Source organism: Streptomyces sp. NPDC043870, assembly GCF_056435785.1.
The window spans coordinates 78,030-134,207 of sequence record NZ_JBWKDT010000012.1; the positions used below are offsets into that span (position 1 = coordinate 78,030).

54 protein-coding genes, 1 tRNA gene and 1 riboswitch (1 of these 56 cut by a window edge) are annotated in these 56,178 nt (G+C 70.1%); of the genes, 26 read left to right on the forward strand and 29 right to left on the reverse strand.

Going from position 1 to position 56,178, the window contains the following annotated elements:
• Positions 1–145: 145 nt before the first annotated feature.
• Positions 146–799 carry a copper chaperone PCu(A)C domain-containing protein gene (locus tag AC0699_RS17515; protein WP_478660832.1) on the reverse strand — a complete coding sequence of 218 codons (654 nt, stop codon included), beginning with the start codon at positions 797–799 and terminating at the stop codon, positions 146–148.
• Between the two features lie 565 nt (positions 800–1,364).
• Between AC0699_RS17515 and AC0699_RS17520 the strand changes: the two genes are divergently transcribed.
• The 7 genes from AC0699_RS17520 to AC0699_RS17550 all read left to right on the forward strand — a co-directional run bounded on the left by AC0699_RS17520 (position 1,365) and on the right by AC0699_RS17550 (position 8,591).
• Positions 1,365–1,847 (forward strand): CarD family transcriptional regulator, encoded by a 483-nt coding sequence (locus AC0699_RS17520; protein WP_017945956.1) that lies wholly within the window; start codon positions 1,365–1,367, stop codon positions 1,845–1,847.
• A gap of 408 nt (positions 1,848–2,255) precedes the next feature.
• A complete protein-coding gene (gene ispD, locus AC0699_RS17525; RefSeq protein WP_478660837.1) occupies positions 2,256–2,993 on the forward strand; it encodes a 2-C-methyl-D-erythritol 4-phosphate cytidylyltransferase in 738 nt (245 codons plus the stop codon).
• Positions 2,983–3,522, forward strand: coding sequence for a 2-C-methyl-D-erythritol 2,4-cyclodiphosphate synthase (gene ispF, locus AC0699_RS17530; protein WP_478660839.1), 540 nt, complete (start codon positions 2,983–2,985; stop codon positions 3,520–3,522). The genes ispD and ispF overlap by 11 nt, the downstream gene beginning before the upstream one ends.
• Positions 3,523–3,662: 140 nt before the next feature.
• A complete protein-coding gene (locus AC0699_RS17535; protein ID WP_478660841.1) occupies positions 3,663–4,070 on the forward strand; it encodes a PPOX class F420-dependent oxidoreductase in 408 nt (135 codons plus the stop codon).
• A 123-nt stretch (positions 4,071–4,193) separates the two neighbouring features.
• Complete coding sequence (gene cysS / locus AC0699_RS17540; protein WP_478660843.1) at positions 4,194–5,594, forward strand: cysteine--tRNA ligase; 1,401 nt, start codon at positions 4,194–4,196, stop codon at positions 5,592–5,594.
• 106 nt (positions 5,595–5,700) lie between these two features.
• Positions 5,701–6,651 (forward strand): 23S rRNA (guanosine(2251)-2'-O)-methyltransferase RlmB, encoded by a 951-nt coding sequence (gene rlmB, locus AC0699_RS17545; protein WP_469766901.1) that lies wholly within the window; start codon positions 5,701–5,703, stop codon positions 6,649–6,651.
• 335 nt (positions 6,652–6,986) lie between these two features.
• Positions 6,987–8,591: a DoxX family membrane protein gene (locus AC0699_RS17550; RefSeq protein WP_478660846.1), complete on the forward strand. Its 1,605-nt coding sequence runs from the start codon at positions 6,987–6,989 to the stop codon at positions 8,589–8,591.
• Between the two features lie 136 nt (positions 8,592–8,727).
• Here the strand turns inward: AC0699_RS17550 and AC0699_RS17555 are convergent, their stop codons facing one another.
• The 3 genes from AC0699_RS17555 to AC0699_RS17565 form a co-directional block, all read right to left on the reverse strand.
• Positions 8,728–9,447 carry a nucleotidyltransferase family protein gene (locus AC0699_RS17555; protein WP_453660633.1) on the reverse strand — a complete coding sequence of 240 codons (720 nt, stop codon included), beginning with the start codon at positions 9,445–9,447 and terminating at the stop codon, positions 8,728–8,730.
• A gap of 91 nt (positions 9,448–9,538) precedes the next feature.
• A complete protein-coding gene (locus AC0699_RS17560) occupies positions 9,539–9,961 on the reverse strand; it encodes a hypothetical protein (protein ID WP_469766904.1) in 423 nt (140 codons plus the stop codon).
• 201 nt (positions 9,962–10,162) lie between these two features.
• A complete protein-coding gene (locus AC0699_RS17565; RefSeq protein ID WP_478660849.1) occupies positions 10,163–11,299 on the reverse strand; it encodes an ABC transporter ATP-binding protein in 1,137 nt (378 codons plus the stop codon).
• A 226-nt stretch (positions 11,300–11,525) separates the two neighbouring features.
• On the opposite strand from AC0699_RS17565, the gene AC0699_RS17570 reads away from it, so the two are divergent.
• A tRNA-Thr gene (locus AC0699_RS17570) sits at positions 11,526–11,599 on the forward strand.
• A gap of 46 nt (positions 11,600–11,645) precedes the next feature.
• Here the strand turns inward: AC0699_RS17570 and AC0699_RS17575 are convergent.
• The 10 genes from AC0699_RS17575 to AC0699_RS17620 all read right to left on the reverse strand — a co-directional run bounded on the left by AC0699_RS17575 (position 11,646) and on the right by AC0699_RS17620 (position 21,024).
• On the reverse strand, positions 11,646–13,055 hold the full coding sequence (locus AC0699_RS17575) for a tyrosine-type recombinase/integrase (protein WP_478660852.1): 1,410 nt from the start codon (positions 13,053–13,055) through the stop codon (positions 11,646–11,648).
• 68 nt (positions 13,056–13,123) lie between these two features.
• Complete coding sequence (locus AC0699_RS17580; RefSeq protein WP_478660854.1) at positions 13,124–13,324, reverse strand: helix-turn-helix domain-containing protein; 201 nt, start codon at positions 13,322–13,324, stop codon at positions 13,124–13,126.
• Positions 13,325–13,814: 490 nt separating this feature from the next.
• The gene (locus tag AC0699_RS17585; protein WP_478660856.1) at positions 13,815–15,287 is read right to left on the reverse strand and encodes an ATP-binding protein; all 1,473 of its coding nucleotides are present in this window, start codon (positions 15,285–15,287) and stop codon (positions 13,815–13,817) included.
• Positions 15,288–15,289: 2 nt separating this feature from the next.
• Positions 15,290–16,135: a bifunctional DNA primase/polymerase gene (locus AC0699_RS17590; RefSeq protein ID WP_478660859.1), complete on the reverse strand. Its 846-nt coding sequence runs from the start codon at positions 16,133–16,135 to the stop codon at positions 15,290–15,292.
• An 86-nt stretch (positions 16,136–16,221) separates the two neighbouring features.
• Complete coding sequence (locus AC0699_RS17595; protein ID WP_478660861.1) at positions 16,222–16,680, reverse strand: hypothetical protein; 459 nt, start codon at positions 16,678–16,680, stop codon at positions 16,222–16,224.
• A gap of 207 nt (positions 16,681–16,887) precedes the next feature.
• Complete coding sequence (locus AC0699_RS17600) at positions 16,888–19,008, reverse strand: FtsK/SpoIIIE domain-containing protein (protein ID WP_478660863.1); 2,121 nt, start codon at positions 19,006–19,008, stop codon at positions 16,888–16,890.
• Positions 19,009–19,067: 59 nt separating this feature from the next.
• Entirely contained in the window at positions 19,068–19,385 is a 318-nt protein-coding gene (locus AC0699_RS17605; RefSeq protein WP_478660865.1) for a hypothetical protein, read from the reverse strand.
• A 63-nt stretch (positions 19,386–19,448) separates the two neighbouring features.
• Positions 19,449–20,309: a protein spdB gene (locus AC0699_RS17610; protein ID WP_478660868.1), complete on the reverse strand. Its 861-nt coding sequence runs from the start codon at positions 20,307–20,309 to the stop codon at positions 19,449–19,451.
• A complete protein-coding gene (locus tag AC0699_RS17615; RefSeq protein ID WP_478660871.1) occupies positions 20,306–20,758 on the reverse strand; it encodes a Pycsar system effector family protein in 453 nt (150 codons plus the stop codon). The genes AC0699_RS17610 and AC0699_RS17615 overlap by 4 nt, the downstream gene beginning before the upstream one ends.
• Positions 20,755–21,024 carry a DUF6284 family protein gene (locus AC0699_RS17620; RefSeq protein WP_478660873.1) on the reverse strand — a complete coding sequence of 90 codons (270 nt, stop codon included), beginning with the start codon at positions 21,022–21,024 and terminating at the stop codon, positions 20,755–20,757. The genes AC0699_RS17615 and AC0699_RS17620 overlap by 4 nt, the downstream gene beginning before the upstream one ends.
• Positions 21,025–21,490: 466 nt before the next feature.
• Here AC0699_RS17620 and AC0699_RS17625 point away from each other — a divergent pair, with 466 nt between their 5' ends.
• The 3 genes from AC0699_RS17625 to AC0699_RS17635 all read left to right on the forward strand — a co-directional run bounded on the left by AC0699_RS17625 (position 21,491) and on the right by AC0699_RS17635 (position 24,231).
• Positions 21,491–22,285, forward strand: a complete 795-nt coding sequence (locus AC0699_RS17625; RefSeq protein ID WP_478660875.1) for a GntR family transcriptional regulator — start codon at positions 21,491–21,493, stop codon at positions 22,283–22,285.
• The gene (locus tag AC0699_RS17630) at positions 22,282–22,956 is read left to right on the forward strand and encodes a YdcF family protein (RefSeq protein WP_478660877.1); all 675 of its coding nucleotides are present in this window, start codon (positions 22,282–22,284) and stop codon (positions 22,954–22,956) included. Before AC0699_RS17625 ends, AC0699_RS17630 begins: the two co-directional genes overlap by 4 nt.
• Positions 22,957–23,580: 624 nt before the next feature.
• Entirely contained in the window at positions 23,581–24,231 is a 651-nt protein-coding gene (locus tag AC0699_RS17635) for a hypothetical protein (RefSeq protein ID WP_478660878.1), read from the forward strand.
• A 241-nt stretch (positions 24,232–24,472) separates the two neighbouring features.
• Here AC0699_RS17635 and AC0699_RS17640 read toward each other — a convergent pair whose 3' ends face one another.
• Positions 24,473–25,705, reverse strand: a complete 1,233-nt coding sequence (locus AC0699_RS17640) for a DNA sulfur modification protein DndB (protein WP_478660879.1) — start codon at positions 25,703–25,705, stop codon at positions 24,473–24,475.
• 808 nt (positions 25,706–26,513) lie between these two features.
• Positions 26,514–27,908, reverse strand: a complete 1,395-nt coding sequence (locus AC0699_RS17645; RefSeq protein WP_478660881.1) for an NAD(P)/FAD-dependent oxidoreductase — start codon at positions 27,906–27,908, stop codon at positions 26,514–26,516.
• A 102-nt stretch (positions 27,909–28,010) separates the two neighbouring features.
• On the opposite strand from AC0699_RS17645, the gene AC0699_RS17650 reads away from it, so the two are divergent.
• Positions 28,011–28,895, forward strand: a complete 885-nt coding sequence (locus tag AC0699_RS17650; protein ID WP_478660883.1) for an aminoglycoside phosphotransferase family protein — start codon at positions 28,011–28,013, stop codon at positions 28,893–28,895.
• A gap of 25 nt (positions 28,896–28,920) precedes the next feature.
• Positions 28,921–29,391: an N-acetyltransferase family protein gene (locus tag AC0699_RS17655; protein WP_478660885.1), complete on the forward strand. Its 471-nt coding sequence runs from the start codon at positions 28,921–28,923 to the stop codon at positions 29,389–29,391.
• A gap of 63 nt (positions 29,392–29,454) precedes the next feature.
• On the opposite strand, the gene AC0699_RS17660 is transcribed toward AC0699_RS17655, so the two are convergent.
• Positions 29,455–30,453: a zinc-binding dehydrogenase gene (locus tag AC0699_RS17660; RefSeq protein ID WP_478660887.1), complete on the reverse strand. Its 999-nt coding sequence runs from the start codon at positions 30,451–30,453 to the stop codon at positions 29,455–29,457.
• Between the two features lie 222 nt (positions 30,454–30,675).
• Between AC0699_RS17660 and AC0699_RS17665 the strand changes: the two genes are divergently transcribed.
• Positions 30,676–31,350 carry a pentapeptide repeat-containing protein gene (locus AC0699_RS17665; RefSeq protein ID WP_478660890.1) on the forward strand — a complete coding sequence of 225 codons (675 nt, stop codon included), beginning with the start codon at positions 30,676–30,678 and terminating at the stop codon, positions 31,348–31,350.
• 12 nt (positions 31,351–31,362) lie between these two features.
• Here AC0699_RS17665 and AC0699_RS17670 read toward each other — a convergent pair whose 3' ends face one another.
• From AC0699_RS17670 to AC0699_RS17680, 3 genes are all read right to left on the reverse strand, one after another.
• Positions 31,363–31,863, reverse strand: coding sequence for a hypothetical protein (locus tag AC0699_RS17670; RefSeq protein ID WP_478660892.1), 501 nt, complete (start codon positions 31,861–31,863; stop codon positions 31,363–31,365).
• Between the two features lie 217 nt (positions 31,864–32,080).
• A complete protein-coding gene (locus AC0699_RS17675; RefSeq protein WP_478661079.1) occupies positions 32,081–32,731 on the reverse strand; it encodes a response regulator in 651 nt (216 codons plus the stop codon).
• Between the two features lie 5 nt (positions 32,732–32,736).
• Positions 32,737–33,858, reverse strand: a complete 1,122-nt coding sequence (locus AC0699_RS17680) for a sensor histidine kinase (protein ID WP_478661082.1) — start codon at positions 33,856–33,858, stop codon at positions 32,737–32,739.
• A gap of 377 nt (positions 33,859–34,235) precedes the next feature.
• Between AC0699_RS17680 and AC0699_RS17685 the strand changes: the two genes are divergently transcribed.
• Positions 34,236–34,793 (forward strand): GlcG/HbpS family heme-binding protein, encoded by a 558-nt coding sequence (locus tag AC0699_RS17685; RefSeq protein ID WP_478660894.1) that lies wholly within the window; start codon positions 34,236–34,238, stop codon positions 34,791–34,793.
• A 106-nt stretch (positions 34,794–34,899) separates the two neighbouring features.
• Positions 34,900–36,315: a M1 family metallopeptidase gene (locus tag AC0699_RS17690; RefSeq protein ID WP_478660896.1), complete on the forward strand. Its 1,416-nt coding sequence runs from the start codon at positions 34,900–34,902 to the stop codon at positions 36,313–36,315.
• 28 nt (positions 36,316–36,343) lie between these two features.
• Here the strand turns inward: AC0699_RS17690 and AC0699_RS17695 are convergent, their stop codons facing one another.
• Both AC0699_RS17695 and AC0699_RS17700 read right to left on the reverse strand, forming a co-directional pair.
• Positions 36,344–36,856, reverse strand: coding sequence for a GNAT family N-acetyltransferase (locus tag AC0699_RS17695; protein WP_478660898.1), 513 nt, complete (start codon positions 36,854–36,856; stop codon positions 36,344–36,346).
• Positions 36,857–37,013: 157 nt separating this feature from the next.
• Positions 37,014–37,589: a TerD family protein gene (locus AC0699_RS17700; protein WP_478660901.1), complete on the reverse strand. Its 576-nt coding sequence runs from the start codon at positions 37,587–37,589 to the stop codon at positions 37,014–37,016.
• A gap of 196 nt (positions 37,590–37,785) precedes the next feature.
• Here AC0699_RS17700 and arfB point away from each other — a divergent pair, with 196 nt between their 5' ends.
• Positions 37,786–38,220, forward strand: coding sequence for an alternative ribosome rescue aminoacyl-tRNA hydrolase ArfB (gene arfB / locus AC0699_RS17705; protein ID WP_478660904.1), 435 nt, complete (start codon positions 37,786–37,788; stop codon positions 38,218–38,220).
• A gap of 118 nt (positions 38,221–38,338) precedes the next feature.
• On the opposite strand, the gene AC0699_RS17710 is transcribed toward arfB, so the two are convergent.
• Positions 38,339–38,902, reverse strand: a complete 564-nt coding sequence (locus tag AC0699_RS17710) for a flavin reductase family protein (protein ID WP_478660906.1) — start codon at positions 38,900–38,902, stop codon at positions 38,339–38,341.
• 309 nt (positions 38,903–39,211) lie between these two features.
• On the opposite strand from AC0699_RS17710, the gene cdgB reads away from it, so the two are divergent.
• Both cdgB and AC0699_RS17720 read left to right on the forward strand, forming a co-directional pair.
• Positions 39,212–40,975 carry a diguanylate cyclase CdgB gene (gene cdgB / locus AC0699_RS17715; RefSeq protein WP_478660908.1) on the forward strand — a complete coding sequence of 588 codons (1,764 nt, stop codon included), beginning with the start codon at positions 39,212–39,214 and terminating at the stop codon, positions 40,973–40,975.
• Between the two features lie 110 nt (positions 40,976–41,085).
• Positions 41,086–42,057: a carbohydrate-binding protein gene (locus tag AC0699_RS17720; protein WP_478660911.1), complete on the forward strand. Its 972-nt coding sequence runs from the start codon at positions 41,086–41,088 to the stop codon at positions 42,055–42,057.
• 71 nt (positions 42,058–42,128) lie between these two features.
• On the opposite strand, the gene AC0699_RS17725 is transcribed toward AC0699_RS17720, so the two are convergent.
• From AC0699_RS17725 to AC0699_RS17735, 3 genes are all read right to left on the reverse strand, one after another.
• The gene (locus tag AC0699_RS17725; protein ID WP_478661084.1) at positions 42,129–43,055 is read right to left on the reverse strand and encodes a 1-phosphofructokinase family hexose kinase; all 927 of its coding nucleotides are present in this window, start codon (positions 43,053–43,055) and stop codon (positions 42,129–42,131) included.
• 195 nt (positions 43,056–43,250) lie between these two features.
• Positions 43,251–44,387 (reverse strand): N-acetylglucosamine-6-phosphate deacetylase, encoded by a 1,137-nt coding sequence (nagA, locus tag AC0699_RS17730; RefSeq protein WP_478660913.1) that lies wholly within the window; start codon positions 44,385–44,387, stop codon positions 43,251–43,253.
• Positions 44,387–45,280 (reverse strand): ROK family protein, encoded by an 894-nt coding sequence (locus AC0699_RS17735; RefSeq protein ID WP_478661087.1) that lies wholly within the window; start codon positions 45,278–45,280, stop codon positions 44,387–44,389. The genes nagA and AC0699_RS17735 overlap by 1 nt, the downstream gene beginning before the upstream one ends.
• A gap of 249 nt (positions 45,281–45,529) precedes the next feature.
• Here AC0699_RS17735 and AC0699_RS17740 point away from each other — a divergent pair, with 249 nt between their 5' ends.
• The 3 genes from AC0699_RS17740 (at position 45,530) to otsB (ending at position 47,975) form a co-directional block, all read left to right on the forward strand.
• Positions 45,530–46,750, forward strand: a complete 1,221-nt coding sequence (locus tag AC0699_RS17740; protein WP_478660915.1) for an extracellular solute-binding protein — start codon at positions 45,530–45,532, stop codon at positions 46,748–46,750.
• Positions 46,751–46,796: 46 nt separating this feature from the next.
• Complete coding sequence (locus AC0699_RS17745; protein WP_469766922.1) at positions 46,797–47,057, forward strand: DUF3263 domain-containing protein; 261 nt, start codon at positions 46,797–46,799, stop codon at positions 47,055–47,057.
• Positions 47,058–47,123: 66 nt separating this feature from the next.
• Positions 47,124–47,975 (forward strand): trehalose-phosphatase, encoded by an 852-nt coding sequence (otsB, locus tag AC0699_RS17750; RefSeq protein ID WP_478660917.1) that lies wholly within the window; start codon positions 47,124–47,126, stop codon positions 47,973–47,975.
• On the opposite strand, the gene AC0699_RS17755 is transcribed toward otsB, so the two are convergent.
• The 3 genes from AC0699_RS17755 to AC0699_RS17765 all read right to left on the reverse strand — a co-directional run bounded on the left by AC0699_RS17755 (position 47,913) and on the right by AC0699_RS17765 (position 52,506).
• A complete protein-coding gene (locus tag AC0699_RS17755; RefSeq protein ID WP_478660919.1) occupies positions 47,913–49,424 on the reverse strand; it encodes an alpha,alpha-trehalose-phosphate synthase (UDP-forming) in 1,512 nt (503 codons plus the stop codon). The genes otsB and AC0699_RS17755 overlap by 63 nt on opposite strands.
• 81 nt (positions 49,425–49,505) lie before the next feature.
• Positions 49,506–51,428, reverse strand: a complete 1,923-nt coding sequence (locus AC0699_RS17760) for a DUF7927 domain-containing protein (RefSeq protein ID WP_478660921.1) — start codon at positions 51,426–51,428, stop codon at positions 49,506–49,508.
• An 82-nt stretch (positions 51,429–51,510) separates the two neighbouring features.
• Positions 51,511–52,506, reverse strand: a complete 996-nt coding sequence (locus AC0699_RS17765) for a glucosyl-3-phosphoglycerate synthase (RefSeq protein ID WP_478660924.1) — start codon at positions 52,504–52,506, stop codon at positions 51,511–51,513.
• 117 nt (positions 52,507–52,623) lie between these two features.
• A riboswitch (SAM riboswitch) is annotated at positions 52,624–52,779 on the forward strand.
• A 17-nt stretch (positions 52,780–52,796) separates the two neighbouring features.
• On the opposite strand from AC0699_RS17765, the gene thrC reads away from it, so the two are divergent.
• The 4 genes from thrC to groL form a co-directional block, all read left to right on the forward strand.
• Entirely contained in the window at positions 52,797–54,083 is a 1,287-nt protein-coding gene (thrC, locus tag AC0699_RS17770) for a threonine synthase (RefSeq protein ID WP_478660927.1), read from the forward strand.
• Positions 54,080–54,355, forward strand: a complete 276-nt coding sequence (locus AC0699_RS17775; RefSeq protein WP_469766928.1) for a MoaD/ThiS family protein — start codon at positions 54,080–54,082, stop codon at positions 54,353–54,355. Before thrC ends, AC0699_RS17775 begins: the two co-directional genes overlap by 4 nt.
• A gap of 541 nt (positions 54,356–54,896) precedes the next feature.
• Positions 54,897–55,100, forward strand: coding sequence for a cold-shock protein (locus AC0699_RS17780; protein WP_009339379.1), 204 nt, complete (start codon positions 54,897–54,899; stop codon positions 55,098–55,100).
• Positions 55,101–55,403: 303 nt separating this feature from the next.
• On the forward strand, positions 55,404–56,178 hold the beginning of the coding sequence (gene groL / locus AC0699_RS17785) for a chaperonin GroEL (RefSeq protein ID WP_453660468.1). It continues 854 nt past the right edge of the window; only the first 775 of its 1,629 coding nucleotides appear in the window; the start codon lies at positions 55,404–55,406; its stop codon lies off the right edge, out of view.

Below are 56,178 nucleotides of genomic sequence, written 5' to 3' on the forward strand. Positions count from 1 at the left end.
ACAAAAGACAGAAAAACATCAACGAAACAAACAAGACACAGGAAACAAACCCAACCAGACAAAAAGCAGAACACACCACCCCGCCACACCCCCCCCCCCCCCCCCCCCCCCCCCCCCCCCCCCCCCCCCCCCCGCCGTACGTGCGTCAGTGGCCCGCGTCGTGCGAGGCCGAAGAGGAGCCGGACGGCGTCGTCGTGGCCTCGCCGCCGTGCTCGCCCTCCGGGGCGGTCGGGCTGCCGGTGGGGCTGCCCGTCGGCGTGGCGGCAGGCGACTCCGCCGGGGCCTGCGGCGCTCCGGTCGGGCCGAAGTCCTTGTAGTAGCTGGTCGCGGGAACGACGAACGCGTCGATGCTGACATCCCCGGTCTCGCTGAACCGGAACGCGATGGTCTGCACGTCCCCGTTCTTCGCGGCGCTGTTCTCGATGGTCGCGGCCGCATTGCCCTTGCCGCCGAGGACGATCGAGCCGCCGGCCGGGAGCGTCACCGGACCCGAGCCCTTGGCGGACGTGAGCTTCACCGTCGCCGTGGTGCCGGGCAGCGTGACGGCCTCGAGCGTCTGCTCCTCCGTGCTGTTGTTGAACAGCGTCGCCGAGACGACCGCCGGGCCTTCCGCCTTCGGCTCGGCCTGCGTGATCACCACCGCGTTCTGGATCTTGATGTCTCCGACCGAGGTCTCGGCGTTGTCCGGCTTGACTTCGAGCGTCTGGGCATTGTTGCCCGCAGCACATGCGGAGAGCGAGGCGATCGAGATCGCAAGGGCGGTGGCGGCGAGGGCGCCGCGTCGAAGGCTGCTGCTCACGGCGGCGGCATCTCCTAGGACGTACGGACGGGCTAAAGGTGTGTCAGCGCGCTTAGGTTACCGACCCCCCGTCGGGGTCCCGCACCCGACCCGCCCCCGAAACGGCCCCGCCCCGGCCCGGCCCGCCCGCGCGCGCAGCCCCGCCCTCCCCGGAGCCGGATTTCGTCTGCCGTTCACATAACCAGGTTGATCAATTCCGTGGGCCCTCACACATTCCTTACGGAAAACCTCCGACGGGTGCCCGGTGATCAATTCCGGATTCGTTCTCGCCGTCCCGCCGGACGGGTGACCGGGCCTCGAACGGAGTACGCGAAGTACACTGCTTGGAACCAGGCAAATCGGGACGTTCGTCCGCTTGGGTAGGGGTTGTGGTGCATGTAACGTGCGCGTTTCTGTGCGCGCGCACAGCCGCTCCGACCTGCGAATACCCCCTTCCGGAAGGCGTCCGCAGCACGTTCATGTTGCTGTTGTCAAGCCCCGAGATATGCCCTGACCTGCGAAAACGCCATTCAGAAGAAGCCGTTCTCGTGTTACCCTGGATAGCCACGGAAGGGGTACCTGTCACATGACGTTCAAGGTTGGCGACACCGTGGTCTATCCCCATCACGGGGCCGCGCTGATCGAGGCCATCGAAACTCGCCAGATCAAAGGCGTGGACAAGACCTACTTGGTGCTCAAGGTCGCCCAGGGCGACTTGACGGTACGTGTGCCGGCGGACAATGCGGATCTCGTTGGCGTGCGCGATGTGGTCGGTCAGGACGGGCTGGACCGGGTCTTCGACGTGCTGCGCGCGCCGTACGCCGAGGAGCCGACGAACTGGTCCCGTCGCTACAAGGCAAATCTCGAGAAGCTCGCCTCCGGCGATGTCATCAAGGTCGCCGAAGTGGTGCGTGACCTGTGGCGTCGCGAGCGTGAGCGCGGTCTCTCCGCGGGAGAGAAGCGCATGCTGGCCAAGGCTCGCCAGATTCTGGTGAGCGAGCTGGCACTCGCGGAGAACACGAACGAGGACAAGGCCGAGGCTCTGCTCGACGAGGTCCTCGCGTCCTGACGCGGTCCTGACTACCAGGACGCCGTCCTGATACCAGGCTCAGATACAGGCAAGCGTCCACGGTGCAGAACTGAATGCCGCGGTGCCCGCTGACCAGCTGGAAGGTTGTGTCGCCGGGCACTGCGGCATGTTCATCGCGGCATGTGCCTCGCAGGCACCGCACGGCACGCGAGCCGCCTCAGAATCTCAATCACCCACGTCCCCCGTCCCCCGACATCCTTGGTGTGCCGGGCCCGGGCAGCTGGCGCAGCTGGCTCAACCAGTTGTCACGGAAAGGGTCCGGTCAAGGCGTCGCGCCCGGCACGCTCTGGCCATACCCATATCGGCCGACCAAACAAACCTGGCCATGCCGATCCACCCTGGGCATGCCAAAGGGGGACGTCCTCCCCGACCTCCGGAGTGGAACCGATGTCAGACCAAACGCGCACCGGCCGCACCGCCGTGGTGATCCCCGCGGCAGGCCGGGGCGTACGGCTCGGCCCGGGCGCGCCCAAAGCGCTCCGCACCCTCAACGGCACCCCCCTGCTGATCCACGCCGTGCGCGCCATGGCGGCCTCCCGGGCCGTCTCGCTCGTCGTCGTGGTCGCCCCGCCGGAAGGTGCCGCCGAGGTCAAGACCCTCCTCGACGACCACGCCCTGCCCGAGCGGACCGACTTCCTCGTCGTGGCCGGCGGCGACACCCGCCAGGAGTCCGTACGCGCAGGACTCGACGCGCTCCCCGAGACGGTCAGCACCGTCCTCGTGCACGACGCGGCGCGCCCACTGGTCCCCGTCGACACCGTGGACGCCGTCATCGAGGCCGTACGGGACGGCGCACCCGCCGTCGTCCCCGCCCTGCCGCTCGCCGACACCGTCAAGCAGGTCGAGCCGCGCGAGAAGGGCGAGCCGGAGCCGGTCGTCGCCACCCCCGAGCGAGCCAGGCTGCGCGCCGTGCAGACCCCGCAGGGCTTCGACCGCGACATCCTCGTACGCGCCCACGAGACCGTCACCGACAACGTCACGGACGACGCGAGCATGGTCGAGCAGCTCGGCGTGCCCGTCGTGGTCGTACCCGGCCATGAAGAGGCGTTCAAGGTGACCCGCCCGCTGGACCTCGTCCTCGCCGAGGCCGTACTCGCCCGCAGGAGGGCCAACGATGGCTTCTGACGCATCTCGTCTCCCGCTGCCGCAGGTCGGCATCGGCACCGACGTCCACGCCTTCGAGCAGGGCCGCGAACTGTGGTGCGCCGGACTGCTCTGGGAAGGCCCGGACAGCGACGGGTACGGCCTGACCGGTCACTCCGACGCCGACGTCGCCGCCCACGCCGCCTGCGACGCCCTCTTCTCCGCCGCCGGCGTCGGCGACCTCGGCGCCCACTTCGGCACCAGCCGCCCCGAGTGGTCCGGCGCCGCCGGGGTGACCCTGCTCGCCGAGGCCGCCCGGATCGTCCGTGCCGAGGGCTTCGAGATCGGCAATGTCGCCGTCCAGGTCATCGGCGTACGGCCCAAGATCGGCAAGCGCCGCGACGAGGCGCAGAAGGTGCTGAGCGCGGCGGTCGGAGCGCCGGTGTCCGTGTCCGGCACGACGACGGACGGACTCGGGCTCACCGGCAGGGCCGAAGGGCTGGCGGCGATCGCCACGGCGCTGGTGTACCGCACCTCGCCGCACGGCGACAGCACGGGTCGCCTGGGGTGACGGGTTCGTAGGCCGGGGGTCCCCGGGGGTGTCCCCCGGGAGGATGCAGTCGCGCGTCCTGACACGGTGCGGGCGCCTGCGTGGGGTAGCGGTTGTGAAGTGAATCAATTCCTGTGCAACCGGTTCAGGAGGACCGCACCGTGACCGCCGCACTCAGTGACAAGCTCAAAGAAATCCTCGACGGCCCCGTGTTCGTCAAACTCGCCACCATCCAGCCCGACGGAAGCCCTCAGGTGTCTCCGGTCTGGGTGAAGCGTGACGGCCACGATCTGCTGATCTCGACGACCGTCGGGCGGCGCAAGGAGCAGAACATCAGGCGCGACCCGCGGGTGACCGTGCTCGTCCAGCCCTTCGACGAGCCGTACCTGTACGGCGAGATCCGCGGCACCGCCACGCTCACCACCGAAGGCGGCCAGGAGCTCATCGACGAACTGTCCATGAAGTACACCGGCAAGCCGTACGCCGAGTTCAACCCGGAGGCCCACAAGGACGCTGCGCGCGTGGTCGTCCGGGTCACCCCGCGGAAGGTCGTCGGTTCGCTCGCCTGACCGCTCCCCGGCCCTCCGTGGCCTTTCGTGGCATTCCGTGGCTCCGCTGGGCTTCCGGTCACAATTCGTCCCCGCGTCCCCAAGGGGCGCGGGGCACTGCCGCAGGGCCACTACTCTTGAGTGGTGACTATTCGGCTGTACGACACCAGCGCCCGGCAGGTCCGTGACTTCGTCCCGCTCACGCCGGGCTGTGTCTCGATCTACCTGTGTGGCGCGACCGTGCAGTCCGCCCCGCACATCGGGCACATCAGGTCCGGACTCAACTTCGACATCATGCGCCGCTGGTTCGATCACCGCGGCTACGACGTCACGTTCGTGCGCAACGTGACGGACATCGACGACAAGATCATCGCCAAGTCGGCGCTCCAGGGACGCCCCTGGTGGTCCATCGGTTACGAGAACGAGCGCGCGTTCAACGCCGGCTACGACGCCCTGGGCTGCCTGCCCCCGACGTACGAGCCGCGGGCCACCGGCCACATCACCGAGATGGTCGAGATGATGCGCGGCCTGATCGAGCGCGGCCACGCCTACGAGGCCGACGGCAATGTCTACTTCGACGTGCGCTCCTTCCCCGGCTACCTGGAACTGTCGAACCAGGACATCGACGATCTGCGGCAGCCCTCCGGTGAGGGCGAGACCGGCAAGCGGGACCCGCGGGACTTCGCGATGTGGAAGGCGGAGAAGCCGGGTGAGCCGTCCTGGGAAACGCCGTGGGGGCGGGGGCGCCCGGGCTGGCACCTGGAGTGCTCGGCCATGGCGCACAAGTACCTGGGCTCCGCCTTCGACATCCACGGCGGCGGCCTGGACCTGGTCTTCCCGCACCACGAGAACGAGATCGCGCAGGCCAAGGCGTTCGGTGACGACTTCGCGTCGTACTGGGTGCACAACGCCTGGGTGACGATGAGCGGCGAGAAGATGTCGAAGTCGCTCGGCAACTCGGTGCTCGTCAGCGAGATGGTCAAGCAGTGGCGGCCGATCGTGCTGCGCTACTACCTGGGCACCCCGCACTACCGCTCGATGATCGAGTACAGCGAGGAGGCCCTGCGCGAGGCCGAGTCGGCGTTCGCGCGTATCGAGGGATTCGTGCAGCGAGTCACCGAAAAGGCAGGGGAGGCGGTCGCTCCCGCCGCCGAGGTGCCGCTCGCCTTCGCCGAGGCCATGGACGACGACCTGGGTGTGCCGCAGGCGCTCGCCATCGTCCACACCGCGGTCCGGCAGGGCAACAGCGCCCTGGCCGCCGACGACAAGGAAGCGGCCGTCGCCCGGCTCGCCGAGGTGCGGGCCATGCTCGGCGTCCTCGGCCTGGACCCGCTCGACCCGCAATGGGCCGACGAGACCGACCGCGGCGAGGACCTCCACGGCGTCGTCGACACCCTCGTACAGATGGTGCTCCAGCAGCGCGAGGCGGCCAGGTCCCGCAAGGACTGGGGCACGGCGGACGCGATCCGCGACCAGCTCAACCAGTCAGGGCTCGTCATCGAGGACAGCCCGGACGGCCCGCGCTGGACACTCGGACCCCGCTGACCAGCGACAGTGTGCCGCCCGGCCGTCCGGGCGGCACACTTTGTCTTACGTACACACGCGACCCGCATCTGCATGTGGATCGCAGATCCAGAGGAACAGGAAGGTCATGGCCGGGAACAGCCAGCGCAGGAACCGCCGTACGTCCAACAAGAAGGGCGCGACGGTCGGCAGCGGTGGCAAGCGACGCCGCGGCCTCGAGGGTAAGGGCCCGACGCCGCCTGCCTCGGCCCGCAAGGGTCATGTGAAGAACCGTGTCGCCAACGCCAAGGCGAAGCAGGCCCTGCGGCGCCCCGTCGCCCGGCGCGGCGGCAAGGGCTCGTCCGAGATGGTCGTCGGCCGCAACCCCGTCTTCGAGGCGCTGCGCGACGGCGTACCCGCGACGACGCTGTACGTCCAGCAGTTCATCGACAACGACGAGCGGGTGCGCGAGGCGCTCCAGCTCGCCGGGCAGCGCGGCAACATCCACCTGATGGAGGCGCCGCGGGCCGAGCTGGACCGGATGACGAACGGGCTCAACCACCAGGGGCTCGTCCTTCAGGTCCCGCCCTACGAGTACGCGCACCCGGAGGACCTCGCGGCCGCCGCCTTCGACGACGGCGAGGACCCGCTGATCGTCGCCCTCGACGGCGTCACCGACCCGCGCAACCTCGGCGCGGTCGTCCGCTCCGTCGCGGCCTTCGGCGGCCACGGCGTGGTCGTCCCCGAGCGCCGCGCCGCCGGCATGACGGCCGGCGCCTGGAAGACGTCCGCGGGCACCGCCGCCCGTACCCCGGTCGCCCGCGCCACCAACCTGACCCGCGCCCTGGAGGCCTACCAGAAGGCCGGCATCACCGTCGTCGGCCTCGCGGCGGACGGCGAGGTCGAGGTCGGCGAGCTCGACGCCCTCGACGGCCCGGTCGTCATCGTCGTCGGCAGCGAGGGCAAGGGCCTCTCCCGTCTGGTCGGCGAAACCTGCGACTTCCGCGTCCGCATCCCGATGCCGGGTGGAGCGGAGTCCCTGAACGCGGGCGTCGCGGCCGGCGTGGTGCTGTACGAGGCGGCGCGCCGCAGGGGCTGACCTGTCGCGCTGTGTGGGGGTACGGCGCGCCCCCACACAGGGCGTGGGCGCGGCGGTGGGCCGGTCGGGAGCCACTGGTCGCCGAGCGCCCGCGCCGTCACGGAACAGTGAAACCCCCGAAGACGAGCTGACCGGCGGTTCGCGGGCCGCCCCCGCCGGCACCGTCGGCCATGGATCCGCCTTCCCCTCCCGGTCAACTTCCTTGAACCGAGGGGCGACTGACGCGGCACAACCGAACGCCGGTTCCTCAACTCGGAACGATGTGCCGATCTTGACGGGTCTCGGACATTTCACGGCCGTCAAGGCAGTGTCCTAAACACAGGTCACTCGGTTAGATGAGTGTGGACACCAGAACGCCCCGGCCCGGGTTCGACGAGCAGCTCCCCCTGAGCATGGTCAAGGTGGACTGCGATCCCGCGCAGGTCATCGTGAACCACGCCAGCTTCCGGGTGAGACTCGGCCCGAGCCGGACCGCACGTCCCGCACGAGGCACGGCGGACACCGCCAGGATCCCCTCCCTCAGTGGCGCGGGTACGACGGCGCGCCGCCGTGCGCCCGTCGTGTGGAGCGGGAAGTCCGCTCCGGGCGACCCGGGCGCCACCGGCCTGCTGCAGGCCATGCGCAGCTCCGGGGCGGTCACGCACGCCGGAGGAGGCTACGACGGCGGCACCGCCACCCAGGTCATCCCCCGTGTCGACCTGGCCTCCGACACCATGCCCACGCCCGTCATCGGCGCCCAGGGCGGCCGCCCGGGACGACCACTCCTGCCGCCGATGCGGCAGGCGGAGGGCGCGTACGACGCGTACGAGCCGTACGGGCAAGAGGCCGAGGAAGAGCCCGACTTCGCCTACGACATCGGCGAGCGGCCGCCCGCGACCGCCGCGCAGGGCGCCGTCCGGCACGCCTACTACCCCGGCCGCCGGATGAACCTCGGCGTCGTACTGCTCCCGCTCCGCGTCTTCCTCGGCTTCATCTCGATCTACGCGGGCATGGGCAAGCTCTGCGACCCCGTCTACTTCGACGGTGGCGAGCGCGGCTCGATGGTCAAGTGGCTGACCTCCCTGGAGCCCTGGGCACTCGCCGAGCCGCTGCGCGACTTCGCGCTCTCGCATCCGGTCGGCGCCGGACTCACCGTCGCGTTCCTGCAGGTCGTCGTCGGCGTACTGACCGTCCTCGGCCTCTGGCAGCGCGTCGCGGCCGTCGTCGGCGCGCTGCTCTCCGCCGCGCTGATCATGACCGTGAGCTGGCGGACCGTCCCGGTGTACGACGCACCGGACATCATGAACCTCGCCGCCTGGTCCCCGCTGATCATCGCCGGCGCACCCGTCTACTCGGTGGACGGGCGACTCGCGGGCGAGGCCTGGCGGAAGCTCGGCCCGCGCTCCGAGCTGTGGGAGCTGCGGCGCCGGGTGCTGCGGCGCGGCGGAGTCCTCGCCGCCGTCGTCGTCGGCCTGACGCTGCTGATCGGCTCGATCCTCGGCGGCGCCGTACGGTCCACGGATCTCGTGACCGTACCGGGTCCGAACGTCGACCCGACCAACCACCTCCCGGGCGCCCCGCTGCCGAGCGAATCGGGCGGACGCAGCCCCTCCAGCGAGGCGGAGCGGCAGCCCGAGCCGTCGAAGAGCGAGACGAGCAGCCCCTCCGCGGAGAAGGCCGAGCCGTCCGAGACGGTCAGCGAGACCGCACGCGTCGGCGAGTCGGGCAGCCCCAGCCAGTCCCAGGGAGCCGACAGCCGGCAGTCCCCCACACAGTCCGAGCCGGTGAACCCGCCGTCCAGCAACTCCGGCCCCTCCTCGACCGGTGACGGCGGCGCCTGGAGCGGCGGTACGGGCGGGTCCGGCGACGGCGGCTCCGGCGGCGGTGGAGGCAACGGCGGAGGCGGCGAAGGCGGAGGTTCGGGCGGCAACCGGAACCCGATCGGCGGCCTCCTGGGCTGACGCCCGACAGGCCCCGACAGACCGAGGGGCGGTCGCCGAGCCGGGGCTCGGTGACCGCCCCTCCGGCGTATGCCGACGTACGCGACGTACCCCGGCGCTGTGCCCGAGCCGTGCGCCGAGCCATGCCCGGCGTCTGTCAGCGTGGCGCGTGCGCGGAGAGTTCCTTCGCCGCCTCGGTGAGGTCCTTCGCCGTGTCGATCGCCCGCCAGTACGCCCCCTGCGGCAGCGGGAACCCGGCCAGGGCGCGCTCACGCGCCAGCCGGGGGAACGTGGTGCGCTCATGGTCCCCACGGTCTGGCAGCAGGGCCGTGAAGGCCGCGGAGAAGACGTACACGCCCGCGTTGATGAGATACGGAGACGGCGGCGACTCGATGAAGTCGAGAACATGGCCGAACTCGTCGGTCTCCACCGCGCCCCACGGAATGCGCGGCCGGGCCAGCGCGAGCGTCGCGGTCGCATCCCGCTCCGCGTGGAACCCGGCCATCTCGCGCAGCGAGAAACGCGTCCAGATGTCGCCATTGGTGGCGTACCAGGGCCGGTCGGGGTGGGGAAGGCTCGCGGCGGCGTACTTGAGGCCGCCGCCCCGGCCCAGCGGCTCCGACTCGACGACGGTCGTGACCCGGAGCGGAAGGTCGGCGGTGGCCAGCCAGTCCTGCAGCACCTCGGCGAGGTGCCCGCAGGAGACCACGGCGTCGGTCACGCCCTCTGCGGCCAGCCAGGCAAGCTGATGGCCGATGATCGGAGTCCCGGTCCCCGGGATCTCGACCATCGGCTTGGGGCGGTCGTCGGTGTACGGCCGCAGCCGCGAGCCCTGGCCGCCCGCCAGGACCACGGCCTGCGTCGGATACGTATGCATACGGGCACGATAAGCGCTGCCCGGCGGGGTCCCTCTTTCCGGTCGTCCTCCGGTGCTGCGGGGGACCCCGCGTGCCGTCGCACCGCCCGGCTCAGCTGCCCTGCGCCTGCTGCGAGACGCCGGCGGCGAAGGACGTGTCGCAGACGGGCCGGGAGTACGACTGCGCGAGCGTCGGGCCGTAGCGGGCCACGGCGGCGCGGCCGAGATCCTTCGCGATCGACATGCAGTGGCGGGCCAGCGACGGACGCGCCTCGACCTCACGCTGGAGGTTGGTGAGCGCGACGCCGGGGTCCTTCTCCTGCAGCTCGGTGAGAAGCTTCTCGCGCAGAACCTCGTGCGGCGCACGGGACTTGGCACGGACCGATACGTTCTCCGAGGACGCGGTGAGCATCTGGGACTCGGAGTTGCGCCCTGCCCACGGGACGCTGGTGACCGCGAGAGTTCCGGAGAGCACCAGGACGACGGGCAGGACGAGAGCGAGAGTGCGGCCGATACGGCGGGCTGTGTGGGTCACGCAGGCGAGCGTAGCGGTCGGTAGTGATTTGGCGACATTTAGTCACTCGCGCGAGGGATGGTTCGAGTCTTCTTTTCGAATCAGGCGTTGACGCCGGTGTGTGAATTGCCCGATCTGCCGGGGTATTTGTCGACATGCGTGATCGGCCCCCTCGTCGAAACGAGGGGGCCGATCACGTATGTCACACGACCTGAGCCGACGTCAGTCGCTGAGGCGCTCGCCCGTCGACGTCGAGAACACGTGCGTCTCGCCCGGCCGCGGCACGACGTGCAGCTCGGAGCCCTTCTCCGGCACCGAACGGCCGTTGACCCGGACCACCAGGTCCTTCTGCTCGCCGCCGACCTCGGCGGTGCCGTACACATAGCCGTCCGCGCCGAGCTCCTCGACGACATTGACCGTCACGGCCAGGCCGGCCGGCGCGTCCTCGGTGTCCTTCGACAGCGAGGCGGCCGCCGAACCGTTCAGCTCGACCACGTCGAAGTGCTCCGGCCGGACACCGACGGTCACGGTCCGGTCGCCCCTGTCCGCGGCGGCGGACAGCGCCTCGCGCGAGACCGGGACGACGCTGTTGCCGAACTTCACACCGCCGTCGGTGATCGGCACCTCGACCAGGTTCATGGCCGGGGAGCCGATGAAGCCCGCGACGAACAGGTTCGCCGGCCGGTCGTACATGTTGCGCGGCGAGTCGACCTGCTGCAGCAGACCGTCCTTCAGCACGGCGACCCGGTCACCCATCGTCATGGCCTCGACCTGGTCGTGGGTCACGTACACCGTGGTGATGCCCAGACGGCGCTGGAGGCTCGCGATCTGCGTACGCGTCGAGACACGGAGCTTCGCGTCGAGGTTCGACAGCGGCTCGTCCATGAGGAACACCTGCGGTTCACGCACGATGGCCCGGCCCATCGCCACACGCTGCCGCTGACCACCGGACAGCGCCTTCGGCTTGCGGTCCAGGTACTCGGTGAGGTCGAGGATCTTCGCCGCCTCCTCGACCTTCTGCCGGATCGTGGCCTTGTTGACCCCGGCGATCTTGAGCGCGAAGCCCATGTTGTCGGCGACGGTCATGTGCGGGTAGAGCGCGTAGTTCTGGAACACCATGGCGATGTCCCGGTCCTTCGGCGGGAGGTGGGTGACATCGCGGTCACCGATGCGGATCGCTCCGCCGTTGACGTCCTCGAGGCCCGCGAGCATGCGCAGGGAGGTGGACTTTCCGCAGCCGGAGGGGCCGACGAGGACGAGGAACTCCCCGTCCGCGATCTCGATGTCGAGACCGTCGACGGCGGGCTTGGTGGAGCCCGGGTAGATCCGGGTTGCCTTGTCGAAAGTGACAGTGGCCATGGTGATGTGTCCCTTCACCGGCAGGAACGTGCCGGACGATCCGAGTGGAAGGAAGGATGGGTCTAGTCCACCGGAGTGAACTCCAGGTGACGGTACCTGGCGATGCGCGGGTCTGTCAGTAGGGCAGAGCAGCGCACTTTTGTGAGGCCGCGAATCGCGTGGTCCGGGGGATTGGCCGCTGTGTAAAGTGGGGGAGCCTCCGCACGCGGCATGCGACGTGCGCGATGCCTCCTTAGCTCAGCTGGCCAGAGCAACGCACTTGTAATGCGTAGGTCGTCGGTTCGAATCCGACAGGGGGCTCTGGAACAGACCCAGGTCAGACGATGGCTGACCTGGGGTTTTCCGTTCAGCGGATACGGCGACGGCGTCGGGCGCGGGCCGCGCGGGTGTCGACGGTCTCAGTTCTGGTCTCAGACGCCGGTTTCGCGGCGGGGTCCGGTGCAGGTGTCGGGCCGGGCATGAAGGTGTCTCCCATGCGGACCATGGCGGCTTTGGCGAGGTGGGACCTGCCCTTGACGTAGCGGCGGGTCTGGCCGATCTGAGAGTGCCTGAGGATCTCCATGATCGTGGGGAGGTCGACCCCCAGTTCGTTCAGGATCGTGCCGGCGGTGTGGCGGCTACCGTCGTGCTGGCGCCGGTCGTCGATCCCGGCCTCTTCGAGCAGCTCCTTGAATTCCTTCCAGTCGTCGCGGGGGTCGATCGGCCGACCGTCCGGCCGAGTGAAAAGCGCGTCGTGCTCCTGCCACTCGTCGCCCGCGGCGGCGCGCATTTCCTCCTGCTGGGCTTTGTGCTCCAGCAGGTACGGGATGAACGGGGGTGGGATGGGGACGGAATTCCGGCTCTTCTTGGTCTTGGGGCGGGTGAAGACGAGTCCGCCGCCCTTGCGGTCGGGGCAGGTGCTGGCGTGCTTCGTGCAGTCCTTCGGGCACGGCTTGGGGCAGCCGCGCTTGTAGCCCTTGTGGGTCTTGCAGTCGGGTGGGCAAGGGTCGAAGCGGTGCAGGCGCCCGCCGCAGGTGTGGGCGTCCTTGCAGCCGTGGCGCCAGGTGAGGCGCTGGAGCTGCCACTGGGGGTGGAACAGCTCGTTGTCCAGGTCGACGTACTTCCATCGGAATCCGAGGGCTTCGCCCTGCCGGAAGCCCATGCCGACACCGACGACCCAGCGCATGAAGGTGGGTCGCTTGGTGGCGGCCTCGAGGAAGGCTTTGGCTTCTTCGATCGTGAACGGGTTCGTCTCGGTCTCGTCGACGGTGGGCGGGTCCACGAGTGTGGCCACGTTCTCGCCGATGATCCGACGGCGGTGGGCGATCTTCAGGGCGCGGGACAGGATGCGGTGGACCTTGAGCACGTGGGATTCCGCGTGGCCCTCGTCGAGCATCCGGCGATACATGCGCTCCAGGTGCTCGGGCTGCAGCTTGTCGAGTCGGTGCTGTCCGATGCCGGGGACGATGTCGTTGCGGGTCTTGGACCAGTAGTCGTCCAGAGAGCGGGGCTTGAGCTTCAGGCTCGCGATGTCGGTGAGGTACGTCGACATCCACTCGGCCACGGTCGGCTTGCGGCCGGCCTTGGGGGCGCGGCCCTTGTCGCGGAGGTCTTCCAACTCGCGGACCTTGCGCTTGACCTCGGCCTCGGTCTTGGCGCGGCGGTGGCGCCGGTCGGGCTTTCCGTCGTCCTTGACGCCCATGGTGACGCGGCCGTGCCACCAGCCGTCGCTGCCCTGGTAGATCGACGATTCCATGTTCGGTCTGCGGGAGCTCAACCTTTGTTCCTCCATGCGGAAGGCGCCCCCGGATGCTGTGTCCGGGGGCGCCTTGGGTGGGGCGTGGGTCAGGGGGATTCGGGTTCGAGGTTGTTCACGTACGCCTCCAGGTCGCTGCGGCGAATGCGGCGGGAGCGGCCTCGCTTGACGTACCTCAGAAGGCCCTCGGCCATCAGCTCGTAGACGGTGGAGCGGCCGAAGCGGAGGACCGTGGCGGCCTCCTTCGGGGTGTACAGCAACTGGTCGGAGGGCGGGAGCGCGGTGCTCATCGGGACTGCCTTCCTGGCCGGAGACGGTGGGGAGCGGACTCTCGGAGGCTGGGGCTCAATTCGGGGAGTCCGAGTGTGTCCGAGGTGCGGATTTCTGCGTCACGGCGTCACGTGCGTCATTCAGGGGTCCTGACCTGCGGGTTTGTGGTGACGCAGAGGGTTGAGGGTGCGTCATCTGTGACGCAGGCAGTGCGTCACCGGTGACGCAGGTGACGCAGGTGACGCGGCGTGACGCAGCCGATGCCGTCTGCGTCACGGGCTGTATGCGCAGGTCACCCGCTGTCTTCCGGGCGGCCTGTGACGCTGTGACGCAGCCTTCCCCTACTTAGGAAAAGAGAACGGGGTGTCTGTGGTGGTGCGGTGGCGCTCAGTGCGTGAAGACGGGGCCGCTGCGCGGCGCGTCCATCGCAGGGCGGCGCAGCCGCCGAACAGCAAGAAGAGCACGCCCCGGGCAGGGGGTGCTCTTCTTGCTTGCGCGGTCGGGTGCCGGTCAGAACGTCTGCTGCTCGTGCAAGGTCAGGGCGGGTGCGCGGGTCATCTCGATGTAGCGGCCCTCCCTGGTGCGGCCGGAGTCGATGAGGACGCCACGGGCGGCGAGGGTCGGCTGTAGGCGCTTGAGGCGGTCGGAGAGGACTTTGCCGGTGGTCGGCCAGCCCTTGGGCAGGGGGCGGCAGTCCTCGCCGCTGTAAAGGCGGGTGAGGCAGTGCAGCCACTCGGTCGAGGTCATCCGCTGCTCGGCGCCCGGTTCGAGGTCGGCGGCGTGCCGGAGGACGGTCTGTGCCAACAGGTCGCCCTCGATGACGTCGTCGTTGAGGTCGTCCAGGCTGGCCCGGTAGGCGGTGAGCGCTCCGAGACCGGTGGCCGCGTCGAGCTGCGCGCACAGGTGCGCGAAGTCCGCCATGCGCAGGTCGGTCGGCGTTTCCGCCTCCACGGCACGGACCTTGACCGTCAGGTCCAGGAGCGAGCCGAGGACGACGGGCAGCACCTCGGCGTACTCCGCCCACAGCTCCGCCTCAGTGCGCCGCACTCGGGGCCTGACGAGACGGAGCGGGAGGAGGCGTTCGGCGAGGTCGGGGCGGATGACGCCGACGTCGATGCCGGTCAGCAGCATGGGGCGCCGGTAGCGGGAACGGACAACGTCGCCGTCGGTGAACAGCGCCCGCTTGATGCTCTCGGCGCCGGTGACGATGCAGCACATGAGGTCGGACAGGTCCGGGGGCAGATGGGAGAGATTGTCCAGGGCGGTGACCCATCCGGCCGCGACCGCCGTGATCATGTTCTCCTCATCCTTCGGCGCCCTGCGCAGGTCACCGCTCATCCCCTCGATGATCCGCACGAGCATCCGCCCACCGGTGGACTTGCCCGCCCCCTGGGGGCCGGTGAGGAACGGGGCCGGCACGGGCACGGACGGTTCCAGGCAGCCGATCAGCCAGGCAAGGGCCAGGCACTCGCTCTCCGCGCTGGCGAAGTTGCACAGGCGGAGCAAGAGGTCGATGCCCTTGCCGTCGGTGTCCTTGGCCGGCAGGGGGAGTTCGCCCGTGAGCTGTGTGCGCCGCCAGCAGACCTCGCGGGGGTCGGGGGTGAGGATGTCCCATCCGGCGGGGTGGATACGGACAGACTTGCCGTCATCGCGGCCCAGATCGAGCCACGTGGCGCCGTCGAACCCGGGCGCCACGCGGATGTGGGTGGGCTGGACGTTCTCGGTCAGGGCGAGCGCTTCGATCAAGTCCAACGCCTCCTTGAGGGCGGTGCCGTTGAACACGCCGAGTCCGTCGCGGAACAGTCCAACCATGAGTTCCTGGCGGTGACTTCCGGTGGTGCCCTGGGAGCGGATCGGGCGGGCGACGGGGTGGCCGTTGCGCTGCGCGTACACGGTGCCGTCGACGGTGCGGAAGTAACGGAAGTGCGTCTGCGCGTAATCGGTGATGACCTCGCGGGCCGGTGTCTTCTCGTCGTCGGCCATGGTCACAGCCCCAACCGGGTCGCGGCGTTGGCCCACGCGTCGGCGCAGTGCCGCAGCGATTCGCCCTTGGCCTGAGCGGCGGTGAACAACCTGGTGACGTGGGTGTCGGTGAGGCAGCCGCACCGGCCGTGGACGGACAGCACGGCGAGGAACGTCCGGTACACGGTGGTGTGCACCGCGCTGCGCGCTTCGGTGATGCGCTGCTCCGCCATGGCGATGCCGCGGTCCAGGTACGTACGGGTGCGGTGCGGGCACTGCCCCTGCTCGCCCCTCAGAGGCACTGTGAGCGTCTGTGGCGCCCTGCGGGGCGAGGACGGTTCCTTTACTGCCAGCGCGCGCACAGCGTCCGGGAGAGCGACCGTGGCGCCGATGCCAGGAGCGAGCCAACGGGCGTAGGACATCAGGGACTTGATGTCGACGCGCTCGCGCACGCCGTTCACGGACCGCATGGTGCCCCGGTAGATCCAGTGCTCGCCCCGCGTGGTGGCCACGGTACGGGTGGCGGGCAGCGTCCGTCGGGCCCACTGGACGGCGGCGGCGTTGTCGAGGTCGACGACTGTGAGACCGGCACCGCCGGGGTGGTAGGCGACGGCGGCGGCCTGGCGCCATGCGGACGCCCACGGCGGGGAGGTGAGGACGTCGGGGTCGGTGGTGGCGGCGGCCCAGCCGTGGCACGGGCGCGGGCATGTGCAGGGCCCGACGGTCTTCATGTTCGGCCGACCGCCACACGCATTGGCGGCACAGGCGGGGCAGTTACCGAACGGCACCTTCCCTGCCCGCAAGGGCAGCACGGGGACGCCGTGCGCGGCGAGGTCGAGCGCTCGCCGGATGTGGGTCGGTTGCGTCATGCTGGAGGTCTCCAGTTCGTCGTTAGCGTGCTGGATCACAAGGGCGGCCCCGGGCTTTGGCGAGACGGGGGCCGCCCTTGGCGTAGCTACTGGTAGAAGCGGTTGCGCTTGATCACGGCCTTGCGGATGTTGACCGTGGTGCCGCCCTTGTCTCCGCCCGCGCTGAACACCTGGACAGCGATCCAGCCGCCGAAGATGACGGCGGCGAGGGTGATGAGCTGGGTGATCAGCGCCGTCAGGGCGGTGATGAACGTGGTGAGGATCAGCAGTCCGCCGCACACGGCGAGAAAGCCGACGCCCCCGAGGGCGACGTTCACGGCCGCGCGGGAGACGGGCGGCTTGGGCGCAGCCGGTTCCGGGCGGGCGTGGTCGATGGCGTAGCCGGTGACGACCCGCCCGTCGGGGAGGACGACGGACGCGACGGTCGGCACGCCGTGCGGCTGGACGGGCACCAGCGGCGCCGTCGCGGCGGGGGTGATGGGGGTGGGGTGGTGGACTTCCACGGCCCGCCCGGGGGGCGTGTGGTGGCCGCTGTCGGGGAACATGCGGAATCCCTTCCGGTGGTGGGTCAGGGAGGCGGAGCCACCCCCTTGGGGGTGGCTCCTGGAGGGGGTTTGAGGGGTGGGGACCTGCGGTCCTCCCTGCCTCCCTGACTGATCATTCGTGCAGGTCAGGGGAAGGGAGGTGCGTCAGGGAGGGGGTCAGGGAGTTCTCCCTGCCTCCCTGACCCGTGCGGGGTCGGCTCCCTGCCGTCAGGCGGCGGAAGCGGAACCGTCGGTGTCGCGGTTGGCAAGGGCGCGGGTGAGGCGGTCGCGGCCGACGACCATGCGGCCGTCGGACTTGTAGACGATCTCCGGACTGGCCGCGTCCAGCACCCGTTTGAGGTCACTGTTCGTCCAGCCCCCGTAGGCGTCCTCGTTCAGCAGCGCGAGCCGCTTGAGGACGTCGGCGGTGAGAACCCGGGCCGCGTCCCCGAGGACGGAGGCGATGTCCGCGAGCGGGTCGCGGTCCTCGTCCCGCTCGATGGCGTGCAGGGTGGTGACGCCGTCGCGCAGCGCCTTGGCGCGGTCGGTGATGGCCTTGGCCGCGGCGTCATCGATGTAGTGCGTGCGCACCGTGATGGACGACTGTCCCTTCGGGATATCGATCCCGGACGAGGCGACGACCAGCGTTCCTTGATCCAGGCCCGGCCGCAGCAGGTTCGGCGCGGCGCCGCCGTCGACCGCCTTGTCCCCCAGCGCCATGCGGGCCTGCGACTCGGTGCCCAGTGCGAGGGAGGCGCGGGTGTGGGCGCCCTCGCGGACGAGCTTGGGGAGGTTCTGGTCGGTTGGGTCCTGGGTGCCCTGCCACAGCAGCACGTTCACCGCGCGGCCCTGGTTGTGGAGCTTGCGGGCGGCGGTGAAGTACCGGGACTTGGCCTTGGACCCGCCGTAGGGGCGCTTGTCCTCGTCCACGGCCGGGCACATGAACGCCACCTGCGCCTCGTCCACGATCACGATCAGTGGCGGGAACTCCGTACCGGGCGGGGCCTGGAGACGGCGGTTCATCTCCTCCACGGCACCCTCGACCATCTCCGTCACCTCGATCACGTGCTCATCGGTGGGGCCCTGGATGAGGGTGTTGGCGAGCCCGTCGAACATGGCCCAGTCGCCCACGCCCTTGAGGTCGCCCATGAGGAACTGCACCGACTTGTCGAGTGCGACCCACAGCGCGAGGGAGCGCAGGGCCACGGTCTTGCCCTGGTTCGACAACCCCGTGATCAACAGGTGCCGCTGGTACAGGCTCAGCGCCGCAGCGTCGCCGCGCAGATCCTGTCCCCACGGGGCCTTGCCCTTGGCGTAGTCGGCGGTCATCGTCTCGTCGGTGACCAGCGGGGACGGGCCGATCGGCTCATCCAGCGCACCCGAGTCGGCGATCCACAGCCGCACGGTGCGGGCGGCTTCGGGGATGGTGATGAACACTTCGTGCTCGTGCCGGGTGAGGTTCTCGGCGAGCTTGCGGCGCCTGCCCTGTACCTCGTTGGTCGACACCCCCGACGGCAGGGTGACGTCGACTTCCACCCCGCACCCGGCGATTCGGATCGGGCCCAGCATGGACGCGCCCGCATCGCCCATCTCCTTGATGGCGTTGCGCAGGGCGGGGATGCGCAGGTCACGCAGTGCCTTGACGACGATGGACGGGGTGATCGGCTCGCCCTCGCTGTTGCGGACGGTCGCCGGGAGCGCCCACTGCGGGGCGGCCTGCCGGTGCCGGCCGACGCTCCACATGCCCAGCAGGGCGAACAGGGGGCCGAGGGTGACCAGCGGTCCCCACACCACCTGGACGATGACGATGAGGGTGTGGATGAGGCCGATCACGGCCATGAGCGGCGTGATGACATCGGTGATGTCCTCGGTCGCGATGGCCTGCGCGACCCCGAGCGCGACCAGGGCGCCGATGCCCATGCCGGTGCCGACGGCTACGCCCTTGGCGGCCTCAACGGGTGAGTGCAGCAGGTCCATGCGGCGGCGGTGACGGGCGTCGCGGTAGCGCTGCAACCGCTCCTCCCACTCCATCGCTGCGTCCATGTTCCCCGCGGCTTCCGCCGTGCGGAGCATCCGCTCGTAGCGGGCGGCGGTCTTGCCGTCCCACGTGCGACGGGCCACGATCCGGGCCCCACCGGCGACATAGGCGCCGTGGCGGACGACCACACGCCCTGCGGTCTTTGTCCGCTCATCGGTGGCCATGCGCTTGACGGCGTGGCCGGAGCGCACCCACAGCGGCACCGGCCGCGCCGCCGGGGCGTCGGGGACGACGGTCAGCACCGTGGGCGCCGTGTCGGTGTTGCCCGCCGGGTCGGTGGGCTTGTGAAGGTTGACGACGTTCTCAGACATGCTGGAAGTGCTCCTGACTGCCCCTTCGGGGGCGGGAGTTCGGGGAGCCATGTGGCTGGTCAGAACCAGCGGGAAGCCTTCTTGGCGGCCTTGGCGCGGGCGGCCTCGGTGATCAGCCGCTGACGCTCCCCGTGCAGAGCCATCAGCTCCGCGTTCAGCCGCGTCTCGGCGGCGGAACCGATGGAGTCCATGCGGTTCTCGGCGCCGGTCGCGCTGCGGCCCTTGTGGACGCTGCGGGCGCCGCTCGCCATCGCGCGGGTCATGGACAGGCGTTCACGGCTGGTCAGCGGCCACCACTCGCCCCGGCGGACCGCTTCGAGCTTCCTCGTGGTCCGCTCGATCTCGCGGTCAAGGCGGCGGATGTCGGAGTTGCCCATGAGTCTTTGACCTTCCTCAGACAGGAGGGATTGAGGGGTGTGTGCGGGTGCGGGCGGGGCCCGTCAGGCGACCCGCTTCCAGGCGGCCCGCAGGCGGACCTCGGAGGCGGAGTGCCCGTTTGAGCGGAACCGGATGGCCATCTCGCGGTAGGACAGCGGGGGCGTCTGGCTGTGACGGATCTCGTCGACCAGCACGTCCAGCGCGTCATCGGTGAGCGCGGGACCGGTCTCCAGTGCGAGCGAGGAAACCGGCTCGATCGGGCCCCACACGGGCAGTTCCCACGTGGGTGTGACGCCGTGTGTGACGCGGGTCGTCACGCTGGTCAGCGCCCTGCCGGTGTCCTCACCGTCCCGCGCCGCCTCCAGAGTCGACCACGCCCCCGCGAGGGTCGACGCGGTCTTGGCCTGGACGCGTGCGACGCGGGCCCCGGCTTCCGTCACGGCCGTCAGCCGGGTCTCCTCGGTGGCCGCTTCCGCGCGCAACCGGGCACGGGCAACGGCCGCTTCATCGAGGGCCTCTTGCTGGATACCCCGGATCGCACCGAGCGCGCCGGGGGTGAGCGCGGTCCGCTCCCACAGCCCATGCACCAGCCACAGCGCCTTGGCAGCGATCGGGAGCCAGGCAACAGCCAGCCATGCGCCAACAGAGTGCTCGGCGGTCAGGGCGTGGGCGATGAGGACGCCGGTCGCGATGAGGCCGAACGACCAGCCGACCATCGTCACGGTCCGGCTGTGGTCGCCCTGCGCGGCCAGGCGGCGCTCATAGGTGAGCGTGGCCAGCCATCCGCCGTCGATGCCGAGACCGACGACCAGCGCGACCGGCCACGGCACCGCCGTGCTCAGCCACATCAGCACCACGGCCAGGGTGAGGACCATGGACACCGCCGTCATCCCGACGGCGGGAAGAACGGTCTTGCCCCTCATGCCGCACCCTCCACCAGAGCGACCAGCATGGCGAGGGCGAGCAGGGCGCCGCCGAGGCAGGTGAGGTCGATGGCGCGGCGCAGCCCGGTGAACTTGGCGACCGCGAGCCGGGACAGGCCGGCGATGTCGGCGCTCAGGTCGACCTCGGCGAGCGTGGTGGTGATCTCCTCGGCGGTCAGGGTCGCCCACAGCGGGAAGCCGTGACGCCCCTTGAGGTTCGGCCGCACCGACCGCAGCAACAGACCAGCCGCAGCGACCAGCACCGCCATCCCGCACCCGCCCACGATGTAGGCGGGCAGGGTGAGCGGGGTGTCCTTGGCGACCGTCCACGCACCGGCCAGCACCGCACCGATGAACGCCAGCAGCAGACCGGTCTTGGTGTCGGTCCGCGCGATCTCCGCCTTCACCTCGGCGTGCGCGGCGGTCAGGTTCCGCTCGGCGGCGCTCACGCGGCACCGCCCGCCGTGCGCTCGCCGGCGGTGCGGTTGGCCAGCGCCCGCCGCTCCTCCAGCACCTTGCCGAACGCCCGGCGCACGCGCTTGGCGTCGACCTCGTTCGGCGTGTGGTTGAGCGCGATGATCTGAGCGTCCAACAGGTCGACCTCCGCCAGGATCGCGGGGATCTCCTGCTCGATCGCGTCCAGCTCAGCGTTCGTCGGCTCCATGAAGTCGGCGAACGCGGTAACAGCGTCCTGAACAGTGACGATGGACGTCATGGGTCGTGTTCTCCCTGCAAGGTGGCAACGGCCCGACTGCGGTCCCTGGGGTGCCACCCGGGGACCGCTCGCCGTTGGAGGTGAACCGCGCGTCGTGCGCGGTGCGACCGCAGAACAGCGGCCGGAGTGCCCCGGGCGGAATTCGATCCCGCGCCCTTCACGGCTGAATGCCGGGGCTGAGCCGTGCGGTGGTGCAGATGTCTCCTTCGGGAGCGTGCTCCCGTTCGTAGGCGTATGGAGACGTTGGCCTTTCGGCCTTAGCCATCCGGTTGACCAGGGATCCGGTGCCCTCAGCCCGCTCTGTCCCGGGCCCCTAGCCGCATCGTGGAAGGCAACCCAAAGAGGGACCCTTCCACTCGCTGTCCTGGGACTGCGAGCGGCCTGAGAAGAAGATGGCACGCAGTCCCAGGACTGTCAACAGTCCTGGGACTGTGCTTCACTGGGACGTATCGGAGGGAGATCGGCTGTGGCACCGAAGTGGCGCGAGCTGGCGGATCGGCTCGCGGAACAGATCAGGAACGGCGAGTACGCGCCGGGGGCCCAGTTGCCCCAGATCAGAGACCTTGTCGAGGCTGGGGAGGGCTCTAAGTCCACGGTCCATCAGGCGTACAAAGCGCTTGAGGCCGAAGGGCTGGTGACGTCGTCACGTGGTCACGGCACGGTTGTGCGCCCGCGGGCCCCACTCAAGCGGCTTGGCATCGCCCGGTACGACAAGGCGAAGTGGCGTGACGGCGATGAGGTCGCGTTCATCGCGGACCGCGTGGCGTCCGGGCGCCAGTACAAGCGCAACGAGCAGACGCAGACCGTGAGCCGTGTCGAGGCGAGTGATCTCGTCGCCGGGGGGCTTGGTGTCCCGGTGGGCTCCCAAGTGTACGCGCGGGCCCGCCTGGTGAAGGAGGGCAGTCAGCCCACCCACACTCTGACCAGCTACTACCGACCCGAACACGTCGAGGGGACACGCATCGTCGATCCCACGCCGGGCCCCGCCGGCCGTGGCGGCGGATACCGGGTGCTGTACGACGCGGGGTACGAGATCGACCACATGAAAGAGGCTCTGTTCGCCCGCGTCCCCATGGCGGACGAAGTGAAGCTCTTGCAATTGCCGCCGGGAGAGCCCGTCGTCGAGCTGCACCGCACGACCTACACCGCCGACGGCATGGTCGTTGAGTTCGCCGTCGGTATCCACGCGGCATCGCGCTTCGCGTGGGAGTACGACTTCAAGGTTCCCGACTCGGCACAGGACGCGAAGGGGCAGGAATGATCTCGGCACAGGCATGGGCGGACGCTCGGCTCCTCTGGGATTACCACCGCATGCACCACGACCCACGGCCCTGCTCGGTGGCCGTCGGCCTGGGCAGTCACGACCTTGGCGTGGCCGACGTGACAGCGGAGCTGTACCTCCAGGACATGGCGCCGGTCATCGTGTTCACCGGGTCCACCAGCCCCACGACCCGAGCGCGCATGCCGCGCGGCGAGGCAGTCCACTACCGCGAGCGGGCGTTGCAGCTCGGCGTACCCGACTCCGCCGTGTTGCTGGAGCCGCGCGCCACAAACACCGGGGAGAACATCGAGTTCACGAAAGCAGTGCTGGCCGAGGCCGGTATCACGGTCTCGTCGGTCCTGCTCGTGAGCAAGCCGTACGAAGAGCGGCGCTCGTACGCCATGATGCGGAAGCTGTGGGCCGAGGTCGAGGTGGTGTGCGCGTCCACGCCGATGGGCTTGGAGGAGTACGCCGACTCCATCGGGGACGCTCGCATGGTGATCGACATGATCGTGGGCGCCCTGCAACGAGTGCTGGTCTTCCCCGGCTGGGGTCTGGCCATCGAGCAGGCTGTGCCGGACACCATCGTTGCCGCGTACGAGCGGCTGTGCGTCGAGGGCTTCACCAGCCGACTCCTACCGACTGACGTTGCGGCCCGTCCTGGCGCGTGAGTCCGAGGACGGACCACGATGCCATCATTCTTGGCGCCGTCCCGAAATACCTCTGCTTCATCAAGCACCCGTCGTCGCTTCGCTTCTCCCGGCGGGCGCGGGCCGTCGTCCGCGCCCGCGCTCATGTCTCCGCCCCGCTCGGCGCGGCCGACGGCCCCCGCCCGCCCGAGAGATAGGCACACGGGCATGAGGCCAAAACAAGCCTCCGGCGGGGGACCGGCCGGCGCCGGGATGGAGGGGGCGCCGTTCCCGAGTGCGGGTTCGTAGGGGGTGCGTGGGAGCTGGGCAGAGTGGCGGGCTCACGAATTATCGCCGTCCCCAGCTGCCAGAAGACCCGTCACGAAAAACGACGGAACAGAATCACCGCTTGATCTTATACTCCCAGGGAACCTAACGGTAGATCGGAGTTTCATGTCCCCCGTTGATCTCTGGTCCGCAAAGGCAAAGCTCCGCCGGGCCAAAAAGCAGTGCGAGGAGCTTGAGGCTTACATAAATACATTCCGCGGTGACGCAAGTAACCGATCTCTGCTCCGCGCCGATCTGGACCCGGCTACCGGCTACCACATCCTACGGATCAGTCACGCCCCCGATTATCGCCCCGCGATCGAGGACGTCAGCCTCAGCGTGGGTGACATCATCAACAATCTCCGTTGCAGTCTGGATCACCTTGCGTGGCAGTACGCCTGCGCGCACGCGCAGGGGACTCCGCGCAAGCCCAAGAACGTCAGCTTCCTGCCTTGCAACGGTGACAGCGGCCAGCACAAGACCCCTGGGATCTTCGCCCCCGCAGCATGGGGGCGCATGCACGAGTTCCAGCCCTGCCGAGGGGGCAATGGGCGACCGGACAGCTGGAGCGGGCCATACATCCATCAGCTGGATCTGCTCACCGATCTCTCGAACTCCGACAAGCATCAGATGCTCGCGCACATCGACCTCCACTCGAACCAGTTCGATACGATCCCCACACGCGATGACCTGCCGCCCTGGGTGATGAAGACCGACACGGGTGTGGATTTTCTGCCCGAACGGGTAAACGACCCAGATCCTGGGGCCGAACTCCTCGATTTCTCGCACTCTTCCTATCTCGTCGAGCCCGGTGCCGAGGTGGTTCGAATTCGCGCCCCTCTGTGGAGCACTTTTCCTGTGATTGAACAGGTAGGCACCGCAACACCGCTTTTCGCTCTCCCCGAAGGGCGACCCGTCGTAGCCACCCTTCAGAGACTCTTCCAGTACGTCGAGGCTGTCGTTTCCGATCTTGAACAGAACTGCCCGTGATGATGGGACCTGGGCTACGTCGGGCCAGACACACGGCCGGACGCCCGTCCAGGCGTACCCCCACCGTGCCCGTTCTCCCGGGAAACACCGGGGAACGACGGGAACTCGCGGGCACCGCTCAACACAACGGCCCCTGACCGTTTCACCTAGTCAGGGGCCGTTCACGTGCGGAGACGGTGGGACTTGAACCCACCGTGACATCGCTGCCACGACAGTTCTCAAGCCTTTCGCGAGAGCGAAGCTAGAACCGTCCGCGGATCTGCTTACCCGTGTCGCTCTCCGGGTGGTTCAGGGCGTCGTAGACCTTGTGGCCGGAGTCACGGGCGCCGCCGGCCCAGGAGACGGCACCCCGGTCGGTCACCTTGGCCGCGATGCCGCTCCAGTACTTCGCCTCGCGCTCCCACTGGATACCCTCCAACAGGCGCTCCAGAGTGAGGCCCTCGGGCAAGGGGTCCGAGCTCCAGGACATGGTGCGGTTCATCGTCGCGCCCAAGCCCGCCACGACGGCAGGGGCGGTGATGGCGGTCTTGGCATGGAAGAGCGCGGCATTCTCCTGAAGAAACGCGCCCACCGTCTCCATGACCTCGCGCTGGACGACGACCTTGTCCGGACGGTCGCCACTCTCGTTGGCGGGGATGTCCTCGTGCTCGATGCCGGTCGACGCGGCATGGATACCGGCCTTGCCGAGCATGGCCGTGGCAACGAGGGTCCGCAGGACCGACATCGTCATCCACTCCACGGCCTTGTCCGACACCTGGCGCTTGCCGGTGAGGATCAGGCCGGACAGCGGAACCGTGGTCTCACCGAACGGTACCTTCAGCGACTCCATCAGCTTGCGCGTCACGGTGGTGCCGAAGTCGCGGCCATCCATGGACATGGCCAAAGATTTGTCGACCGGAACGCCCTTCAGGTTGCGGTCGTGGAAGATCTGGCGCGCAGCCATGACGCTGATGCCGTGGAAGATCTCGAACGACAGCGGGATCGCACCGAAGTCGAAGTCCTCGAGGTCGTACGCAGCCGGGTGCCGCTTGATCCGGTGCCAGGCGGTGACCTGAGTCTCGCTGTCGAGGGCGTAGAGGCCATCCTTGATCGGCAGGGCCGACGAGCCGTCCTCAGAGATGACCAGCGGGCGCGGCGACCACAGGGTGATCTGCGGCAGCGACCAAGCGTTGTCGTAGTCCCCTCGCAGACCGGCCGCGATGTAGTCGGCGTACTCGCCGACATTCTTGGCCTTCTTGCTGCTCGCAGTGCCGAGGAGCCGCTGGATCTCGCCGCGCGTGCGGGCGTACTCGCTGATCGGCTGTCCGGCCTTCTGGGCGCGCTTCGCGGCGTCCTCGACCTCTTGGGGGTCGTTGACGATGGCCAGCAGGTTCTCGCAGTCGATGACGCCGTTCGCCATGACCCCCTTGCGGATCTCCCGGAGGTCGACGGGCAGACCGGTGGTCACCGGCTTCAAGGACGTGGTGATGCTCAAGTTCCCTCCCCCTTAAGGGACGCCACTATGACGCCCCGTCATGTCACCACGACGCTAGCGGACGCGCCGTCAGGAGGTCAACTGAGGTGACAGGAACCCATCATCATGTATGCCGCAGTTGCCTCTTCTTCGTCTGCGGCGGAGTTGATTGCCTAAAAAACACGACTGCGGTGAACATTATTCGGTCGCGCCAGTTGTCCGCGGAAACCACGGAGACCCCCGCAGAAGCGAGCTCTGATCGGAACAGACCATGACGGTCGCGCTTACGTGTTGGACTGTGTGCCAATCGCGCCGGACGCTACCGGACCACCACGGACCGGCCTGGTCTGTTCGTCCAGTTCAGGCCAGCAGCAGCCCCTGAGCTGCCCGAGTTGCTTCGGGACGAAGAGGTCTCGTGCCCGGTGCGGGGTCGTGTGCCCTCGCTGCTCATTCAGAGACTGGTGGTCTCAGTCGCAGTCTCATTTGCAGCCTGATCCGGCACTGTCCACTGCCGTCCGTCAAGGTCCGCGAACCCCCTCTCACCAGGCCGTAAGACCGCTTCGCGGATGCCCACGGACACCCCCGGACCAAGATCGGACAACTTGTAATGCGTAGGTCGTCGGTTCGAATCCGACAGGGGGCTCCAGCAAACAGTGTCCCGGACCATTCAGGTCCGGGACGTCTGCGTTTTGCGGTGGTGTGGGCGAGGGGCCGCGTACAGGCGGTGACGGACTGGTGATGTCCGTTCACCGGGCGCCATGGAGGATACCTGGCGCTGTATGCGCCAGCACTATGCCGCCTTTCATGGCCGTCAGCGCTGTGGGTGTCGTCAGCGGCGTCCGGAGATCTTGTTCGCGAGGGTCGCGATGGGGTCCGTTTCCGCGGTGGGGGCGGTGAGTTCGCGGCGGTCGGCGGTGCGGTAGGCCGCGTAGAGGGCGTGGACGCCGAGCCAGCGGAAGGGTTCGGGTTCCCATTTGCGGACCTTGTGGTTGACCCAGGGGAGGGTGGTCAGGTCGGTGGGGCCGGACTGGCCGGAGTCCTGCTGGATGAGGTCGCGGAGGGTGCGGGCGGCGAGGTTGGTGGTGGCGACGCCGGAGCCGACGTAGCCACCGGCCCAGCCGAGGCCGGTGGAGCGGTCGAGCGTGACGGTGGCGCACCAGTCGCGGGGGACGCCGAGGACGCCGGACCAGGCGTGGGTGATTCCGACTCCCGCGAGTTGGGGGAAGAAGCGCGTGAGGACGGCGCGGAGGGCGTCGACGGTGGCGGGCTGGGTGCGGCCGTCGTTGTCGGTGCGGGAGCCGTAGCGGTAGGGAATGCCGCGGCCGCCGAGGGCGATGCGGTCGTCGGCGGTGCGCTGGGCGTACATGTAGGCGTGGGCCATGTCGCCGAGGGTTTCGCGGCCTTCCCAGCCGATGGCGTCCCAGACGTCGGCGGGGAGCGGTTCGGTGGCGATCATGGAGGAGTTCATGGGGAGCCAGGTGCGGCGCTGGTTGGCGAGGGTCGCCGTGAAGCCTTCGGTGCAGCGCAGGATGTAGGGGGCGCGGACCGTGCCGTACGGGGTGATCGCGTGCTTGGGTTTGATCTCCGTGACGGGGGTCGATTCGTGGATCGTCACGCCGAGCGCCTCGACCGCTGCCGCGAGGCCCTTGATCAGTTTGACCGGGTGCAGGCGGGCGCCGTGCGGGGTCCAGCCGGAGCCGACGGCTCCGGCGACGCGGATGCGGTCGGCGGTCTCGCGGGCGCCGTAGAGTTCGCGGTCCTTCTCGCCGAAGGCGATCTCGACGGCGTGGAAGTTCTTGAGGCGGGTGAGCTGCGCGGGAGTGTAGGCGACTTCGAGGACGCCGCCCTGGTGGATGTCGGCGTCGATCTGTTCTTCGCGGGCGATGTCGACGACCTCGGTCACGGTGTCGTTCATGGCCTGTTGGAGGCGTACGGCGGCGTCGTGGCCGTGCAGTGCGGCGTAGCGGTCGCGGCCTGCTATGCCGTTGTAGAGCCAGCCGCCGTTGCGTCCGGAGGCGCCGTATCCGCAGAACCTGGCTTCGAGGACGGTGATGTTGAGGAAGGGCACGGCCTTCTTGAGGTAGTACGCCGTCCACAGTCCGGTATATCCGCCGCCGACGATGCAGATGTCGGCGGACGCGTCGCCGGGCAGGGGCTCCCGGGGGGCGGGGATGCCGTCGTCCGCGTACCAGAAGGAGATACCGCCGTTGATCGTGCTGGTCATGAGGCTGTTCGTACACCGGTGGCGGTTGGCCTGTCCAGGGTGGTGAGGAGGGGAGGAAGGAGAGGAGGGGAGGGGCGAGGGAGGGGGACATACGATCCGAGGGTGATCGAGATCCCGGACGAGCTGCTCGCGTCGCAGATCAGGTTCAACGGGGAGGCCGGCCGTGCGTTCATCGCGGCCCTGCCCGGGCGCGTCGAGGCGTTCGTGGAGCGGTGGGGGCTGCGGGTCACGGGGCCTTCGATGTACGGGATGGCGTCGCTGGTGCTGCCGGTGGTGAGGGCCGATGGTTCGCGGGCGGCGCTGAAGCTGCAGCCTCCGGACGGGGAGAGCGACGGCGAGTGGCTGGGGCTGCGGACCTGGGACGGCGACGGGATCGTACGGCTGCTGGACCATGACGCGGATACGGCGACGCTGCTGCTGGAGCGGTTGGACGAGGGACGGCATCTGTCGGTCGTGGAGGACGACCGGGAGGCGGTGGGGATCCTCGCGGAGCTGCTGGCGCGTCTGGTGGCGGTGCCCGCGCCGGAGGGGCTGCGGCGGCTGGGGGATGTCGCGGCGGCGATGCTCGACGATGTGCCGGGGGCGGTGGAAGCGCTGGCGGACGACGGCGAGCGCGCGCTGCTGAAGGATTGCGCGGCGGCTGTGCGGGAGGTCGTCGGGGAGCCGGGGGACCGGTTGCTGCACTGGGATCTGCACTACGACAACATCCTCGCGGCTGAGCGTGAGCCGTGGCTGGCGATCGACCCGAAGCCGCTGGTGGGCGACCCGGGTTTCGAGCTGTTCCCGGCGCTGTGGAATCGCTTCGACGCGGAGGCGACGCTGTGGCGGTTCGATCTGCTGACGGAGCGGCTGGGTCTGGACCGGGAGCGGGCGAGGGCGTGGACGCTGGGGCGGGTGCTGCAGAACGGTCTGTGGGATGTGAAGGGCGGCGGTACGCGGCTTCAGGAGGAGCAGGTGTCCATCGGGCGGAAACTCCTGGCGCGCTGAGCCGTCGTCTGTGCAGGGTGCCCTCATGATTCGTACTGCTACGCCTGCCGATGTCCCCGTCATCCACCGGATGGTCCGCGAGCTCGCCGACTACGAGAAGGCTCTGCACGAGGCGAACGCGTCCGAGGAGCAGCTGCGCGAGGCGCTGTTCGGGGAGCGCCCGGCTGCTTTCGCGCACATCGCGGAGACGGAGGACGGGGAGGTCGCCGGCTTCGCGCTGTGGTTCCTGAACTTCTCGACGTGGCGTGGGGTGCACGGGATCTATCTGGAGGATCTGTACGTACGGCCGGGGCTGCGCGGGGGCGGTTACGGGAAGGCGCTGCTGGCGGAGCTGGCGCGGATCTGTGTGGAGCGTGGCTATGAGCGGCTGGAGTGGTCCGTGCTGAACTGGAACACCCCGTCGATCAACTTCTACAAGTCGCTGGGTGCGCGGCCGCAGGACGAGTGGTCGGTGTACCGGCTGACCGACGAGGCGCTCACGGCTCTCGGGTCCTAGGTATGAGCCGCCGGGAGATCCCGGCGGCTCAAGGGTCGCTCGGACAATGTCTGCCGGGCGGTGCTAGGGGACGAGGACGACCTTGCCGATCGTGCCGCGGGTCTCCAGGGCATGGTGGGCGGCCGCGGCCTCGGCGAGCGGGAAGCGCTGGACGGCGGGGCGAAGGCGGCCGGCGGTGGCTTCGGCGAGGGCGCGGGTTTCCAGAGTGCGTATGTCGCCGCCCGCCTTCTGGAGCATGGCCGGGCCGAGGACGCTCTGGGAGGTGATGCCTCGGGCGGCGAGTTCGTCGTCGGTGAAGGTGAGTCCGGAGCCGGTGCGGATGCCTTGGCTGGACCAGCCGAAGACGATGTGCTGTCCGCCCTTGCCGAGGAGGTCGACGGCGGCGCGGGCGGTGTCTCCGCCGACGGAGTCGAAGACGACGGTGGCGCGGCGGTCGCCGAGGTGTGCGCGGACGTGTTCGGGCCAGTCGGGGAGGGTGTAGTCGACGGCGAGGTCGGCGCCGTTCCCGGTGACGCGGGCGACCTTCGCGGGGCCGCCGGCGAGGCCGATGACGGTGGCGCCGGCGTTCTTGGCGTACTGGACGAGGAGGGTGCCGATGCCGCCGGCGGCGGCCGGGACGATCACGACCGAGTCCGGGCCGAGGTCGGTGAACTGGAGGATGCCCAGGGTGGTGCGGCCGGTGCCGATCATGGCGACTGCTTCGGCCTCGTCGAGGTGGTCGGCGATCTCGTGGAGCCGGCCGGCCTCGGTGACGGTGAGCTCGGCGTAGCCTCCGGGGGCCATGCCGATGTGGGCGACGACGCGCTTGCCGAGCCAGGCCGGGTCGGTGCCTTCGCCGAGCCGGTCCACGGTGCCGGCGATCTCGCGGCCGGGAACGGTGGGCAGTTCGACGGTGGCGGGGTACGGGCCCGACTCGCCCTCGCGCAGGGCGGTGTCGAGCAGGTGCACGCCGGCCGCGGCGACGGCGATACGGACCTGGCCGGGGCCGGGCTCGGGGTCGTCGACCGTCTCGTAGGTGAGGTTCTCGGCGGGGCCGAAGGCGTGGAGGCGGACGGCGTGCATGGCGGGCTCCCCTGTGCATCGTGGTCGGTGATGGCCCCCACCCTCCAACCTCAAGCATGGTTGAGGTCAAGCGTGGTTGAGATTGGAGGGTGGTTGAGGTTTGAGGGTGGTTGAGATCAAGGTGATTGAGATCGGCAACCTGCGCGCGGGCGCCCCCGATCGGCCACCGGGGCGTCGTCAGTGGTGTCAGTGGTGTCAGTGGTGTGAGTCACCATGGGGGTCATGGCGCGGAAGACCGGGAACACGCGGGTGACGGCGGCACGGCGGCCGGAGGTGCGGCTGCCGCCGCTGAGTCCGTACGAGGGCGGCGAGCTGGAGCCGGACGGGGACTACGACGGTCTGGAGCTGGCGGGCCTGGACCTGACGGGGCAGGACGGGGCGGGCGCCCGGTTCATGGACTGTGCGCTGCGGGACTGCGTGCTGGACGAGACGTCGCTGGTCAACGCGCGGTTCATCGACTCAGTGCTGACGGGGGTGCAGGGAGTGGGCACGGATCTCGCGGGCGCGTCGCTGCGGGACGTGGAGGTCGTGGACGCGCGGATGGGCGGGGTGCAGCTGCACGGGGCGGCGCTGGAGAGAGTGGTGGTGAAGGGCGGGAAGATCGACTACCTGAACCTGCGCAATGCGCGGCTGAAGGACGTGGTGTTCGAGGGGTGCGTGCTGTCCGAGCCGGACTTCGGGGCGGCGCAGCTGGAGCGGGTGGAGTTCCGGGACTGTGTGCTGCGCCGGGTGGACCTCAGCGGCGTGCGGCTGCGGGACGTCGATCTGCGGCAGGTGGCCGAGCTGGACATCGCGAGGGGGGTGGACGGGCTGTCGGGGGCGGTGATCAGTACGGCTCAACTGCTGGATCTGGCACCGGCGTTCGCGGCGCAGATGGGTGTGCGGGTGGAGGACTGAGCGATCCGGGGGTCATGGCGTGCGCGGGAAGCGGGCCTGCAGGTCCCAGACGACGGGGTTGTCGGCGAGGCCCTCGTGCATGTCGGTGAGGTCGGCGATCAGATCGTGGAGGAAGTCGCGGGCCTCGCGGCGCAGCTCGGCGTGGTTGAAGGTGAGTGGCGGCTCGTCGCCGGGCATCCAGTCGGCCTCGACGTCCACCCATCCGAAGCGGCGCTCGAAGAGCATGCGGTCGGTGGACTCGGTGAAGTCGATCTCGGCGTACTGCGGCTGGGAGGCCCGGCTGCCGCGCGGGTCCTGGTCGAGCCGCTCGACGATGTCGCACAGCGCCCACGCGAAGTCGAGCACCGGTACCCATCCCCAGGCTGTGGACACCTCGCGGTCCGCCTTGGTGTCGGCGAGATAGACGTCACCGCAGAAGAGGTCGTGCCGCAGGGCGTGGACGTCCGCGTGGCGGTAGTCGGTCTGCGGGGGGTCCGGGAAGCGGCGGGAGAGGGAGTAGCCGATGTCGAGCACGGGGTTGATGGTGTCATGCGCGGACACCCGGCCCGGGGCGCGGGCCTGCGGCTCCCGCCCTGCGGCTCGCGCCCTGCGGAATCGTTACCGCGCGCACGTTCGAGCGAATGGTTGCCGGTCGCCGGTCGCCGGTCGCCGGTTGCCGGTTGCGGCCGGGCGGCGGGCCTGTGTCACCCACAAGCCTCGCTATCTCACCGCAGAAGCCGCTGCCGCGAGTTCACGGCAGCAGCCGCTGCTCCTTCGCCACCGCCACCGCGCCCGCCCGCGTGTCCACGCCCAACTTGGCGTAGATACGGCCCAGATGGGTCTTCACCGTCGCCTCGCTGATGAACAGAGCTCGCGCGATCTCCCGGTTGCCGAGCCCGTGGGCGAGCTGGCCCAGGATGTCCAGCTCCCGTTCCGTCAGACTGGGGCGGGCCGCGCCTCGCATGCGGTCCATCACCCGGCTGGCGACCGGTGGTGACAGGGTGGTGCGGCCCTGCGCGGCCGAGTGGATCGCCGCGAAGAGCTCCTCGGGGCGCTCGGCCTTCAGCAGATAGCCGGTCGCGCCCGCCTCGATGGCACGGGTGATGTCCGCGTCCGTGTCGTACGTCGTCAGGACGAGGACATGCACCTCGGGGGACGCGATCCGGCGCGTGGCCTCGACGCCGTCGATGCCGGGCCCCAGCTGAAGGTCCATGAGCACCACGTCCGGCTTCAGTTTGGCAGCCATCGCGACCGCCTCCTCGCCGCTGCCCGCCTCGCCGACGACTTCGATGTCCGGCTCGCTGCCGAGGAGGGCGAGCAGCCCGGCGCGTACGACGGCGTGGTCGTCGCAGAGCAGGATCCGTACGGAACTCGTCGCACTCGTCGCACTCGTCGAATTCATCGCACTCATCGCGCGGTCTCCAGGGGGATCGAGGCCGACAGGACCGTGCCCTCGCCGGGTGCGGATTCGACCGTCAGGGTGCCGCCCAGCTGCCCGACCCGCGCCCGCATCGCGGGCAGGCCGTGGCCCCGGACGCCCCGGACGTCCCCGGTGGTGCCCGTCGGCTCGAAGCCGCGGCCGTCGTCAGTGATGTCCAGGACGATCTGGTCGCCGAGGTAGGTCAGGGTCAGGGCGGCGGAGGTGGCTTCTGCGTGCTCCCGGACGTTGGCCAGGGCGCCCTGGGCGATGCGCAGCAGCGCCGACTGCACCCGGTCGGGCAGGGGCACCGGGACGCCGTCGACCTGGAAGCCCGCGGACTCGCGTTCGGCGAGGGCGCGCAGCGCCTGCTCCAGGCCGCCGCCCTCCGCGAGATCCGCCGGCGCCAGGTCGTGGACGAAGCGGCGGGCCTCGGCGAGGCTGCGTTCGGCGATCGACTCGGCGGTACGGACGTGGCGGCGCGCGGTCGCCGGATCCGCGTCCCAGGTGCGGTCCGCGGCCTGCAGCAGCATCTGCTGGCTGGACAGGCTCTGCGCCAGGGTGTCGTGGATCTCCATGGACAGCCGCTGGCGCTCGGCGAGGGTGCCCTCGCGGCGCTCGGTGGCGGCCAGTTCACGACGGGTCCTGATCAGGTCGTCGATCAGCGCTCGCTGGCGGGCGGCGAGGCGTTCCGCCTGCACGAAGACGGCGGTCGCGATCGCCGCGACGGCCGGCGGTGCGATCACCAGGTTCGGATCGAAGCCGCCGTGCGCGAGCTTGAGCTGTGCGGCCACGACGAAGGCCGTGAGCAGCGCGACCAGGACGAGCGCGGCGCGCGGCGGGAGCGTGCGCAGGCCGGTGTAGAAGAGCGGCACCGCGCACCAGGCGAAGCTGGGCGCGAGGACCACGAGCAGCATCCAGACGGCGACGACCGAGCCCAGCCAGGCCAGTCGCCGGGGTGTGGCACGGGAGCCGAGGACCGGTCCGAGTACGTACAGGGCGGCGAGGGCGGCCGACAGCCCGATGATCCACGGGGAGCGGTCCTCCCAGGGGTGCCGCAGCAGATAGCGCACGAGCGATGCGCCGAGGAGGAGGAAGAACGCGGCGTGCATGACACGGGCGAGCCACCGGGCGTCGGGATCACGGGTGTCAGGGGCGTGGGCGTCGGGGCCGCGGCTGCCGGGGGTGCGGGCGTCGGGGTCATGGGTGCCGGTGCCGGTGCCGGGATCGCCGGTGCCGGGATCGCGGGCGTCGGGGTCCTGCTCGTACCGCCGCTCCACCGTCCACCACTCCTCGCTGACCTGCACAGATGCCCCCATGGTGACCCGGCGGGGCCACGGGCGCATCAGCCGATCGGCTGACACACCCGTCATCCATCATGCGCGCCGGAGGCATCCGCTCCGTGGACCGTACGGGGCGGCCTGCGGCCGGAGGATCGACAGCAGAGCGAGTTACCGCCGAATCCCGGCGCCTATCGAGGAGTTCTCCCATGAAGAAGATGTCGCTGCGTGCTCGTGTACTGACCGGTGGCGTCGCCGTCGCCGCGCTGGGCGCGGGTACCTTCGGCGCGGTCTCCGCGAACGCCTCCGCCCCGGCGGCCCCCGCGCCCGCCACGGTCACGGCCGACGTCGCGAACCGCGACCTGCAGCAGACCACGCATCTGACCGTGGCGGCGGCGACCAGGGCCGCGCAGGCCGTGCTGGAGGCCGCGCAGGACGAGAACCAGCGGGTGACGGTCGCCGTCGTCGACCGCAACGGCAACACCATCGTCGCCCTCCGTGGTGACGGCGCCGGCCCGCAGTCGTACGAGTCCGCGCAGCGCAAGGCGTTCACCGCGGTCTCCTGGAACGCGCCCACGTCCGAGCTGGCCAAGCGGCTCCAGCAGGCCCCGAACCTGAAGGACATCCCGGGCACGCTGTTCCTCGGGGGCGGTGCGCCGGTGCAGGTGAAGGGTGCGCCGGTCGCGGGCATCGGTGTCGCGGGCGCCCCGAGCGGTGACCTCGACGAGAAGTTCGCCCAGGCCGGGGTTTCCGCGCTCGCCAAGTAGTACGGTCCGGCCGGTCCGCCGGGCGTCATCCGGTCCGCCGGGCGTCATGGGGTACATCACAGAGGGCACGGACGGAATCGGACATTCCGCGCATAGGATCATTGACGTGGACCAGCGATCTCTCCTCCGTGCCCTGGCGCCCGTCGTCGTCCTGATCACCCTCGCCGGATCGGCCTGCACGGCCGATGCCGGCGACGGGGTCGACGGCACCCCAGGAGCCGCCGGTCTGCGTGACCCGTACTTCGCCAAGCTCGGCAACGGCGGCTACGACGTCCAGCACTACGCCCTCACCCTCGACTACGCCCCGAAGGCGAACAACCTCACCGGCACCGCCGCCATAACCGCCCGCGCCACCCAGGACCTCAGCGCCTTCAATCTGGATCTCCACGGGCTGACCATCGACAGCGCGACCGTCGACGGCGCCCCCGCCGCCGTCAACCGCGCCGGCAACGAGCTGACGATCCGGCCGCGCGACGACGTCGGCAAGGGCAGCACCTTCAGGACCGTCGTCCGCTACTCCGGCATTCCGCAGACCATGGAGGACGCGGAGGGCTTCGAGCAGGGCTGGCTGAAGACCACGGACGGCGCTCTCGCGCTCGGTGAGCCGACGGGCTCGATGGCGTGGTTCCCCGGCAACCACCACCCCAGCGACAAGGCGACGTACGACATCACCGTCACCGTTCCCAAGCCCCTGACCGCCGTCTCCAACGGAGAGCTGAGGGAGCAGCGGCCCACGGTCGACGGCAGCGGCACCACCTTCGTCTGGCACTCCGGCGAGCCGATGGCCAGCTATCTCGCGACCGTCGGCATCGGCGCGTACGACTTCAAGATCTCTCACCCCGCGCAGGGCGTGCCCGTGTACACGGCCGTGGACAAGACCGTCACCGCGCAGAACGCAGCCCTGCTGGCCCGCATCCCCGAAGTGCTGGCCTGGGAGCAGGAGAACTTCGGCCCGTACCCGTTCTCCTCCACCGGCGCGATCGTCGACACCGACGTCTTCAAGAACCCCAAACGTGTCTACGCGCTGGAGACGCAGGGCCGGCCCGTGTACCCGGACGGCACGTTCGACATGAACTTCCTCGTCCACGAGCTCGCCCACCAGTGGTACGGCAACTCCGTCACGCCGAAGACCTGGCAGGACATGTGGCTCAACGAGAGCTTCGCGATGTACGCGGAGTGGCTGTACGACGAGGACTTCAACGACATCCCCGCCCAGAAGCGTTACGAGGAGGCCTTCGCTGTGGACAGCAACTGGGCCTTCCCGCCCGCGGAACCGCCGACCGCGGCCGACATCTCGGGCGACCCCGTCTACGGCCGTGGCCCGATGGTCCTCCACAAGATCCGCCAGGCCGTCGGTAACGACACCTTCTTCGACATCCTCAAGGGCTGGCCCCAGACCCACCGTCATGGCAACGCCTCCACCGACGACTTCATCGCCTACGTGGAGGAGGAGTCCGGCGAGGACCTCACCGAACTGTGGGACGTCTGGCTGTACGGCGTGGACAGGCCCGCGAAGCCTTAGCGCGGGCTGCGGAGCAGCGATCCGCGGATCAGAGGGGCTTGCGCAAAACGACGCAAGGGCGGCCGGCCTGGGCGTCCGCGCGGCGGGCGATCTCCCCGTATCCGAGCGCCGTCCAGAAGGCGAGCGCCTTCGGGTTGTTCTCCAGTACGGCGAGCCGCACCGCCTTCCGCCCGGCCGCCCGGAACCGGTCCTCGACCAGACCCGCCAGCTCTCGTCCGTACCCGGCGCGGTGCCGGCGGGCGTCCACCATCAGCAGGCCGATCCACGGATCGGGGTCGGCCGGGTCGGGATGGTGAGCCAGCGTCACCGCGACGCCGACCAGCCGCCCTTCCGAGCGGGCGAGCAGCACCTGCGCCGCGGGGTGCGCCAACTCGTCGGCGAGCGCGGCGGCGACCTGCTCGGGCCGGATGTCGTCCGGGTCCGGGAAGTCCCCGCTGAGCTGCTGGAAGGCGCGGTTCGAGGCGTAGAGCGCGGTGAGTTCGGTGAGCAGGGGCCCGGGCAGGGCGCCCGCCTCCTTCGGCGCCAGCGGTTCGAGGATCACGTCTCGATCATGCCGCGCGGGCCGGAGGTGCGTACGCACGAACGGCGTACGCACGGATGCCGAGGGCCCGCCAGGACGTATGCGAGCGCCCCCGGGGCATGCCGAAGGCCCCGGCCGGGACGGCGGCCGAGGCCTTCGGGGTGTGCGGGGACCCGCGTCAGACGTTCACGCCGAAGTCCTGGGCGATGCCGACCAGGCCCGAGGCGTAACCCTGGCCGACCGCGCGGAACTTCCACTCCGCGCCGTTGCGGTACAGCTCGCCGAAGACCATGGCGGTCTCGGTGGCGGCGTCCTCGCTCAGGTCGTAGCGGGCGATCTCGGAGCCGCCGGCCTGGTTGACGATGCGGATGTACGCGTTGCGCACCTGGCCGAAGTTCTGGCTGCGGTTCTCGGCGTCGTAGATGGAGACCGGGAAGACGATCTTGTCGACGTCGGCAGGCAGGCCCGCCAGGTTGACGTTGATCTGCTCGTCGTCGCCGCCGCCCTCGCCCGTGCGGTTGTCACCCGTGTGGACGATGGTCTGGTCCGGCGTCGACTTGTTGTTGAAGAAGACGAAGTGGCCGTCGGAGAAGACCTTTCCGCCCGGGTTGACCGCGATCGCGGAGGCGTCGAGGTCGAAGTCGGTGCCGGTGGTCGTACGGACGTCCCAGCCGAGGCCCACCGTGACGGCGGTCAGGCCCGGTGCCTCCTTGGTGAGCGAGACGTTGCCGCCCTTGGACAGGCTTACAGCCATGGGGAGGTCCCTTTCCTGGTCGAGTGCAGTGCGGTCGGGCTTCGTGGGTCGTGCTGCGTCGTGCTGTGTGGTGCTGTCGTGCCCCGAAGCTACCGTCACCCTCCATAACGCGGGCGGAGGACCGCCAGGTTCCCTGGTGGAAAGAACAGGTTCCCTCGTGAAAAGAAGGTGACGCGGGTCGCTCACGGACGCGACCATGGGACACATGTCCGGGCCCTATCGCATCCGCGGCTCCGTCTCCCTCCCGGAGGCCGAGCTCATGTGGCGTTTCTCGCGGTCGTCGGGACCCGGCGGCCAGCATGTCAACACGAGCGACTCGCAGGTGGAGCTCCGCTTCGACGTCGCGTCGACGCGGGCGCTGCCCGAGGTGTGGAAACACCGTGCGCTGGAGCGGCTGGCGTCCCGGCTGAGCGGTGGCGTGATCACCGTACGGGCGTCGGAGCACCGCTCCCAGTGGCGCAACCGTGAGGCGGCGGCGGTCAGGCTCGCCGCGCTCCTCGCGGAGGCCACGGCGCCGCCGCCCCGTCCGCGGCGCCCGACGAAGATCCCGCGCGGCATCAACGAGCGCCGCCTGCGCGAGAAGAAGCAGCGCTCGGAGACGAAGCGCGGCCGCAGCGCACGCGATTGGTGACGCGGGCCGCGCGCCCCCGTCCCTCGCGCCCTGGCCCCCGTCGTTCCCGCCCCCGACCCCCGCCCCGGTCCTCCGGCCCCCGGGCCCTGTCCCTCCGGGTTCCCCGGTGGCGCCAGGCTCAGCCCAGATGCCGGTACCGCCCCCGGAAGTACGTCAGCGGGCCGCCGTCCGCGCTCGGAAGGCCGACGCTCAGGACGCGGCCGATCACGAGCGTGTGGTCGCCCGCCTCGATGCGTTGTTCCGTACGGCATTCCATGACCGCGAGCGCGCCGCCGACGAGCGGCGCACCGCACCGCTCGCCGCGGGTGTACGCGATGTCCTCGAAGAGGAGCCGGTCACTGATGCGGCCCTTCATCGCGAACCGGCCCGCGATGTGCCGCTGGCTCTCGGAGAGCACGGAGACCCCCCACATCGGCTGTTCGGCCAGCAGGTCGTCCATGCGTGAGCCGTTGCGCAGACTGACCAGGACGAGCGGCGGGTCGAGGGAGACCGACATGAACGCCGTCGCGGTCATGCCGACGTCGTCGCCGCGCGGGCCGTCCTCGCTCAGGGGCGGTTCGTGCGCCGTCACCAGCACCACTCCGGCGGCCAGCCGTGACATCGCGGCACGGAACTCGTCGTTGCTCACCCCCTCAGGATGGGGGATCGTCTCGGTACTCGGGGTGGGGGTCGTCTGCAGCACGACCGGAACGCTAATCTCGTCCCCGCTCCGCCACATCGGGCCGGGGGACCATCCAGGTCCTAGGACTCCGGACCGGCGGGACCTGTCCGAATTTGCGTTCAAGAAGCGGTGGAACGCCCCCGCGACCCCGATGACCCTCTTCATCATCTCTTGTGACTTGAGTCACAGAGCGCAGTATTTGTTGACCCTGTGTACCGGGTGGACAGCTCGCTGTGATTCAGTGGCGGAGACACTGCACCGACCCGGTGCACCGACAGAGCCGATGAGAAGCCTGGAGTCAGCTGTTCGAGGTCTCGGGGAGAGCGAGCAATGGAGACCGAGTCGGAGCCGTACGTCCGTCTTGCGACCCTGCGGCAGCTGCATCAGGTCGTGGCGGATCTCAACACGGCGCGCAGCCTGGCGGACACGCTGCAGACCGTGGCCAACGGCATCGTGGCCGGTCTCGGGTACGAGCTGGCCTGCGTCAATCTCGTACGCCCCGACGGGGACCTCGTCGTCGCCGCCTTCGCCGGGAACTCCGCGGCAGAAGCCCTGATCACCGGCCGGGTCGGTTCCCGTGCCTCCTGGGAGCGCCGCCTCGGCATGGGCGAGGCCTGGGGTGAGCTGCGGTTCATACCGCACACCGAGGGCTGGGTGCTGCTGGAGGACGACGTTCCGCAGTGGTACACGGAGGGACCCGAGCCACGCTTCGAGGACGAGTGGCACCCGCAGGACCGGCTTTACGCCCCCATGTACGCATCGGGCGGCGGACAGGAACTCCTCGGCGTCATCTCGGTCGACAAGCCGCGCAACGGCCGCCGGCCCGGCGCCTGGGGCCAGGAAGCGCTCCAGATGTACGCCTCGCAGTCCGCGATTGCGATCAGCAACGCCCGGCTGAGAGCAAACATGCAGCGCGCCCTCGTCCGTCTGGAGCGCGAACAGCAAGCCCTGCGCGCCAGTGAGGAGTCGTTTCGTCAGGCGTTCGAGTACGCCCCGAGCGGGATGGCCATCGCCGAGATGGGCGGCGACCAGCACGGCCGGCTGCTGCGCACCAACGACGCCCTGTGCCGGCTGCTCGGCCGGCCCGCGTCCGCGATGCGCCGCTACTCCTTCGCCGATCTCGTCCACCCCGAGGACATCGGCACCCTCCTCCGTACGTCCGCCGAGGGCGGCCGGGCGGAGCTGCGGCTGGGCCGCAGGGACGGCACGTACCTCTGGGTCTCGCTGCGCAACTCCGTCGTCGCGGACACCGCCGACGGCCCCCGGTTCCTGCTCACGCACGTCGAGGACATCGAGGAGCGCAAGCGCCACGAGCTGCACCTCGCCCACCGGGCCAGCCATGACTCGCTGACCGGCCTGCCCAACAACGCGGAGCTGCGCGCCCGGCTCAGCGCCCGGCTGTGCGAGCGCCCGCAGCCGGCCCGGCAGGGCGGCGGCACGGCCGTCGGAGCCCTCGCATACGAGCGGCCCTACGAGAACGGGAACGGCCCCGCGGAGAACGGCTACGGCGAGAGCGGTTACGGAGAGAACGGCTACGTGCCGGGATACAGCTCGGGATATGAGGACGGCGGCAGCGCCGACGAGCACCGCTTCCGTACCGAGGGCTTCGACTTCGACGCCACGGCGCCCGGCGGCCCCTACGACCACCATGTGCATGCCATCGCCCCGGCCATGGACGGCGACACCGACGACGGCACGAAGGGCCTCGCCGTCCTCTTCTGCGATCTGGACGGCTTCAAGTCGATCAACGACCGCTTCGGGCACAACACCGGCGACGCCGTCCTCATCGAAGTCGCGCGCCGGCTCACCACCGGCGTACGCGACGGGGATACCGTCGCGCGGCTCGGAGGTGACGAATTCGTCGTTCTCGCCGACGGCCTCGGTGCGGCGGACGCCGCCGACCTGGCCGTACGCCTGCGGAACGCGATCATCCCGCCGATCCGGGTGGACGGCCGGGCGGTCCGGGTCGGAGCGAGCTTCGGGATCGGCTGGGCGGTGTGCGGAATGTCGGTAGAAGAGGTACTTCAGTCCGCTGACCAGCGGATGTACATCGAGAAACGGTCCAGGGCGAAGGTCCACAGGCGGGCCGGATAGCCGTCGACCGGGAACCGGACGGGGGCCACGGGCCGTCCTTGGAGTTGCTCAAACGGGGTAGGCTCGGCCGGTCGGCGACGGCTGGCGAGCATGGATAGGAGTGACCAGGGATGACGGCCGGGAACAACGGCGCGAGCACGCCCGAGGACGACGATCCGTTCGGCTATCTGTACGCGGACGGGCAGCAGGCGGGTGCCACACCTCCCCGCCAGGGCGGCTACGGCTACCCCGGTCCCGCCGCGCAGCCCGGCGTGCCCAGAACGTCGTACAACCAGGTCAGGACGGTCGGCGAGCGCCAGTACGGGCATCCGCCGGCGCAGCCGCAGCAGCAGTACGGCCAGGTCCCGCACCAGCAGCAGTACGCGCAGCAGCCCAGCCCCCAGTACGCGGCGCCGGAGACGTACCCGGGCGGTGCTGCCACCACCCGCCAGGTCCCGCTGGGCCAGGGCGGGGGTGGCCGTGGCCGCGGGCCCAACACCAAGGGTCTGCTCATCGGGGCGATCGCCGTGGTCGCCGTCGTCGTCATCGGTATCAGCGCGGCCGTGCTGACCAGCGGCAACGACGACAAGAAGTCCCCGCAGGCCACGGACAGCAGTGCGCCCGCCGACGAGGTGAAGCCGAGCGACGACCCGTCCAAGGACGCCGAGGAGAAGCCGGCCGATCTGCCGAAGCAGGACGCTGCGACGCTCAAGCTCGGTCCGCCGGCGGCCCTGGCGCGCGACATCAAGGGCGCGAAGGGCGCGGACGGCGCGTATGTGATGTTCAACGGTGTGGGCGGCTCGGCCAGCTGGTCGGTGAACATTCCGGCCGACGGCGAGTACACGCTGTTCATCACCTACAGCGTGCCGGGCAAGGATGCGAAGACCTCGCTCACGATCAACGACGGACAGCCCCGCTCGATCAACATGTCGAACTTCGCGAGGGCCAAGAACGGCGAGTGGGAGAAGGGCTGGACCCACACATACGCCTACGTGAACCTCAAGAAGGGCGCGAACACGCTCAAGATCTCCTGCGAGCAGGGTGATCAGTGTGAGGCGCTCCTTGACCAGGTGTCCCTCAAGCAGGGACAGGTCAAGAGCTAGGGTCTGAGCCCTGGCCGCCGGAGACGGACACGTACGGGCCGTCGTCCCCGAGGGACGGCGGCCCGTCGTCGTCACGCCGCGGGTGCGTGCTCCGTCACCGTGATGCGCTGGAGCAGGTCCTCGTACGACGACCGGTCGAAGTCGCCGGCCGTCGGGGCCAGGACCGTCGCCGTCGCCAGTGCCACCGCGCGGGTGAGCCGGTCCGGCCAGGGGAGGGACTCGACCAGGCCGGAGAGGAGGCCCGCGACGGCCGAGTCGCCGGCGCCGGTCGGGTTGCCGAGGACCTTCGCGGGCGGGGCGGCCTGCCAGGTGCCGTCGGGCGTGGCGGCGAGGATGCCGTCCGCGCCGAGGGAGGAGACCACGGTGCGGGCGCCGCGGCGGCGGGCGTCGTGGGTCGCGCGAAGCGGCTCGCGGGAGCCGGTGAGCTGGGCGAGTTCGTCCGCGTTCGGCTTGACCAGGTCGGGGCGGGCCGCGATACCGCGGCGCAGCGGTTCGCCGCTGGTGTCCAGCAGCGCCGGGACGCCCGCGGCCCGCGCCCGGCGGATCAGGTCGGCGTAGGCGCCGACGTGGATCCCCGGCGGCAGGCTGCCGCACAGCGCGACGGCGTCGGCGTCGCCCAGCAGCGCGTCGTACCTGCTGAGGAACGCGGCCCATTCCTCGGGCGTGACGAGCGGGCCGGGCTCGTTGAACTGGGTGGTGTCCCCGCTCGCCGCGTCGACCACGGCGAGCGTACGGCGGGTGTCGCCGGCGACCGGGACGAGCGCGTCGCGCACCGGCAGCCCGGCCAGCAGTGAGCGCAGGACCCCGCCGGTCGCGCCGCCCGCGAAGCCGGTGACGACCGCCTCGTGCCCCAGCGCCGCCAGCACGCGTGCGACGTTCAGGCCCTTGCCGCCGGGGCGTTCGCGGGCCTCGGTGACCCGGTGGGAGGCGTGCGGGACGAGCGCGGGGACCCGGTAGGTGAGGTCGAGGGCGGCGTTCAGCGTGACCGTCAGGATCACCTCTGACACCCCCGGAGTATGCGCTTGCCTTCGTCGGACGGGTCCTGATCATGCCAAAAAGAAGGCGGTTGGCCCAGACCTCAGTCGGCCAACCGCCCGGCGCGGCCCTGGATGGCGGTGCGCGGCACCCCGCGCGTTCGCCCGCGCTGGCCCGCCCGCGTTCGCCCGCGCGCGTCGACGCGCGTCACGACGTGCTTACGGTTCGACCACCCATGCGCCCTTGCGCATCACTCCCTTGAGCCCGAACTCCCCGTCCAGCACCACCAGATCGGCGTCCTTGCCCGGCTCCAGCGAGCCGACCTTGTCGTACACGCCGAGCAACCGGGCCGGGTTGGCCGAGATCGCCTGGACGACGTCCTGCACGGGCAGCCGGTCGATCGTCGCGGCGCGCCGGAACGCGGTGTCCAGCGTGAGCGTCGACCCGGCGATCGAACCGCCCTCCGCCAGCCGCGCGACGCCGTCCTTGACCTCGACCTCCAGCGGGCCGAGGTGGTAGACGCCGTCGCCGAAGCCCGCCGCGTCCATCGCGTCCGTGATGAAGGCGACCCGGGCCGGGCCCGCCCGGTGGAACGCCAGCTCCAGTGCCGCCGGGTGCAGATGCGTGCCGTCGTTGATCAGCTCGACGGTGACCCGCTCGTCCTCCAGCAGCGCGGCGATCGGGCCCGGGGCGCGGTGGCCGAGCGCCGGCATCGCGTTGAAGAGGTGCGTGGCGACGGTGGCGCCCGCGTCGATGGCCTCGACGGTCTGCTCGTACGTGGCGTCGGTGTGCCCGATCGCCGCGATCACGCCGTGCTCGGCGAGCAGTCGTACGGACTCGATGCCGCCGGGCAGTTCGGTGGCGAGGGTGACCATCTTCGCCGCGCCGCGGGAGGCATCGATCAGCTTGCGCACCTCGGACGGGTCCGGGTCGCGCAGCAACTGCTCGCTGTGCGCGCCCTTGCGGCAGGGGGAGATGAACGGCCCCTCGAAGTGGATCCCCGCCAGGTCGCCCTGCTCGACGAGCTCGGAGAGGAACCCGGCCCGGTGGGTGAGGAAGTCCATGTCGCCGGTGACCGTGGAGGCGACCAGGGTGGTGGTGCCGTGCTCGTGGTGCGTACGGACGCCCGTGAGCACGTCCTCCGCGGTGCCGGAGGTGAAGGAGGCGCCGCCGCCGCCGTGGTTGTGCATGTCCACGAACCCGGGGACGACCCAGTGCCCGGTGAGGTCGACTGCGGGGGCGTCAGTGGGGGCGTGCCCGGCGATCCGGGTCCCCTCGACGATCACCCGTCCGTTCTCGAGGATGCCGGTGGGCAGCACCACCCGGGCGCCCGTGAGAACCATGCGGTCGGCCATCAGGCGGTTACCTCCGTGTCGAGCAGGTCCCAGGCGAGGAGACCCGCGCCCAGGCATCCGGCGGTGTCCCCGAGGGCCGCCGGGACGATCGCGGGCAGCTTCTGGAAGGTCACGCGTGCTTCCACCGCGGCCCTCAGTGGTGTGAACAAGGTTTCCCCCGCCTCGGCGAGCCCGCCACCGATGATCAGCGTGCGCGGGTCCAGCAGGGTGAGCGCGGTGACCAGCCCGTCCGCGAGCGCGTCGACGGCGCCCTGCCAGACGTCCACGGCGGCCGCGTCACCCGACGCGACGGCCTTGGCGCAGTCCGCCGCGTCCGCCTCGGGGTCACCGCTCGCCGCCGCCCAGGCCCGGGACACGGCCGAGGCCGAGGCGAGCGTCTCCAGGCAGCCGCGCTGTCCGCAGCCGCACTCCGGGCCGCCGGGCCGGACGACGACGTGGCCGATCTCGCCCGCGCAGCCGTGCGCGCCGGCCTCGATGGTGCCGCCGATGCCGATGGCCCCGGCGATCCCGGTGCCGAGCGGTACGAACAGGAACCGGTCGGCGCCGCGGCCCGCACCGATGCGGCCCTCGGCGAGGCCGCCGGCGCGGACGTCGTGGCCGAGGGCGACGGGCACGCCGCCGAGCCGTTCGCCGAGCAGGGCGCGCAGGGGCACATCGCGCCAGCCGAGGTTCGCGGCGTACACCGCGATCCCGTTCCCGGCGTCGACGATGCCCGGTACGGCGACCCCGGCGGCCGCGGCGCTCTCCCCGTACCGCTCCTCGCCGTACGCGCGCAGCTCGGCGGCGAAGCCGAGGATCGTCTCGACGACGGCCTGCGGCCCGCGCCCCCTTCCGGTCGCGCGGCGTGCCTCGTGGAGCAGTGCCCCGTCCGCCCCGACCAGGGCGGCCTTCATCCCGGTGCCGCCCACATCGAGGGCGATGACGTGTCTCACGCGTACAGTCTCGCGCGTGGACCCATGAAAGGTCTAGTCCACTACTCGGATTGTTGCGCCCGCATACAAAGCCGCGTGACCGGTCGTGTTTTCCAATCTCCGGCCATGTGGTGTAGACCTCTACCTTTAACGGAGCCAGCAGAACAAGGGTGGGGACAGAGCGTGCAGCGGCGCTTCTTCGGTCTGATCGCGGCAGGAGTCGCATTCGGCATGACAGCGGTCCTGGCGGGGTGCGGGACCTCCGGCACGTCGGGCGAGGTCACCCTCAAGCTCGTGGCCGCCGACTACGGCAACAGCGCGGCCAACTCCTCCCAGAAGTACTGGGACGACCTCGCCCGCGAGTTCGAGTCGGAGAACCCCGGGATCAAGGTCGACGTCGACGTCCACTCATGGAAGGACGTCGACCGGAAGGTCGCCGAGATGGTGGCCGACGGCCACGCGCCGGACGTCGCCCAGATCGGCGCGTACGCCGACTACGCGGACCAGGGCAAGCTGTACCGCGCGGACGAGCTGGTCTCCATCCCCACGCAGGCGAACTTCCTGCCCCTGCTCAGCGCGGCCGGCCAGGCCGGCCGGGTCCAGTACGGGCTGCCGTTCGCGGCCAGCACCCGCCTGCTGTTCTTCAACGAGAAGCTCTTCGCGGACGCGGGCGTCAAGGCGCCCGGCAGCTGGGACGAGCTCCGCGGCGCGGCGGAGAAGCTGAAGGCGCGCGGGGTGAAGTACCCCTTCGCACTGCCGCTCGGCTCCGAGGAGTCCCAGGCCGAGGCGATGATCTGGATGCTGAGCGGGGGTGGCGGCTACCGGAACAACAACGGCGGCGCGTACGCGATCGACTCCCAGGACAACATCAAGACCTTCACCTGGCTGAAGGACAACCTTGTCACCCCGAAGCTGACCGGGCCGGTCCCGCCGGGGAAGCTGGACCGCGCGCAGGCCTTCGAGGCGTTCACGCGCGGTGAGGTCGGCATGCTCAACGGCCACCCGACGCTCATGCAGCAGGCCGAGGCGAAGGGCGTGAAGGTCGGCATGGTGCCGATGCCCGGCAAGGAGGGCAAGTCCAGGGCCTCGATGGGCGTGGCCGACTGGATGATGGCCTTCAAGCAGAACGGTCACCGCAAGGAGATCGGCCGCTTCCTCGACTTCGCGTACAGCGACAAGAACGTGCTGGAGTTCTCGGACCGCTACGACATCCTGCCGGTCACGGTCAGCGCGAGCGAGGAGATGGCGGCGGACGACAGGCACCAGGACCTGCGGCCGTTCCTGGAGGCGCTGCCGTCCTCGGAGCTGTATCCGTCCGGTGAGATGTCGTGGGCGAAGGTCAGCGCCAGCGTGAAGCAGAACATCGGCAAGGCCGTCGAGCGCGGCGGCGAGCCGTCGGCGGTGCTGGGCAGGATCGCGAACGACGCGGCCCAGGCCGAGGCGGACGAGTAGCCGCCAGGGCCGTCGCACTGTCCGGACGGCCCATTATGTTGCTGATATGACCGACGACCTCTCCGGCCGGGACCCCTCCGGCCCGGACCTCTCCGACCGGGACCGCGCCGTCCTCGCCGTCGAGCGCGCCTCCTGGCCCGGGCCGGGCGCGAAGGAGCGGGCGATACGGGAAGACCTGGGCATCTCCCCGACCCGCTACTACCAGCTCCTGAACGCCCTCCTGGACGACCCGCGCGCGCTGGCCCACGACCCGGTGACGGTCAACCGCCTGCGCCGCGTCCGTGACGGGCAGCGCGAAAGGCGATGACGCGCAGCGCGAAAGGCGATGGCGCGCGCCGTAGCTGAGCGGGGAGCGCGTCGATAGGGTCGGGGCATGGGCAGCTACTCGGACGCACTGCCGGAGCCGACCACACCCGCCGGGCGCGACGGGCTCGCCGCGATTCTCGGACGACCGCAGGACAGCGTGGTCGCGCTGGACTTCGACGGGACACTGGCCGAGATCGTGCCGGACCCGGAGCAGGCCAGGGCGCACCCGGGTGCCGTGCCGGCGCTGGCCGCACTCGCGCCGTGCGTCCGGTCCGTCGCCGTGGTGACCGGACGGCCGGCGGGGGTCGCCGTGCGGTACGGAGGTTTCGCCGGGGTCGACGAGCTGGAGCATCTCGTGGTGCTCGGGCATTACGGGGCCGAGCGGTGGGACGCCGTCAGCGGCACCGTCCACGCCTCCGCCCCGCACCCGGGCGTCGCGGCCGTACGGGCCGAGCTGCCGGGGTTCCTCGATGAGATCGGGGCCTGGCAGGGCACCTGGATCGAGGAGAAAGGGCGCGCGGTCGCCGTGCACACGCGGCGCGCGGCCGACCCGCAGGCCGCGTTCGAGGCGCTGCGCGGGCCGATCACCGAGCTGGCCGCCCGCAACGGGCTGATCGTGGAGCCGGGCCGGCTGGTCCTGGAACTGCGCCCGCCCGGCACCGACAAGGGCATCGCGCTCGCCGACTACGTACGCGAGACGAACGCCGGAGCCGTCCTCTACGCGGGCGACGACCTCGGCGACCTCGCCGCCTTCGCCACCGTGGAGAAGCTCCGCTCGGACGGGGTGCCCGGTCTGCTCGTGTGCAGCGGCAGCACGGAGGTGCCGGAGCTGGCCGAGCGCGCCGATCTGCTGCTGTCAGGACCCGGCGAAGTCGTCGGCTTCCTCGCCGCCCTCGCCGAGCGCCTGCAGCGCGTGTAGCTGGTCGAGGAACCACTGCTGCGGCGGCAGCGCGGTCGCCGCGGCGGCCAGCCGCTTGGTGCGCTCGGCCCGTTCGCCGTCCGGCATCGTCAGCGCCTGGTGCAGCGCGGCGGCCGTGCCCGTGACGTCGAACGGGTTCACGGCGATCGCCTCCTCGTGCAGCTCCTCGTACGCCCCGGCCTCCCGCGACAGCACCAGCGCGCACCCCGCGTCCGAGACGACCGGGATCTCCTTGGCGACCAGGTTCATCCCGTCCCGGATCGGGTTGACGAGGGCGACGTCCGCGATCCGGTACGCGGCCAGCGAGCGCGCGAAGTCGTCCTTGACGTGCAGGACGACCGGCGTCCAGCCGGACGTGCCGTACTGGGCGTTGATCTCCTCGGCGACCCGGGAGACCTCCGCCGTGTAGTCGCGGTAGACGGCGAGGTCCTGACGCGACGGATACGCGAACGCGACGTGCACCACCCGCTCACACCACTCCGGGTGTTCGTCGAGCAGCGTCCGGTAGGCCAGCAGCCCGCGCACGATGTTCTTGGACAGCTCGGTCCGGTCCACCCGGACGATCGTCTTCCGTCCCGGGCCGATCTGCTCGCGCAGGGCGGCCATCCGTTCCGTGACGTCCGGCTCGTGCGAGCGGCGCCGCAGGAACTCGGCGTCCGCGCCCAGCCCGTGCACCCCGATCCACGTCCGTCCGCGGGCGGGCCCCGGGCCGCGGACCGTGACACTGGGCGCCTGGTCCTTCGGCCAGGACGGCACCACGTCGTACGGGCCCAGCACCGAAGGGCAGGTCCGCATGAACGTCTGCGCCCACCGGGAGGTCAGGAACCCCAGCCGGTCCGCGCCCAGCATTCCCAGGAGCAGCTCCTCCGCGATGTCGTCCGGCAGCATCCGGAAGTACTCCGGCGGTGCCCACGGCGTATGCGAGAAGTGCCCGATCCGCAGGTCGGGGCGGTGCTCGCGGAGCATCCCCGGCGTGAGCGCCAGGTGGTAGTCCTGGATCAGCACGACAGCCCCGGGCGCCGCCTCCGCCGCCAGCACCTCCGCGAAGGCGCGGTTGTACGTGCGGTACGCGACCCACTGCCGCCGGAACTCCGTGTCGAAGACCGGCTCCAGCGGGGTCTGGTACAGCATGTGGTTCACGAACCACAGCACCGAGTTCGCGATGCCGTTGTACGCGTCCGCGTGGATGTCCGGGTCGATGTCGAGCATCCGGACGCCCGGCTCGCCCACGCCGCGTCGCACCGCCTCGCGGTCGCCGTCGCCGAGCGCCGCGCACACCCACAGGGCGCCCGCGTCGGGGCCGATCGCCGACAGGCCGGAGACCAGCCCGCCGCCGCCGCGCCGGGCGTCGAGCGTGCCGTCCTCGCGGAAGGCGTACGAGACGGGGCCGCGGTTGGAGGCGACGAGTACGTGGGCGGCGTGCTCGGAGACGGAGTGCTCGGAGACCATGTCGCGAACCTAGCCCGTCACGTATCCGCTCAAACGTGCGGCCGGACTCCGTCGGCGGAGTCCGGCCACACGGTCACTCGTTCAGTTGCCTCGGCCGCGGGTCGCGGCGAGTGCGATGGCTCCTGCCGCGGCGAGCGCCAGCGCGACTCCGCCGAGCAGCCACAGCCGCTCGCTGTTGTGGCCGGTTTCCGCCATTTCGCCGCGGCTGCCGGCGGCGCCGTTGTCAGAGGCGTCAGAGGTGCCAGGAGCGTCAGAGGTGCCAGAGGCGTCAGGGGCCGCCGGTGCTCCGGAAGCCTGCCGACCGGCCCCCGGCTCGTCCTGCTGCCGCAGGCCCGGGGCTGAGCCGCGCCGGTCCGGGGCGGCGGCGCCCATGGCCTTCTCCCGCCCGTCGCCCTGTCCCTGCTCGTCTCCTTGGTCCTGCGCCTCGCCCTGTTCCTCCTCCTGGCCCGGGCCGGCCAGTGGCGCCGGCCTCGGCGCCCCGCTGACCACGGGTGCCACCGCGCACTTCGTGTCGGTGCTGCCCTCGTCGCAGTTGGACCGCGGCGAGTCCGCCGTGACGCTGCTGCCGAGCCTGCCGTCCCCGCCCACCTCGGCGTCGACGGTGACCGAGTACGTCACGGTCGCCGTCTTCCCGGCCGGGATGTCGCCGGTGAACGAGAGCTCGGGCTCCTCGTAGGCGACCTTCCCGAGGGTCGCCCTGCCGTCGCCGTCGTAGGAGGCGTCGTCGAGGGCGCCGGTGAGATCGTCGGTGAACCTGGCGTTCCGGTAATTGCGCTTGCCGGTGTTCTTCGCGGTGACGGTGAACGTCACGGTGTCCCCGGGACCGGCCGTCTTCGCCGACGCCGTCTTCGTGATCGCCAGCTCGGGCACCGGCACGGACAGGGCGAGGGCCGACGGCACATACGCGTCGTCGTCCGTTGCGAAGGCGAGCGTGGTGGACGTGGCGCCGGGCGCGATCGCGCCCTCCGGGACGTCGAACTCCTTCGCGTCGATGCTCAGGTTGTTGCGCAGGTGCGGGGCCACGGCGCCGTCGGCGGTGCCCGCGAAGAAGTTGCCGTTGCTCCCGGTGTCCTTCTCGGTCACGTACCGGCCGCCGACACGGAAGCGGTCGCCCGTGGTGCCCCAGTCGCCGCCGTACGCCGTGACGGACGCGCGGACCTGGCCACCGGACCGGTAGAAGCCTTTCACCGGGACGGTGGTGGCGGGCGAGGCGGAGCGCTGCAGGGCGTGGCCGCCGTAGACGTAGACGTTGCGCCGCTCCGGGGCGTGCTCCTCGTTCGGGGCGTCGTACGCGTGGACGACGGTGAGCGACCAGCCCGCGGCACAGCCCCGGCCGGCCGGGGCCCAGATGCCGCCGACCGCGACCGGCAGCGGGTCACTCGATCCGGTGATGCCGGCGAAGGCGTCGGTGACGTCGGCCTCGCCGCTGTAGTAGTGCGCTCCACGGATCGAGTCCGGGTCCCTGACCAGGTGCTCGGCGTCGACCTCGACCGCATGGGCATCGTTGACGCCGATCGAGGGCGTGGAGTCGAGCGGGTCGCCGGGCGACAGGGCGGCGTCGGCGCCCGAGCCCTCGCAGCGCGCCAGTGTGGCACCCCCCGCGGTGCGGTACGTACCGTCGTTGCCGCCCCAGAACAGCCGCGCGTACACGACGCGCGCACCCGGCGGGATGCGGACCTGGCCGGTGCTCGAACCGTGGTCGGGCGACATCCCGGCGGTGTTGAGCCGCCGCAGGTCGAAGCTGCTGTTGCCGTCCTCGTTCTGCCCGGCGGCGGCGAGCGCGCACCGGGCGGCCATGTCGCCGGGTGCCTCCGGACAGCCGAGCACGGTGTTGCCGATGGTGGTGAAGTCGCCGTACAGCGAGGCTTCGTAGCGCTTCTCGAAGGAGGAACCGCTGTCGGTGACGGCCCGGCCGGGGGAGAGCGGAGCGGTCGGCCCGGCCATTCCGGTCGAGACGGTGGTGACGGCCGCGATGACCGTCAGGGCCCCGACGAAACGGGGCAACCTGGAGTTCTGGCGCCAAGCGCCCATGAGTCTCGTACAGCCCATAAATGCGAAATTTAGACAATACGACCGACTGTGCCGGCTACGCCGCGCCCGTGTTACGCCGCCCGGCCCGCTTCGCATACTCCGCGTACTCGGGGATTTCCATCATCGGCGGCCGCTCCTCGGTGTCCACCGGATGGGTCCGCGGTACGAACCCGTCCTCGCCGCGCTCGAACTGGGTCAGCGCCGGACGCACCAGGTGGCCCCGGGACAGCCGCAGTTGGGCCGTACGGTAGATCGCCGCCGCCATCCGGCCCAGCGCCTGGCTGTCCTGGTGCCGGTGCAGCCGTACGCCCACGTCCACCTGCGCCAGCGCGTCCAGGCCCACCGTGTGCAGCGCGTCCACCAGCAGCCCGAGCTCCACCCCGTACCCCACCGGGAACGGCAGCCGCTCCAGCAGCGAGCGCCGCGCCGCGTACTCACCGCCGAGCGGCTGGACGAACCCGGCCAGCTGTGGCCAGTGCAGATTGAGCAGCGGACGCGCCACCAGCTCCGTCACCCGGCCGCCCTGCCCGGTCCTGCCGGAGGCGAGCGCGTCGGCATCGGTGGTCCCGAGCGGCCGCTCGTACATCGCCTTCACGAACTGCACGTCCGGCTCGGTCAGCAGCGGGCCGACGATCCCGGAGACGAAGTCCGCGGAGAACTCCCTCAGGTCCGCGTCCACGAAGCAGACGATGTCGCCGCCGGTCACCAGCAGCGAGCGCCACAGCACCTCGCCCTTGCCGGGCAGCGCCGGTATGCGCGGGAGTATCGCGTCCCGGTGCACCACGCGCGCCCCGGCCGCCGCGGCCACCTCGGCGGTACGGTCCGTCGACCCCGAGTCGACGACCACCAGCTCGTCCACGAGCGGGACCGCCTCCGACATCAGCTCGCGCCGGATCACGGCGACGATCTCCCCGACCGTCGGCTCCTCGTTCAGAGCAGGGAGCACCACGCTGACCGTGATGCTCTTCTTGGCGGCCAGCAGCTGGTCCAAGGGGCGGTCCGCCACCGACCAGGACCGCCGGGCCAGCCAGCGCTCCACCTCTTCCAGCACTTGATCTCCATCTCGCGGATCGGACGACCATCTCAAGCGTCCGGGGGTTCGGTTACAGTCTTGAACAACGCGAACGGCCGTCGCATGTCGGGGGTCCTCTCGCGAACAATCGAATACCGCTCATCCAGAGGGGCAGAGGGACACGGCCCGTTGAAGCCCCGGCAACCCTCCAGCCGGTTCTCGTCGCACGTCATACGACACTCGCGCGAGGCCCCGGCTAGGGAAGGTGCCAATTCCGTCTCGTGGCGAGATGCGCCGCGAGGAAGATGAGGAGAAAGGGCCTCGCCTCCATGGCTGTGCAGACCGTTGCCACCACCACCCACTCTGTTGATCTCGGCCCCGCCTCCGGGCTCTCCTGCCGCGAATGCGGCGAGCGGTTCGCGCTCGGCCCGATCTTCGCCTGCGAGATCTGTTTCGGGCCGCTCGAAGTCGCGTACGACCTGCCGAGCGGCGACCCGGAAGCCCTGCGCAAGCGGATCGAGAACGGTCCCGAGAACATCTGGCGCTATGCGCCGCTGCTCCCCGTCCCCGCCGACGTGGCGAGCAAGCCGAACCTGAACCCGGGCTGGACCAAGCTCGTCAAGGCCGACAACCTCGCCCGCGAGCTGGGCGTCGACACCGGCAAGCTCTTCGTCAAGGACGACTCCGGCAACCCGACCCACTCCTTCAAGGACCGGGTCGTCGCCCAGGCCCTGGAGGCCGCCCGCGCCTTCGGCTTCACCACGCTCTCCTGCTCCTCCACCGGCAACCTGGCGGGTGCGGTCGGCGCCGCCGCGGCCCGGGCCGGCTTCCGCTCCTGCGTGTTCATCCCGCACGACCTGGAGCAGGGCAAGGTCATCATGGCCGCGGTCTACGGCGGGGAGCTCGTCGGTATCGAGGGCAACTACGACGACGTCAACCGCTTCTGCTCCGAGCTCATCGGCGACCCGGCGGGCGAGGGCTGGGGCTTCGTCAACGTCAATCTGCGTCCGTACTACGGCGAGGGGTCGAAGACGCTCGCGTACGAGATCTGCGAGCAGCTCGGCTGGCGGATCCCCGACCAGATCGTCATCCCCATCGCCTCCGGCTCCCAGCTCACCAAGATCGACAAGGGCCTGCAGGAGCTGATCAAGCTGGGCCTCGTCGAGGACAAGCCCTACAAGATCTTCGGCGCCCAGGCCGAGGGCTGCTCCCCGGTGTCCGTGGCCTTCAAGGCCGGCCACGACGTGGTCAAGCCGCAGAAGCCCGACACCATCGCGAAGTCCCTGGCGATCGGCAACCCGGCCGACGGCCCGTACGTCCTGGACATCTGCCGGCGCACCGGCGGAGCCGTCGAGGACGTCACCGACGAGCAGATCGTGGACGCGATCAAGCTGCTGGCCCGCACGGAGGGCATCTTCACGGAGACCGCCGGCGGCACGACGCTCGGCGTGGCGAAGAAGCTGATCGAGGCAGGCGTCATCGACCCGTCCCTCACCACGGTCGTCGTCAACACGGGTGACGGCCTGAAGACCCTCGACGCGGTGGCCCCCACGACGGGTATGTCCGCTGTCATCCGCCCCAACCTGGACTCTTTCCGAGAGGCTGGCCTCGCATGAGCGTCAACGTCCGCATCCCCACCATCCTCCGCACCTACACCGGTGGCCAGGCCGAGGTCCCGGCGGAGGGCGCGACCCTCGCCGAAGTCATCGCCGACCTGGAGAAGAACCACGCGGGCATCGCGGCGCGGGTCCTGGACGACCAGGGCAAGCTGCGCCGTTTCGTGAACGTGTACGTCAACGACGACGACGTCCGCTTCGAGCAGGGCCTGGAGACGGCCACGCCGGACGGCGCGGGCGTCTCGATCATCCCGGCCGTCGCCGGAGGCTGACCAACCAGCACAGTGCCGGAGGCTGACCAACCAGCACAGTGCCGGAGGCTGACCATCCAGCACAGTGCCGGAGGCTGACCGTCCGGAAGTCTCCCGGAGGCTGACCGTCGGGCGCGGTGCCGGAGCCGTGATCGCCACGCAGTGTTAACAGAATTGCCCCCTCCGCAAGCTAAGCGGAGGGGGCAATTCTGCATGGTTGAGCGCGGTAGAGTTGGGAAGTCCCCTCCACTGCTTGTGCCAGACGCATATGAGAATGCGCCCGCGCGCGACAAGAAGCAGCCAAAGTGTTCGACTTCGATGCGGCATATGCGTGCTTTGGTGGGCCCGACTTGCCCGGGAAACCAGTGAATTCATGGGGATCGTCCTTTCGGCCCTGCCCAGAATTCTCGTCCGATTGACCTGTTGCAGACGGCAGTTGGACAGATACATTCAGCCGCGGTCGACGCGTTCCGGCGCACGCTCACACCTGTCAGTGGGCGAGGTCTGACCCGGGTCCGCGAAGTGCGGTCCTGTGCAAGGGCCAGTAATAGGGGAGTTAGGCATGGCTCAGGGCACCGTCAAGTGGTTCAACGCGGAGAAGGGGTACGGCTTCATCGCGGTCGACGGTGGTGCGGATGTTTTCGTCCACTACAGCGCGATCCAGATGGACGGTTACCGCACCCTGGAGGAGGGCCAGCGGGTCGAGTTCGAGATCTCGCAGGGTCAGAAGGGGCCGCAGGCGGACATGGTCCGTTTGGCCGGCTGAAGCGCCGACCGACTGCAGCAACGTGACGGAGGGCCCGTACCCATGACTGGGTACGGGCCCTCCGGCGTGTCGGGGTCCGTGTGCCTGTCACCCTCCGCGATCCGCGAGAGCCGCTTGCACTCGACGGGGGCGAGTGCTAATCATTGGCGTTAGCACTCTACGAGTGAGAGTGACAACTATGGACCGGGTCGGTGAGGTCCGCAGGCCAGGTGGGGCAAGGAACCACAAGGCATGCAGGCCGTCCGTCGCGGGCGCCGAGCGCGGTCCGGAGAAATCCACCCCAGTCCGGGAGGACCACTTCACATGGCCAAGATCATCGCGTTCGACGAGGAGGCACGGCGCGGTCTCGAGCGCGGGATGAACCAGCTCGCCGACGCCGTCAAGGTCACCCTTGGCCCCAAGGGCCGGAACGTCGTCCTCGAGAAGAAGTGGGGCGCCCCCACGATCACCAACGATGGTGTTTCCATCGCCAAGGAGATCGAGCTCGAGGACCCGTACGAGAAGATCGGCGCCGAGCTGGTCAAGGAAGTCGCCAAGAAGACGGACGACGTCGCCGGTGACGGTACGACCACCGCGACCGTTCTCGCCCAGGCGCTCGTCCGCGAGGGCCTGCGCAACGTGGCGGCCGGCGCCAACCCCATGGCTCTGAAGCGCGGCATCGAGAAGGCCGTCGAGGCCGTCTCCGGCGCCCTGCTCGAGCAGGCCAAGGACGTGGAGACGAAGGAGCAGATCGCCTCCACCGCCTCCATCTCCGCCGCCGACACCCAGATCGGCGAGCTCATCGCCGAGGCGATGGACAAGGTCGGCAAGGAAGGCGTCATCACCGTCGAGGAGTCCCAGACCTTCGGTCTGGAGCTGGAGCTCACCGAGGGTATGCGCTTCGACAAGGGCTACATCTCGGCGTACTTCGCCACCGACATGGAGCGTATGGAGGCGTCCCTGGACGACCCGTACATCCTGATCGTCAACTCCAAGATCTCCTCGGTGAAGGACCTGCTCCCGCTGCTGGAGAAGGTCATGCAGTCGGGCAAGCCGCTGCTGATCATCGCCGAGGACGTCGAGGGCGAGGCCCTGTCGA

Coding starts and splice junctions, on each gene's coding strand:
- otsB (WP_478660917.1), top strand. CDS start 47,124: ATGGGCAGCTACTCGGACGCACTGCCGGAGCCGACCACACCCGCCGGG.
- AC0699_RS17680 (WP_478661082.1), bottom strand. CDS start 33,858: ATGCACGCCGCGTTCTTCCTCCTCCTCGGCGCATCGCTCGTGCGCTAT.
- arfB (WP_478660904.1), top strand. CDS start 37,786: ATGGGACACATGTCCGGGCCCTATCGCATCCGCGGCTCCGTCTCCCTC.
- AC0699_RS17590 (WP_478660859.1), bottom strand. CDS start 16,135: ATGACGCAACCGACCCACATCCGGCGAGCGCTCGACCTCGCCGCGCAC.
- thrC (WP_478660927.1), top strand. CDS start 52,797: ATGGCTGTGCAGACCGTTGCCACCACCACCCACTCTGTTGATCTCGGC.
- AC0699_RS17550 (WP_478660846.1), top strand. CDS start 6,987: ATGAGTGTGGACACCAGAACGCCCCGGCCCGGGTTCGACGAGCAGCTC.
- AC0699_RS17655 (WP_478660885.1), top strand. CDS start 28,921: ATGATTCGTACTGCTACGCCTGCCGATGTCCCCGTCATCCACCGGATG.
- AC0699_RS17630 (WP_478660877.1), top strand. CDS start 22,282: ATGATCTCGGCACAGGCATGGGCGGACGCTCGGCTCCTCTGGGATTAC.
- AC0699_RS17520 (WP_017945956.1), top strand. CDS start 1,365: ATGACGTTCAAGGTTGGCGACACCGTGGTCTATCCCCATCACGGGGCC.
- AC0699_RS17580 (WP_478660854.1), bottom strand. CDS start 13,324: ATGAGCACCGCGCTCCCGCCCTCCGACCAGTTGCTGTACACCCCGAAG.
- AC0699_RS17685 (WP_478660894.1), top strand. CDS start 34,236: ATGAAGAAGATGTCGCTGCGTGCTCGTGTACTGACCGGTGGCGTCGCC.
- AC0699_RS17595 (WP_478660861.1), bottom strand. CDS start 16,680: ATGTTCCCCGACAGCGGCCACCACACGCCCCCCGGGCGGGCCGTGGAA.
- rlmB (WP_469766901.1), top strand. CDS start 5,701: ATGGCCGGGAACAGCCAGCGCAGGAACCGCCGTACGTCCAACAAGAAG.
- AC0699_RS17735 (WP_478661087.1), bottom strand. CDS start 45,280: ATGAAGGCCGCCCTGGTCGGGGCGGACGGGGCACTGCTCCACGAGGCA.
- AC0699_RS17645 (WP_478660881.1), bottom strand. CDS start 27,908: ATGACCAGCACGATCAACGGCGGTATCTCCTTCTGGTACGCGGACGAC.
- AC0699_RS17745 (WP_469766922.1), top strand. CDS start 46,797: ATGACCGACGACCTCTCCGGCCGGGACCCCTCCGGCCCGGACCTCTCC.
- cdgB (WP_478660908.1), top strand. CDS start 39,212: ATGGAGACCGAGTCGGAGCCGTACGTCCGTCTTGCGACCCTGCGGCAG.
- AC0699_RS17675 (WP_478661079.1), bottom strand. CDS start 32,731: ATGAATTCGACGAGTGCGACGAGTGCGACGAGTTCCGTACGGATCCTG.
- nagA (WP_478660913.1), bottom strand. CDS start 44,387: ATGGCCGACCGCATGGTTCTCACGGGCGCCCGGGTGGTGCTGCCCACC.
- AC0699_RS17740 (WP_478660915.1), top strand. CDS start 45,530: ATGACAGCGGTCCTGGCGGGGTGCGGGACCTCCGGCACGTCGGGCGAG.
- AC0699_RS17610 (WP_478660868.1), bottom strand. CDS start 20,309: ATGAGGGGCAAGACCGTTCTTCCCGCCGTCGGGATGACGGCGGTGTCC.
- AC0699_RS17565 (WP_478660849.1), bottom strand. CDS start 11,299: ATGGCCACTGTCACTTTCGACAAGGCAACCCGGATCTACCCGGGCTCC.
- AC0699_RS17720 (WP_478660911.1), top strand. CDS start 41,086: ATGACGGCCGGGAACAACGGCGCGAGCACGCCCGAGGACGACGATCCG.
- ispF (WP_478660839.1), top strand. CDS start 2,983: ATGGCTTCTGACGCATCTCGTCTCCCGCTGCCGCAGGTCGGCATCGGC.
- AC0699_RS17620 (WP_478660873.1), bottom strand. CDS start 21,024: ATGACGTCCATCGTCACTGTTCAGGACGCTGTTACCGCGTTCGCCGAC.
- AC0699_RS17600 (WP_478660863.1), bottom strand. CDS start 19,008: ATGTCTGAGAACGTCGTCAACCTTCACAAGCCCACCGACCCGGCGGGC.
- AC0699_RS17555 (WP_453660633.1), bottom strand. CDS start 9,447: ATGCATACGTATCCGACGCAGGCCGTGGTCCTGGCGGGCGGCCAGGGC.
- AC0699_RS17700 (WP_478660901.1), bottom strand. CDS start 37,589: ATGGCTGTAAGCCTGTCCAAGGGCGGCAACGTCTCGCTCACCAAGGAG.
- AC0699_RS17605 (WP_478660865.1), bottom strand. CDS start 19,385: ATGGGCAACTCCGACATCCGCCGCCTTGACCGCGAGATCGAGCGGACC.
- AC0699_RS17775 (WP_469766928.1), top strand. CDS start 54,080: ATGAGCGTCAACGTCCGCATCCCCACCATCCTCCGCACCTACACCGGT.
- AC0699_RS17780 (WP_009339379.1), top strand. CDS start 54,897: ATGGCTCAGGGCACCGTCAAGTGGTTCAACGCGGAGAAGGGGTACGGC.
- AC0699_RS17755 (WP_478660919.1), bottom strand. CDS start 49,424: ATGGTCTCCGAGCACTCCGTCTCCGAGCACGCCGCCCACGTACTCGTC.
- ispD (WP_478660837.1), top strand. CDS start 2,256: ATGTCAGACCAAACGCGCACCGGCCGCACCGCCGTGGTGATCCCCGCG.
- AC0699_RS17585 (WP_478660856.1), bottom strand. CDS start 15,287: ATGGCCGACGACGAGAAGACACCGGCCCGCGAGGTCATCACCGATTAC.
- AC0699_RS17660 (WP_478660887.1), bottom strand. CDS start 30,453: ATGCACGCCGTCCGCCTCCACGCCTTCGGCCCCGCCGAGAACCTCACC.
- AC0699_RS17665 (WP_478660890.1), top strand. CDS start 30,676: ATGGCGCGGAAGACCGGGAACACGCGGGTGACGGCGGCACGGCGGCCG.